At 57.8% G+C, this 57017-nt stretch carries 54 protein-coding genes and 1 pseudogene (1 of these 55 only partly in view); 27 read left to right on the top strand and 28 right to left on the bottom strand.

All coding sequences use genetic code 11. From position 1 onward, the window contains the following. Window positions 1-171 precede the first annotated feature (171 nt). Complete coding sequence (gene rimO / locus A1WC_RS17720; protein WP_016160541.1) at window positions 172-1497, bottom strand: 30S ribosomal protein S12 methylthiotransferase RimO; 1326 nt, start codon at window positions 1495-1497, stop codon at window positions 172-174. 245 nt (window positions 1498-1742) lie between these two features. Here rimO and A1WC_RS17715 point away from each other — a divergent pair, with 245 nt between their 5' ends. Then, a complete protein-coding gene (locus A1WC_RS17715) occupies window positions 1743-2645 on the top strand; it encodes a Kdo hydroxylase family protein (protein WP_016160542.1) in 903 nt (300 codons plus the stop codon). A 27-nt stretch (window positions 2646-2672) separates the two neighbouring features. Here A1WC_RS17715 and A1WC_RS17710 read toward each other — a convergent pair whose 3' ends face one another. Continuing rightward, entirely contained in the window at window positions 2673-3914 is a 1242-nt protein-coding gene (locus A1WC_RS17710; RefSeq protein WP_016160543.1) for an oligosaccharide MFS transporter, read from the bottom strand. 378 nt (window positions 3915-4292) lie between these two features. On the opposite strand from A1WC_RS17710, the gene bssR reads away from it, so the two are divergent. Together bssR and A1WC_RS17700 are read left to right on the top strand one after the other, a co-directional pair. Next, window positions 4293-4676 (top strand): biofilm formation regulator BssR, encoded by a 384-nt coding sequence (gene bssR / locus A1WC_RS17705; RefSeq protein ID WP_012968643.1) that lies wholly within the window; start codon window positions 4293-4295, stop codon window positions 4674-4676. 115 nt (window positions 4677-4791) lie between these two features. Continuing rightward, complete coding sequence (locus tag A1WC_RS17700; RefSeq protein ID WP_016160544.1) at window positions 4792-5901, top strand: PQQ-dependent sugar dehydrogenase; 1110 nt, start codon at window positions 4792-4794, stop codon at window positions 5899-5901. A 2-nt stretch (window positions 5902-5903) separates the two neighbouring features. Here the strand turns inward: A1WC_RS17700 and A1WC_RS17695 are convergent, their stop codons facing one another. Further along, window positions 5904-6530: a glutathione S-transferase family protein gene (locus A1WC_RS17695; protein ID WP_008805804.1), complete on the bottom strand. Its 627-nt coding sequence runs from the start codon at window positions 6528-6530 to the stop codon at window positions 5904-5906. A 255-nt stretch (window positions 6531-6785) separates the two neighbouring features. On the opposite strand from A1WC_RS17695, the gene dacC reads away from it, so the two are divergent. Continuing rightward, window positions 6786-7988, top strand: coding sequence for a serine-type D-Ala-D-Ala carboxypeptidase (dacC, locus tag A1WC_RS17690; RefSeq protein WP_004201290.1), 1203 nt, complete (start codon window positions 6786-6788; stop codon window positions 7986-7988). A gap of 39 nt (window positions 7989-8027) precedes the next feature. On the opposite strand, the gene deoR is transcribed toward dacC, so the two are convergent. Continuing rightward, window positions 8028-8786, bottom strand: coding sequence for a DNA-binding transcriptional repressor DeoR (deoR, locus tag A1WC_RS17685; protein ID WP_004151717.1), 759 nt, complete (start codon window positions 8784-8786; stop codon window positions 8028-8030). Window positions 8787-8888: 102 nt separating this feature from the next. Then, the gene (gene ybjG, locus A1WC_RS17680) at window positions 8889-9482 is read right to left on the bottom strand and encodes an undecaprenyl-diphosphate phosphatase (protein WP_016160546.1); all 594 of its coding nucleotides are present in this window, start codon (window positions 9480-9482) and stop codon (window positions 8889-8891) included. Between the two features lie 326 nt (window positions 9483-9808). Between ybjG and kdeA the strand changes: the two genes are divergently transcribed. Then, on the top strand, window positions 9809-11041 hold the full coding sequence (kdeA, locus tag A1WC_RS17675) for a multidrug efflux MFS transporter KdeA (RefSeq protein WP_008805806.1): 1233 nt from the start codon (window positions 9809-9811) through the stop codon (window positions 11039-11041). A gap of 41 nt (window positions 11042-11082) precedes the next feature. On the opposite strand, the gene A1WC_RS17670 is transcribed toward kdeA, so the two are convergent. Next, window positions 11083-11895, bottom strand: a complete 813-nt coding sequence (locus A1WC_RS17670; protein ID WP_016160547.1) for a Cof-type HAD-IIB family hydrolase — start codon at window positions 11893-11895, stop codon at window positions 11083-11085. Further along, a complete protein-coding gene (locus tag A1WC_RS17665; RefSeq protein WP_008805808.1) occupies window positions 11895-13097 on the bottom strand; it encodes an MFS transporter in 1203 nt (400 codons plus the stop codon). The genes A1WC_RS17670 and A1WC_RS17665 overlap by 1 nt, the downstream gene beginning before the upstream one ends. 82 nt (window positions 13098-13179) lie before the next feature. On the opposite strand from A1WC_RS17665, the gene A1WC_RS17660 reads away from it, so the two are divergent. After that, window positions 13180-13743: a TetR/AcrR family transcriptional regulator gene (locus A1WC_RS17660; protein ID WP_012542353.1), complete on the top strand. Its 564-nt coding sequence runs from the start codon at window positions 13180-13182 to the stop codon at window positions 13741-13743. A 179-nt stretch (window positions 13744-13922) separates the two neighbouring features. On the opposite strand, the gene A1WC_RS17655 is transcribed toward A1WC_RS17660, so the two are convergent. Then, complete coding sequence (locus tag A1WC_RS17655) at window positions 13923-15608, bottom strand: aspartate:alanine antiporter (RefSeq protein ID WP_008805810.1); 1686 nt, start codon at window positions 15606-15608, stop codon at window positions 13923-13925. A 267-nt stretch (window positions 15609-15875) separates the two neighbouring features. Here A1WC_RS17655 and ybjM point away from each other — a divergent pair, with 267 nt between their 5' ends. After that, window positions 15876-16259: an inner membrane protein YbjM gene (gene ybjM / locus A1WC_RS17650; RefSeq protein ID WP_008805811.1), complete on the top strand. Its 384-nt coding sequence runs from the start codon at window positions 15876-15878 to the stop codon at window positions 16257-16259. 6 nt (window positions 16260-16265) lie between these two features. Here the strand turns inward: ybjM and A1WC_RS17645 are convergent, their stop codons facing one another. Further along, window positions 16266-16529: a GrxA family glutaredoxin gene (locus tag A1WC_RS17645; RefSeq protein WP_002896352.1), complete on the bottom strand. Its 264-nt coding sequence runs from the start codon at window positions 16527-16529 to the stop codon at window positions 16266-16268. Between the two features lie 202 nt (window positions 16530-16731). Between A1WC_RS17645 and A1WC_RS17640 the strand changes: the two genes are divergently transcribed. From A1WC_RS17640 to A1WC_RS17585, 12 genes are all read left to right on the top strand, one after another. Next, window positions 16732-17019: a YbjC family protein gene (locus A1WC_RS17640; RefSeq protein ID WP_008805812.1), complete on the top strand. Its 288-nt coding sequence runs from the start codon at window positions 16732-16734 to the stop codon at window positions 17017-17019. Further along, a complete protein-coding gene (gene nfsA, locus A1WC_RS17635; protein ID WP_016160548.1) occupies window positions 17003-17725 on the top strand; it encodes a nitroreductase NfsA in 723 nt (240 codons plus the stop codon). Before A1WC_RS17640 ends, nfsA begins: the two co-directional genes overlap by 17 nt. Before the next feature lie 114 nt (window positions 17726-17839). Beyond that, on the top strand, window positions 17840-18742 hold the full coding sequence (gene rimK / locus A1WC_RS17630; protein ID WP_012542349.1) for a 30S ribosomal protein S6--L-glutamate ligase: 903 nt from the start codon (window positions 17840-17842) through the stop codon (window positions 18740-18742). A gap of 88 nt (window positions 18743-18830) precedes the next feature. Continuing rightward, window positions 18831-19310, top strand: coding sequence for a YbjN domain-containing protein (locus tag A1WC_RS17625; RefSeq protein ID WP_002896365.1), 480 nt, complete (start codon window positions 18831-18833; stop codon window positions 19308-19310). A 348-nt stretch (window positions 19311-19658) separates the two neighbouring features. Further along, complete coding sequence (gene potF, locus A1WC_RS17620; RefSeq protein WP_002896368.1) at window positions 19659-20771, top strand: spermidine/putrescine ABC transporter substrate-binding protein PotF; 1113 nt, start codon at window positions 19659-19661, stop codon at window positions 20769-20771. 163 nt (window positions 20772-20934) lie between these two features. Beyond that, window positions 20935-22068, top strand: coding sequence for a putrescine ABC transporter ATP-binding subunit PotG (gene potG, locus A1WC_RS17615; RefSeq protein ID WP_012542348.1), 1134 nt, complete (start codon window positions 20935-20937; stop codon window positions 22066-22068). Window positions 22069-22078: 10 nt separating this feature from the next. After that, window positions 22079-23032 (top strand): putrescine ABC transporter permease PotH, encoded by a 954-nt coding sequence (gene potH, locus A1WC_RS17610; protein WP_008805816.1) that lies wholly within the window; start codon window positions 22079-22081, stop codon window positions 23030-23032. Next, window positions 23029-23874 carry a putrescine ABC transporter permease PotI gene (gene potI, locus A1WC_RS17605; protein WP_002896372.1) on the top strand — a complete coding sequence of 282 codons (846 nt, stop codon included), beginning with the start codon at window positions 23029-23031 and terminating at the stop codon, window positions 23872-23874. Before potH ends, potI begins: the two co-directional genes overlap by 4 nt. A gap of 57 nt (window positions 23875-23931) precedes the next feature. After that, window positions 23932-24420 carry a YbjO family protein gene (locus A1WC_RS17600; RefSeq protein ID WP_008805817.1) on the top strand — a complete coding sequence of 163 codons (489 nt, stop codon included), beginning with the start codon at window positions 23932-23934 and terminating at the stop codon, window positions 24418-24420. A gap of 41 nt (window positions 24421-24461) precedes the next feature. Next, a complete protein-coding gene (rlmC, locus tag A1WC_RS17595) occupies window positions 24462-25589 on the top strand; it encodes a 23S rRNA (uracil(747)-C(5))-methyltransferase RlmC (RefSeq protein ID WP_016160549.1) in 1128 nt (375 codons plus the stop codon). A gap of 78 nt (window positions 25590-25667) precedes the next feature. Next, window positions 25668-26384 (top strand): response regulator transcription factor, encoded by a 717-nt coding sequence (locus A1WC_RS17590; RefSeq protein ID WP_012542345.1) that lies wholly within the window; start codon window positions 25668-25670, stop codon window positions 26382-26384. Next, the gene (locus tag A1WC_RS17585) at window positions 26381-27853 is read left to right on the top strand and encodes a sensor histidine kinase (RefSeq protein WP_016160550.1); all 1473 of its coding nucleotides are present in this window, start codon (window positions 26381-26383) and stop codon (window positions 27851-27853) included. Before A1WC_RS17590 ends, A1WC_RS17585 begins: the two co-directional genes overlap by 4 nt. An 83-nt stretch (window positions 27854-27936) precedes the next feature. Here the strand turns inward: A1WC_RS17585 and artJ are convergent, their stop codons facing one another. The 7 genes from artJ to yahO all read right to left on the bottom strand — a co-directional run bounded on the left by artJ (window position 27937) and on the right by yahO (window position 32993). Next, on the bottom strand, window positions 27937-28668 hold the full coding sequence (gene artJ / locus A1WC_RS17580; RefSeq protein WP_008805821.1) for an arginine ABC transporter substrate-binding protein ArtJ: 732 nt from the start codon (window positions 28666-28668) through the stop codon (window positions 27937-27939). 184 nt (window positions 28669-28852) lie between these two features. Next, a complete protein-coding gene (artM, locus tag A1WC_RS17575; protein WP_008805822.1) occupies window positions 28853-29521 on the bottom strand; it encodes an arginine ABC transporter permease ArtM in 669 nt (222 codons plus the stop codon). After that, complete coding sequence (artQ, locus tag A1WC_RS17570; protein ID WP_002896386.1) at window positions 29521-30237, bottom strand: arginine ABC transporter permease ArtQ; 717 nt, start codon at window positions 30235-30237, stop codon at window positions 29521-29523. Before artQ ends, artM begins: the two co-directional genes overlap by 1 nt. A 6-nt stretch (window positions 30238-30243) precedes the next feature. Beyond that, complete coding sequence (artI, locus tag A1WC_RS17565) at window positions 30244-30975, bottom strand: arginine ABC transporter substrate-binding protein ArtI (RefSeq protein ID WP_002896390.1); 732 nt, start codon at window positions 30973-30975, stop codon at window positions 30244-30246. 20 nt (window positions 30976-30995) lie between these two features. Then, window positions 30996-31724, bottom strand: a complete 729-nt coding sequence (gene artP / locus A1WC_RS17560) for an arginine ABC transporter ATP-binding protein ArtP (RefSeq protein ID WP_012968630.1) — start codon at window positions 31722-31724, stop codon at window positions 30996-30998. A gap of 226 nt (window positions 31725-31950) precedes the next feature. Beyond that, on the bottom strand, window positions 31951-32466 hold the full coding sequence (locus A1WC_RS17555) for a lipoprotein (protein ID WP_012968629.1): 516 nt from the start codon (window positions 32464-32466) through the stop codon (window positions 31951-31953). A gap of 254 nt (window positions 32467-32720) precedes the next feature. Further along, window positions 32721-32993 (bottom strand): DUF1471 family periplasmic protein YahO, encoded by a 273-nt coding sequence (gene yahO, locus A1WC_RS17550; protein WP_008805825.1) that lies wholly within the window; start codon window positions 32991-32993, stop codon window positions 32721-32723. 361 nt (window positions 32994-33354) lie between these two features. Between yahO and A1WC_RS17545 the strand changes: the two genes are divergently transcribed. Together A1WC_RS17545 and A1WC_RS17540 are read left to right on the top strand one after the other, a co-directional pair. Next, a complete protein-coding gene (locus A1WC_RS17545; protein ID WP_016160551.1) occupies window positions 33355-34494 on the top strand; it encodes a GGDEF domain-containing protein in 1140 nt (379 codons plus the stop codon). Between the two features lie 31 nt (window positions 34495-34525). Further along, window positions 34526-35356 (top strand): N-acetylmuramoyl-L-alanine amidase, encoded by an 831-nt coding sequence (locus A1WC_RS17540; protein WP_008805827.1) that lies wholly within the window; start codon window positions 34526-34528, stop codon window positions 35354-35356. Here the strand turns inward: A1WC_RS17540 and A1WC_RS17535 are convergent. From A1WC_RS17535 to poxB, 4 genes are all read right to left on the bottom strand, one after another. Continuing rightward, window positions 35353-36366, bottom strand: coding sequence for an NAD-dependent epimerase/dehydratase family protein (locus A1WC_RS17535; protein WP_008805828.1), 1014 nt, complete (start codon window positions 36364-36366; stop codon window positions 35353-35355). The two genes, A1WC_RS17540 and A1WC_RS17535, sit on opposite strands and share 4 nt — an antisense overlap. Window positions 36367-36453: 87 nt before the next feature. Continuing rightward, a complete protein-coding gene (locus A1WC_RS17530) occupies window positions 36454-37896 on the bottom strand; it encodes an SDR family oxidoreductase (RefSeq protein ID WP_016160552.1) in 1443 nt (480 codons plus the stop codon). A 10-nt stretch (window positions 37897-37906) separates the two neighbouring features. Continuing rightward, on the bottom strand, window positions 37907-38908 hold the full coding sequence (ltaE, locus tag A1WC_RS17525; protein ID WP_012542339.1) for a low-specificity L-threonine aldolase: 1002 nt from the start codon (window positions 38906-38908) through the stop codon (window positions 37907-37909). Window positions 38909-38946: 38 nt separating this feature from the next. Continuing rightward, window positions 38947-40665 (bottom strand): ubiquinone-dependent pyruvate dehydrogenase, encoded by a 1719-nt coding sequence (poxB, locus tag A1WC_RS17520; RefSeq protein WP_016160553.1) that lies wholly within the window; start codon window positions 40663-40665, stop codon window positions 38947-38949. 151 nt (window positions 40666-40816) lie between these two features. On the opposite strand from poxB, the gene A1WC_RS17515 reads away from it, so the two are divergent. Further along, window positions 40817-41251: a DoxX family protein gene (locus A1WC_RS17515; RefSeq protein ID WP_016160554.1), complete on the top strand. Its 435-nt coding sequence runs from the start codon at window positions 40817-40819 to the stop codon at window positions 41249-41251. A gap of 207 nt (window positions 41252-41458) precedes the next feature. Here the strand turns inward: A1WC_RS17515 and hcr are convergent, their stop codons facing one another. From hcr to aqpZ, 4 genes are all read right to left on the bottom strand, one after another. Further along, on the bottom strand, window positions 41459-42427 hold the full coding sequence (gene hcr, locus A1WC_RS17510; protein WP_016160555.1) for an NADH oxidoreductase: 969 nt from the start codon (window positions 42425-42427) through the stop codon (window positions 41459-41461). Window positions 42428-42437: 10 nt separating this feature from the next. Then, window positions 42438-44090 carry a hydroxylamine reductase gene (hcp, locus tag A1WC_RS17505; RefSeq protein WP_012968625.1) on the bottom strand — a complete coding sequence of 551 codons (1653 nt, stop codon included), beginning with the start codon at window positions 44088-44090 and terminating at the stop codon, window positions 42438-42440. Between the two features lie 143 nt (window positions 44091-44233). Next, window positions 44234-45133 carry a lysine exporter LysO family protein gene (locus A1WC_RS17500; RefSeq protein ID WP_016160556.1) on the bottom strand — a complete coding sequence of 300 codons (900 nt, stop codon included), beginning with the start codon at window positions 45131-45133 and terminating at the stop codon, window positions 44234-44236. Window positions 45134-45248: 115 nt separating this feature from the next. Further along, window positions 45249-45944: an aquaporin Z gene (gene aqpZ, locus A1WC_RS17495; protein ID WP_002896434.1), complete on the bottom strand. Its 696-nt coding sequence runs from the start codon at window positions 45942-45944 to the stop codon at window positions 45249-45251. A 420-nt stretch (window positions 45945-46364) separates the two neighbouring features. Between aqpZ and A1WC_RS17490 the strand changes: the two genes are divergently transcribed. The 3 genes and pseudogenes from A1WC_RS17490 to macB all read left to right on the top strand — a co-directional run bounded on the left by A1WC_RS17490 (window position 46365) and on the right by macB (window position 51199). Further along, the gene (locus A1WC_RS17490; protein WP_008805837.1) at window positions 46365-48023 is read left to right on the top strand and encodes an ATP-dependent endonuclease; all 1659 of its coding nucleotides are present in this window, start codon (window positions 46365-46367) and stop codon (window positions 48021-48023) included. A gap of 137 nt (window positions 48024-48160) precedes the next feature. Next, complete coding sequence (gene macA / locus A1WC_RS17485; RefSeq protein ID WP_008805838.1) at window positions 48161-49276, top strand: macrolide transporter subunit MacA; 1116 nt, start codon at window positions 48161-48163, stop codon at window positions 49274-49276. Beyond that, window positions 49273-51199 (top strand): annotated as a pseudogene (gene macB, locus A1WC_RS27425) (macrolide ABC transporter ATP-binding protein/permease MacB). Before macA ends, macB begins: the two are co-directional and overlap by 4 nt. 66 nt (window positions 51200-51265) lie before the next feature. Here the strand turns inward: macB and cspD are convergent. Further along, entirely contained in the window at window positions 51266-51487 is a 222-nt protein-coding gene (cspD, locus tag A1WC_RS17480; RefSeq protein WP_002896516.1) for a cold shock-like protein CspD, read from the bottom strand. A gap of 325 nt (window positions 51488-51812) precedes the next feature. On the opposite strand from cspD, the gene clpS reads away from it, so the two are divergent. Both clpS and clpA read left to right on the top strand, forming a co-directional pair. Further along, on the top strand, window positions 51813-52130 hold the full coding sequence (gene clpS / locus A1WC_RS17475) for an ATP-dependent Clp protease adapter ClpS (protein ID WP_002896520.1): 318 nt from the start codon (window positions 51813-51815) through the stop codon (window positions 52128-52130). Between the two features lie 30 nt (window positions 52131-52160). Beyond that, window positions 52161-54440, top strand: coding sequence for an ATP-dependent Clp protease ATP-binding subunit ClpA (clpA, locus tag A1WC_RS17470; RefSeq protein WP_012542332.1), 2280 nt, complete (start codon window positions 52161-52163; stop codon window positions 54438-54440). Between the two features lie 118 nt (window positions 54441-54558). On the opposite strand, the gene infA is transcribed toward clpA, so the two are convergent. The 3 genes from infA to cydC form a co-directional block, all read right to left on the bottom strand. Further along, window positions 54559-54777, bottom strand: coding sequence for a translation initiation factor IF-1 (infA, locus tag A1WC_RS17465; protein WP_001040187.1), 219 nt, complete (start codon window positions 54775-54777; stop codon window positions 54559-54561). A 351-nt stretch (window positions 54778-55128) separates the two neighbouring features. Beyond that, on the bottom strand, window positions 55129-55833 hold the full coding sequence (gene aat / locus A1WC_RS17460; RefSeq protein ID WP_008805841.1) for a leucyl/phenylalanyl-tRNA--protein transferase: 705 nt from the start codon (window positions 55831-55833) through the stop codon (window positions 55129-55131). A 39-nt stretch (window positions 55834-55872) separates the two neighbouring features. Beyond that, window positions 55873-57017 carry the 3' portion of a heme ABC transporter ATP-binding protein/permease CydC gene (gene cydC, locus A1WC_RS17455; protein ID WP_016160559.1) on the bottom strand. It continues 577 nt past the right edge of the window, so the window shows 1145 of its 1722 coding nt (coding positions 578-1722); the start codon falls outside the window, past its right edge — the gene reads right to left on this strand; it ends in the stop codon at window positions 55873-55875.

Raw genomic sequence — 57017 nt, forward strand, 5'->3', positions numbered from 1 at the left:
GTAGGCCGGGTAAGCGTAGCGCCACCCGGCAAAATAACGGCGCAACAGGGCTGCCTGGAAGATAATCAATGCTTGCCCGGCGGCGCTGCGCTTGCGCGGACCTGGGGGGTGAGCCTACGGGAGGACCCCGTAGGCTGGGGAATGCGATAAGCCGCTATCCGGGAAGCTGGACTAGACCCGGGTACCCCACAGGTCGTATTCGTCGGCATGCTCGACTTTCACCCGCACCACGTCGCCCGGCTTAACGCGGGTTTCGCCGTTCAGGTAGACCGCGCCGTCGATTTCCGGGGCGTCGGCCATGCTGCGGCCAATGGCGCCTTCTTCGTCAACTTCATCCACCAGCACCAGGATTTCGCGGCCCACTTTCTCCTGCAGACGCTCGGCAGAGATCTGCTGCTGCAGCTGCATAAAGCGGTTCCAGCGCTCCTCTTTCACCTCTTCCGGCACCTGATCCGCCAGTTCGTTGGCGGTGGCGCCTTCAACCGGGCTGTACTTGAAGCAGCCGACGCGGTCGAGACGCGCCTCTTTCAGGAAGTCGAGCAGCATCTGGAAATCTTCTTCCGTTTCGCCCGGGAAGCCCACGATAAAGGTAGAGCGCAGGGTCAGATCCGGGCAAATTTCACGCCACTGCTTAATGCGCGCCAGCTGGCGGTCTGCAGAGCCAGGACGCTTCATCAGCTTCAGAATACGCGGGCTGGCGTGCTGCAGCGGAATATCGAGGTACGGCAGAATTTTGCCTTCCGCCATCAGCGGGATCACATCTTCGACGTGCGGATACGGGTAAACATAATGCAGGCGCACCCAGATGCCGAGCTTCGCCAGCTCTTCGCACAGGCTGACCATGCTGGTCTTCACCGGCATGCCGTTGTGGAAACCGGTACGGTGCTTGACATCGACGCCGTAGGCGGAGGTGTCCTGAGAAATCACCAGCAGCTCTTTCACGCCGGCGTCAGCGAGGCGTTTGGCTTCCGCCAGCACTTCGCCAATCGGACGGCTCACCAGATCGCCACGCATGGACGGGATGATGCAGAAGGTGCAGCGATGGTTGCAGCCTTCAGAAATTTTTAAGTAGGCGTAGTGACGCGGCGTCAGCTTAACGCCCTGTTCCGGCACCAGGCTGAGGAACGGGTTGTGCTTCGGCTTCGGCGAGTAGTGGTGGACGTGCTCCAGCACCTGCTCATAGCTGTGCGGACCGGTGATCTCCAGCACCTTCGGGTGAACTTCGCGGATCTGATCCTCTTTCGCGCCAAGGCAGCCGGTGACGATCACCTTGCCGTTCTCTTTTAACGCTTCGCCGATCGCTTCCAGCGATTCCTGCACAGCGCTATCGATAAAGCCGCAGGTGTTAACGATGACCATATCGGCGTTGTCGTAGGTAGGGACGACGTCATAACCTTCGGTGCGCAGTTCGGTCAGGATACGCTCTGAGTCCACGAGATTTTTCGGGCAGCCCAGGGAGACGAAGCCGATTTTCGGCTGGTGCGTGACATTGCTCATAGCTTAAAAAGTGTTCAATTATTGGAATGGTCAGGGCAGGAATTCTACAGATCTTTGCGAAAAAGAGTATAGCTCCGTCGCGGTTAATGGTGAAAAAGCGCTCGGGTGAGGAGCGCGTGGGCTTCAGCACCGGGTCAAAACCGCCATTCCTGATAAAAACGCCCGTCATTTACGTTGTAATCTACAAAGTGATAACAATTTCTTTACTAAATACCTCGATGACCGCGAGGAGAAGAGGCAAGGAAATGACACCAACAGGCTCCCCGGTGGCGATAGCCACCCTGCCATTCAGTAATCTGGAGATCCCCCCGCAACCGCCGCAGATCCAACACTCCCTTGAGCAGGGAAATGTGCTCTATCTGCCGCAGCTGGCGTTTTCATTAACCGCCACGGAGCAGGCATTGCTGACCCCTGAGCTGGTCGCGCCGAGGCGCAAGAATATCAGCTATCAACCCGACACCCGCATGCTCAGAGGCGTGGCGGATAAGCAGAAAACGGCTGCCATCGCCCGGTTGATGGCGCGTTACCACCAGATGACGCTGCAGCTGATCGACGCGTTATTGCCAGGCTATGGCGAGGCGCTGCACCATCCGCAAACCAGTCTGCGTCTGCATCCCATTACCGCCTGGCGTGAAACGACCTCCTGGCGCAAAGACGATTCGCGCCTGCATGTGGACGCATTCCCGTCGCGCCCGGTCAAGGGTGATCGTATTCTGCGCATCTTTTGCAATATTCATCCCCGCGGCGAACCGCGAACCTGGCGGACAGGGGAGCATTTCGATACCCTCGCGGCACGCTTTCTGCCGCGGCTGAAACCCTGGTCGCCGTCAGGCGCCTGGCTGCTGGCAGCGCTGGGGATCACCAAAAGTCGGCGTAGCCATTACGATCATCTGATGCTGGCCCTGCACGATGCGATGAAAAGCACCCCTGAGTACCAGCGACAGGGGGTGCAGCAGGAGATCGACTTTGCCGCCGGCAGTACCTGGATCTGCTTTTCCGATCAGACCCCGCACGCCGCGATGCGCGGCCAGTATCTGCTTGAGCAGACCTTTCTGTTGCCGGTGAAAGCGATGAGTCACCCGCAGCTCTCGCCGCTGCGGGTGCTGGAAACGCTCCTGCAAAAGCCGTTAGTCGCGCGCAACGTGTAGCGCCCGGCGTGGCTACCGGGCAGAGGATTATTGCGCCGGCGTAACGGCCCCGGAAGGCCTGGCGCTGGGCTTTTTCGGCTCGCGCTTATCCTTCAGGGTGAAAATGGAGATCAGCGTAAAGAGCCCGGCGATACCGCCGAGGATCAGATAGGTATCGGCGAAGCCAATGGTATCGTACAGATAGCCTGCCAGCGGAGAGTAGATGGCGGTGGCGATCGAGGCGACAAACAGCACCAGCAAATAGACCGTCGAAGAGAGCTTGTGGTCGAAGTTGGCAGCGATGAATTTAAAGACCGATACCAGAATTAACGGTTTCTCCAGGGCATGCATCATTTTCACCGCGCCAATCCACACCGGACCGAGGGGCACGGCTGACCCGACAATACGTACCGACATGATCAACCCGGCGATGATCAGCGCCCATTTGGCGCCGGTCCGGTTAACAAACCACGGCATCAGGCATAAGAACAGCGTTTCGCCGCACACCTGAATGGAGGCGAGGATCCCATACCAGCGGTTGCCTTCCTCCGGCGTCGAGAACTGCAGCGAGAAATACTGGGCAAACTGCTGATCGTAGGTGTCATAAATTTGCGTGACGAACAGGGTAAAGAGCAGCAGCATCCAGAACTGACCGTTCTTCGCCAGCTCGAGGGCATGGGAGACCTTCAGCGATTCGCTTCGCGCCACATCGGCGTCGGTTAATTCAATTTTGGTCAGCATAAAGCAGATGGCGGCGATGACGATGGCGAGGCTGGCGAGCCAGAAGGCCAGATTAGGATTGCTGTCGATATATTTACCCACAATCCAGGCCGCCGCTGCCCAGCCTAACGAGCCCCACATCCGCACCCGACCGTATTCGAACTGGTAGCGACGGGAAATCTTATCGATGTAAGAGTCGATCACCCCGCAGCCAGAGTTAAAGATGATCCCCAGATAGATCCCCCCCAGCAGCGCGCCGAACCAGAAATTGTGCACCAGCAGCGGCGCGTAAACATAGATAAAGAAGGGGCCCACCGGCAGGAGCAGGGCGACCAGCAGCCAGATAAGCCGTTTTTTCAGGCCGAACTTGTCGGAGATAAAGCCGAAGAAAGGTTGCATCAGCAGGGCGATAAAAGCGTTGACCGAGTACAGCAGGCCAGTCTTCGTGGCGCTGATGCCAAGATGCTGGGTGGTCCAGATGACGAAGAAAGCCATGGTCGACGACCAGGCGAACAGGTAGAGGAAATCGAAAAGACTCAACAGGAGGTAGTTTCTTTTACCGGGCGTCATGTTTCAGTTCCTTGCAAACGGGCAGAGAGATTATCAGCGATCCGCGGGCCGCGTTCGCTGTTTTTATGAAATGTTATACGTATTACATTAATGGTTTGTTATGGCATTCTGGCTGGCGATCGCGCAATAGCATTTGTGGTATAGTGTGATCTTAGCAGCACTATTTCCGCCTTTTAATGGTAATGATTGCGAGTTAATTTCTTTTTGAAATTAATTGTGATCGTATGACATTATCTTTGGTATATATCCTACAAAGCGGTAAGGTTGTCACATTGTAAAGGGTGTTACAGGCTTGGGAATAATTGACCTGGCGCATCATTTTGCACAAAAAATAACCGTATTATGGATAGGGTAAAGGACGACAGAGGAGGAACTGTGATGACCGTTGACAGACAATATCGCCATCTTTTGCAGAAGCTCATCAATGCCAATATCGATATTGATGCCTATCTGCAGCTGCGAAAGGCTAAAGGCTACATGTCAGTCAGCGAAAATGACCATCTGCGTGATAACTTGTTTGAGCTTTGCCGTGAAATGCGTGCGCAGGCCCCGCGCCTGCAGAATGTCGTTTCACCGGAGGAGAAGGAGGCCCTTCGCCTGGCGGGCGAGTCCCTCGCCGCCGCTGCAGTATGCCTGATGAGCGGGCATCATGATTGTCCGCTGTACATCGCTGTTAACGTAGAGAAGCTAGAACGCTGTCTGACAGGATTGACTTCAAATATTCATAAATTGAATAAATTGTCGCCAATCACTCATGCCTGATCGGCTGAAACTCAGGGGAAGTGGACGCTTCCCCTGTTAAAGGTTATGTAAAAATCCCCGCGCAAATTTCCCCGCTGGCTACCCTTTAGCGCAGAGCTGACTAAAGGAGAATGCCATGCGTCCAATCCCGCTGCTGTTGATATTGAGCGCCTTAGCGCTGCCAGCCCTGAGCCAGGCCGCGGTGCGGGTGGAGGTATTGCAAAACCGGCTGGCCCATCCGTGGGGTCTGGCGTTTCTCCCCGACGATCAGGGCATGTTGATTACCCTGCGCGGCGGCGAGCTCAAGCGCTGGCAGTCAGGTAAAGGCCTGTCGGCGCCGATATCCGGCGTGCCGCAGGTGTGGGCCAACGGTCAGGGCGGCTTACTGGATGTAGCGCTGGCGCCGGATTTTGCGCAGTCGCGACGGGTTTGGCTGAGCTATGCGGAAAGCGACGCCAGCGGCAAAGCGGGCACCGCGGTAGGCTACGGGCGGTTAAGTGAGGATGCCACGCAGCTGTCGAACTTTACCGTGGTGTTTCGCCAGCAGCCGAAGCTCTCCGTGGGCAATCATTTCGGTGGCCGGCTGGTGTTCGACGGCAAAGGGTATCTGTTTATCGGTCTGGGAGAGAACAATCAGCGCGCCACCGCCCAGGAGCTCAGCAAGCTGCAGGGGAAAGTGGTCCGCCTGACGGAGAGCGGGGACGTTCCACCGGATAATCCCTTTGTCGGCCGGGCTGACGCCAGGCCAGAGATCTGGGCCTACGGTATTCGCAATCCGCAGGGCATGGCGATGAACCCATGGAGCGACGCGCTGTGGCTCAATGAGCACGGCCCGCGCGGCGGGGATGAAATTAACATCCCGCAGGCGGGGAAAAACTACGGCTGGCCGCTGGCGACGCATGGCATTAACTACAGCGGCCTGCCGATCCCGGAGGCCAAGGGCAAGACGGCCCCGGGTACCGAGCCTCCCCTGTATGTCTGGCCGGTCTCCCCCGGGGTGAGCGGGATGGCCTTTTACGCGGCGCAGACTTTTCCCCAGTGGCAGCATAAGCTGTTTATCGGCGCGCTGAAGGAGACGTCGCTTATCGTCTTATCGGTGGACGGTAATCAGGTCCGCGAGGAGGGGAGGTTACTGGAGGCGCGCGGGAAGCGTATCCGCGACGTCCGCGTGGGACCCGACGGCTATCTGTACGTATTAACCGACGAGTCTAACGGCGAACTGTTGCGCTTGAGTCCGGAGGGTTAACCTCAGGTGACCGGGATCTTCACGACCGCGTGCCAGGCGGGGCGCTGGCTAATCTGCTGATACCAGCGCTGCAGATGGGGTCGCGGTTGCCAGGTATCGAGGATCGTCAGCAGATTGTAGACGAAGGGGGCAACGGCAATATCGCCAAGGCCGAAGTGCTCGCCAGAGAGCCATGGCGTTTTCGCCAGTTCGTCATCAAGCATGGCAAACAGCGATTCACAGGCGCCGATCCCCGCGGCGATGACCGCCGGATCGCGCTGCTCCGGCGGCGTCCTGACCAGGCCCATTAACACCGGGCGATGGGCGGGAGAGAGCGTGCCGTTGGACCAGTCCATCCACTTTTCCCCTTGCGCGCGCTGCGCCGGTGCGGCCAGCCACAGGCGATCGACGCCGTACTGGGCGGCAAGGTAGCGAATAATGGTATTTGATTCCCACAACACCACCCCGGTAGCATCGTCTTTTAACAGCGGCACCAGCCCGTTCGGGTTCATCGCCAGATATTCCGGGTCATGATTGAGACCAAACTCCAGCCCGGCGAGGATCTGCTCATAAGGAAGATCCAACTCCTCCAGCACCCAGCGTACTTTCTTCACGTTGGTCGAGTTATTACGTCCCCACAGTGTAATCATTTTCGCTCCTGAGTTTGTTTCACTGCCGTTGCAGCGCGATCGGCGATCATGTTGGGATAAAGTTAATATTTAGGCAATCACGATCAAAAAAGTTGTTCTGATTAAAGCACAGCGGCACGTTATTGCGTAAACTTTAAAAACTTTACCAACTCGCTGTTTCTTTAAGGTCATTTGTACGCTTTACTCACCGGTTGCTGCGGCGCGGTCAGAGTGGTGCGGCATATTTTGTTTGGAAAGGATACTTGGGTGGCTCTTATGATGCATGACGCTTTTTCCCTTCGCGGCCTCGCTGCAGGTTGCGCGCTGTTATTTCTTGTCGCACCTGCGGTGCAGGCTGCAGAACAACTCCCCGACGCCCCTTCGATTGACGCTCGCGCCTGGATCCTGATGGACTACGCCAGCGGGAAGGTGCTCAGCGAAGGCAATGCCGATGAAAAACTCGACCCGGCCAGTCTGACGAAGATCATGACCAGCTACGTGGTGGGGCAGGCGATAAAAGCGGGAAAAATCAAGCTCACCGATATGGTGACCGTCGGACGTGATGCCTGGGCGACCGGCAACCCGGCGCTGCGCGGCTCATCGGTGATGTTCCTCAAGCCTGGCATGCAGGTCTCGGTGGAAGATCTGAACAAAGGGGTCATTATTCAGTCCGGTAACGACGCCAGTATTGCCATTGCCGACTACGTGGCGGGCAGCCAGGATGCATTCGTCAGCCTGATGAACGGCTATGCCAAAAAAATGGGGCTGACCAACACCACCTTTATGACCGTCCACGGCCTTGATGCGCCGGGTCAGTTCAGTACCGCCCGCGATATGGCGCTGCTGACCAAAGCGATGATCCACGATGTGCCGGAAGAGTACGCGGTACATAAAGAGAAAGAGTTCACCTTCAATAAAATTCGCCAGCCGAACCGCAACCGTCTGCTGTGGAGCACCAACCTCAACGCCGATGGTGTAAAAACCGGGACCACCGCCGGGGCCGGCTATAACCTGGTCTCCTCGGCCACCCAGGGTGATATGCGTCTGATCGCCGTGGTACTGGGGACCAAAACTGACCGCATTCGCTTTAACGAGTCAGAAAAACTGCTGACCTGGGGCTTCCGCTTCTATGAAACCGTGACGCCGATTAAACCGGATGCCACCTTCGTTACCCAGCGCGTATGGTTTGGCGACAGCAGCGAAGCGAAACTGGGAGCCGGCGAGGCGGGCTCTATCACCCTGCCGAAGGGCCAGCTGAAAAACCTGAAAGCCAGCTACACCTTAAATCAGCCGCAGCTTACCGCGCCGCTGGAGAAGGGGCAGGTGGTCGGGACTATCGACTTTAAGCTGAATGATAAAACCATCGAGCAGCGCCCGCTGATCGTCATGGAGCCGGTGAAAGAGGGCGGTTTCTTCAGCCGGATGATCGACTTCGTACTGATGAAACTCCACGGCTGGTTCGGCAGCTGGTTCTCCTGATGCCATGACCGCGCCCGGCGGGGCGCGGTCAGTGACGCCTCAATACAGCAGGGAGATCTGCTGCGCCTTCGCCAGCGCGACCAGCTCATCATCCGGGCAGATATCGCTGGCGATCACGTCAAATTTCGCTAACGCCCCCATGCGCGCCGGACGCACTTTGCCAAACTTGCTGTGGTCGACCACCAGCACGTGGTAGCGCGCGTGACGCATCGCCCAGTGCTTGACCGGCAGCTCCTCCAGGTTATAGCAGGTCGCCCCCTGCTCGCAGTCAATGCCTGCCGCCGAGTAAAAGGCGATGTCAGGGCTCAGATGGCTGAGGGTGTCCTCAAGGCTCAGCGGCATAAAAATCGCGTTGCTGGCGTGAAATTCCCCACCGCACAGGACCGCGCGACACTGCGGTTTCTCCTGCAGGGCCAGGAAGGTATTCAGGGAGTAACAGACGCCGGTGAAGGGCAGGGCATCATCGATGGCGTCAATGATCCACGGCGTGGTGGTCCCGCAGTCGAAGAAAGCCATCTGATGGGCCTCCAGCAGCGCGGCCGCATGGCGAGCGGCGCGGCGCTTTTCCTCGACCAGCCGGGTTTTTTGATCGCTGAGCAGGTAATGGGTGGCGCTGCGCGGCTCCAGCACAATGTATCCGCCGAGCAGCACAACCGGGCCGCTGTGGCCATTGAGGTCGCGACGAATGGTCATTTCCGACACCCCAAGCAGGGAGGCGGCTTCTTTCAGATGTAGCTTATCGCTGCGTTTGAGTGCCTGAATGAGCTGACTGATACGTTCGTCACGGCGAGTTTCCATATTCCCTCTGCGCTAAAATCGCCCTGCGGGGGCAGGGCGTTAGCGGGATTTTACCTGTCGCTTACGGGTTAGTCACGCGGTGGCCGCAGCGACGGCTGGCGTTTAGCCGCGTACCCAGCCTTTGCGGATCGGCAGGGAGAAGCAGAGACGATACAGTCGCTGCAGCTGGCGATACAGCGCCGGTCCGAACGTATGCCAGATCAGCGCCGCGCCGAGGCAGCCGCACATTCCGGCCAGCAGACCGCCGACCATATCCAGAGGCCAGTGCACGCCGAGATAGACGCGGGACCAGGCGATGGCGGCGGCGATGGCCATCAGCAGCGCGCCGGACCACAGGCGGTGCCAGAACAGAAAAGCCAGGGCAAAGGTAAAGCTGACGGTGCCATGATCGCTGGGGAAGGAGTCGTCCGCCGCGTGATGCAGGAAGTTATAGCCTACGCCGGCGACAAACGGCCGATCGTGCGGATAGAGGTGGCCGATCGCCCACGACACGGTCAGGCTAATTATCAGCGCCAGCATCAGCTTAAACACCATCTGCCGCTGGGCAGGCCCCCACAGCCATAATGTCACTACCAGCAAGGGCACGATCAGAATCAGATCTTTGGCGATCAGGATCGCCACCTCAATGGCCCACTGCGGCGAGGCCGGCGTCGCGTTGATCAGGGCGAACAGCGCGTAGTTAATATTTTCCAGCATAGACTTCCAGGCTCGTTGGTCCGATAGCAAATAAGCCGCCTACCCTAAAAAAAAGCGGTGTGGAGATAAAGCAGCATTGTCTTAAAGATCAGGCTGTTAAGAAATCTTGCAAATGGATTTCAATGCTAACCGCCTGAAAAGCGCCAGTATATCGTTTGTCACATTGCTGAAACATAAACGGAATATATACGCAGGCTGAATAGCAGGGGGAGAGTCCGGACGGCGGCGCGCAATTCGCAATATTGTGCGGTGTCACCCACAATTCACTATCTCCGCACCGGGAGTTTCATTACACTTTGCGCGATTTTTGATAGATAAGAGATTTCATGCAAAATTATTCGCTTTCAGGCCGCCGCCTCGGAAGGCAGGCGTTGCTGTTCCCGCTATGTCTGGTGCTGTACGAGTTTTCCACCTATATCGGCAACGATATGATCCAGCCGGGTATGCTGGCCGTGGTTCAGGAGTTTCAGGTGGGCAACGAATGGGTACCTACCTCGATGACCGCCTATCTGGCCGGCGGCATGTTTTTACAGTGGCTGCTGGGGCCGCTGTCGGACCGTATTGGCCGCCGCCCGGTGATGTTGACCGGGGTGGTGTGGTTTATCGTCACCTGCCTGGCGACGCTGCTGGCGCAGACCATTGAGCAGTTTACCCTGCTGCGCTTCCTGCAGGGGATCAGCCTGTGCTTTATCGGCGCGGTAGGCTATGCGGCGATCCAGGAGTCTTTTGAGGAGGCGGTGTGTATCAAAATCACCGCCCTGATGGCCAACGTGGCGCTGATTGCTCCGCTGCTGGGGCCGCTGGTGGGCGCCGCCTGGGTGCACGTGCTGCCATGGGAGATGATGTTCGTCCTGTTCGCCGTGCTGGCGGCCATCTCATTCGTCGGGCTGCAGCGGGCGATGCCGGAAACCGCGACGCGGTTGGGCGAAAAGCTGTCGGTTAAAGAGCTGGGCCGCGATTATCGCCTGGTGCTGAAAAACCTGCGCTTCGTCGCCGGCGCGCTGGCGACAGGCTTCGTCAGCCTGCCGTTGCTGGCGTGGATTGCCCAGTCGCCGGTGATTATTATCAGCGGCGAACAGGCCACCAGCTATGAGTATGGCATGCTGCAGGTGCCGATTTTCGGCGCGCTGATTGCCGGTAACCTGGTGCTGGCGCGCCTCACTTCGCGCCGTACCGTGCGCTCGCTGATTATCATGGGCGGCTGGCCGATCATGTTTGGTCTGATCCTCTCCGCGGCGGCGACCGTGGTCTCTTCCCACGCTTATTTGTGGATGACCGCCGGCCTGAGCTTCTACGCCTTCGGAATTGGCCTCGCGAATGCCGGTCTGGTGCGCTTAACGCTGTTCGCCAGCGAGATGAGCAAAGGCACGGTCTCGGCGGCGATGGGAATGCTGCAGATGCTGATCTTCACCGTCGGCATCGAGCTCAGCAAACATGCTTATGAGCTGGGGGGCAACGGCTTGTTCAGCCTGTTTAACCTGCTGGGCGGAGTACTGTGGCTGGGGCTGATGATCTACTTCCTGAAAGATAAAAGCGTCGGCAATTCGCAGCAGGCGTAACCGGTGGCAAACCCGGATGCACAAAGGCATCCGGGGTCTTATCAGGCGAACGGCGCTTCGCGATTTAACACCTTATCAATAATCTGCAGCACGCCTTCTTCATTGTTGTGCGGCGCGTGATGGCTGGCGACGGCTTTGACGTCTTCCCGGGCGTTGGCCATGGCAAAGCCAAATCCGGCGTGCTGCAGCATCTCGATATCATTGCCGCTATCGCCGAACGCCACCACCTCATGATCCTCAATGCCCCAGCGCTGCTGCAAAATGCGCAAGCCGTTGGCTTTGTGCACCCCAGGCATAATTAAGTCAATACTGCCGTAGCCGGTGGCCACCGCGGTGACCATATCCCCCAGCGCCGCGTGCAGCTTCGGCTGAATTTCCGGGATCAGGCTGTCCGGTACGTTGAGACCAAATTTGAGGATCGCGTCATCAAGGTGGTTAAAATCATCCACCAGTTCGAGGCGGTGATAATACTTCGCCGCCACCGTCTTCAGCGCGTCGTTATAGCGGTTGAGAGTGTAGGCGCTGCGCTTCCCGCAGGCGATGATTTCGATATTCGGCAGGGTCTGCAGATGATCGACCACGGCGTTGAAATGGTGGAGCGGCAGCTGGCAGTTGAAGACGTCTTCATTGCCGCTCACCACCCAGCCGCCGTTTTCCGCCACAAAGGCGATCTGATGGGCGATCTCCGGGAAAAAGGAGATCAGCTGATAATACTGGTTGCCGCTGGCGACCACGAAGCGAATATTCTGTTCACGCATTCGCTGGTACTGGGTGAGGAAGCGCGGCCGGTTGTAAGTTTTGGCATCGCTTAAAAAGGTGCCGTCCATATCCACCGCAATCAGTTTGATGCTCATTAGCTGTTCTCCATAACGGGTTCAGATTGTGGCTTAGCCACCGCGCGGGCGACCAGTGCCGCCACCATGACCAGACCCAGCACCACCATCATGGCGCTGCGCAGGCCGAAGTGTTCGCCGAGGAAGCCCAGCAGCGGCGGCCCGACGAGGAAAGCAAGATAACCGGTGATCGCCACCACGCTGACACGCTTGGGCGCGTCCGGCCCGGTATCGCTGGCGGCGGAGATGGTCAGCGGGAAGCCGAGCGAGGCGCCGATGCCCCACAGCAGTACCGAGATGCCCGCCACCCAGGGGTTATCGACGAAGATGATCAGGCCAATACCCAGGGCGCCCATCACCGCGCTGCCGCGGACCACCGTCACCCGGCTGTAGCGATCGATAAACCAGCCGCCGGTAAAGCGGCCCAGCGTCATGCCGAGGGTGAAGCCGGCATAGATCAGCGAGCCGGAGGTGGGGCTAAAGCCGTGGCCGTCCACCATCAGCAGCGGCAGCCAGTCGTTGGCCGAGCCTTCGGCAAATGCCATCGCCAGGACGATGACCCCGATCAGCAGCAACTGCGCGTCGCGCCATACCGGCAGACCTTTCGCCTCACCGTGGGCGGCTTCGGCGGCGTTTTTACCGGTGCCATCGGGAATGGCGCGGATGGCAATGGCGATGGGCAGAATAGCCACCAGCGCGGCCGCCAGGATATGCGGGGCGGCAGGCAGGCCGAATCCGGTCACTGCCATGCCCACCCCGGCGCCGAACAGGGTGCCGAAACTGTAAAAGCCATGCATCATCGGCAGCACCGTTTTATTCATTTCTCGCTCGATGGCCGCGCCTTCGACGTTAATAGCGACTTCTGCAGAGCCAAAGCTGGCGCCAAAGATGGCCAGGCCGAAGGCGAACAGCGGGGCGGAAGAGACCCACAGGGCCAGGCTGAGCACCAGCATGCCGAGTACGGCGAAGGACATGGTGGTGCGGATGACCTTGCGGGTACCAAAGCGCTTCACCAGCCACGCTGAGCAGAGAATACCGCTCATTGACCCCACCGACAGACCAAACAGCACCACGCCCATTTCTGCCGTAGAAAGCATCAACTGATCGCGGATCGCCGGCGTGCGGGTAGCCCAGGAGGCCATTAATAAGCCGGGGATGAAAAAGAACATAAACAGCGCCCACAGCCGAAGCTGGAGCGCTCTGCGCGAGGTTTGCGTCGTCATCCGTAAACGCCTTAAAGGAGAAGAGTGAAGACAACAGTAGCAAGCATGTGTACATTTGTACATAAACCGGAAGAGGAAAATCATGGCCCGTAGACCGAACGATCCGCAGCGCCGCGAGCGCATCCTGCAGGCGACGCTGGACACCATCGCGGCGCACGGCGTCCAGGCGGTGACGCACCGCAAAATCGCCCTCTGCGCGAATGTGCCGCTGGGGTCGTTGACCTATTATTTCAGCGGTATCGAGGCGCTGGTTGAGGAGGCGTTCAGCCTGTTTACCGCCGAGATGTCGGCGCAGTATCAGCAATGCTTTGCCGGGGTAACGAACCGGGAACAAGCCTGCGATGCCATCGCGGAGCTGATCTTCAGCGCCCAGGTGACCACGGCGCGCAATATGGAGCTGATGTATCAGCTGTACGCGTTCTGCAGCAGTCAGCCGGCGCTAAAGGGGGTGATGCAGAACTGGATGCGGCGCAGCCAGCAGACGCTGGAGCAATGGTTCGCCCCCGATACCGCCCGCGGCCTCGACGCCTTTATTGAAGGAATGACCTTGCACTTTGTCACCGACCGCGCGCCGCTGTCGAAGGCGGCAATCCGGCTGCTGGTTGGGCAGCTGGCGGGGGAGAGGGCGCAGGAAGAGGGGCGCTGAGGCGGTGCGAGACATGCGTGAGGGATAAATTCAGGCAACAAAAAACCCATCAACCTTGAACCGAAGTGGCGGGGTTGATGGGCTCCACAAAATGGGGACATCAAAGAAAAGCAGTGGCATTACTTATGACTGATGCCCTGAGAAAAAGTTCTGCCTGTGACGGCTTTTTTCTCAAAAATTTATTGTAGCCCTGGCCAGATGATCACGATGAGCGTCCCGGCAAGGGTAAGCAGCACGTTGGCGATGGCGTAGGTGCCTGCGTAGCCGAGCGCCGGAATGTTGCTGCGCGCGGTATCGCTGATGATCTCCATTGCCGGGGCGCAGGTGCGGGCGCCCATCATGGCGCCAAACAGCATCGCCCGGTTCATGCGCAGCACATAGGCGCCGAACAGGAAGCAGATCACCACCGGCAACAGGCTGACAATAAGCCCTGCCGCCAGCATCTGACCGCCGACGGCGCCCAGACCGTTATTGATCCCGGCCCCGGCGCTGAGTCCGACCCCGGCCATAAACACCATCAGGCCAAACTCTTTCACCATGTTCAGCGCTCCCTGCGGGATATAGCCGAAGGTTGGGTGGTTGGCGCGCAGGAAGCCAAGCATAATGCCGGCGAACAGCAGGCCGGCGGCGTTGCCGATGCCGAAGCTAAAAGAGCTGAACTGGAAGGTGATCATGCCGATCATCAGGCCGACGATAAAGAAGGCGCAGAAGGCCAGCAGGTCGGTCACCTGGCTGTGAATGGAGATGAAGCCGATGCGGTCGGCCACGGTTTTTACGCGGCGGGCGTCGCCGCTGACCTGCAGCACGTCGCCTTTGTTCAGCACCACGTTATCGTCGATAGGCATTTCAATCTGGCTGCGGATCACCCGGTTTAAGAAGCAGCCGTGGTCGGTGAGTTTCAGCTGCGCCAGGCGGCGGCCGACGGCGTTGTGATTTTTGACCACAATCTCTTCGGTGACGATGCGCATGTCGAGCAGATCGCGGTCGAATACCTCTTTGCCGTTACGGAAGCTCGGGTCGAGGCGGGCGTGCGCGTCCGGATAGCCCACCAGCGCAATATCGTCGCCCATCTGCAGCACCGCGTCGCCGTCCGGGTTGGCCAGAATGCCGTTGCGGCGGATGCGTTCGATATAGCAGCCGGTCTGGCGATAAATCCCCAGTTCGCGCAGATTTTTGCCATCCGCCCAGGCCACCAGCTCCGGGCCAACGCGGTAGGCGCGGATCACCGGCAGGTACACTTTACGTTTTGAATCGGTATCGAGGCCGCGCTCGCGGGCGATTTGTTGGGCGCTGGTCTGCAGATCCTGATGCTGCAGCTTGGGCATATAGCGGGCGCCGACGATCAGACTCACCAGGCCGACCAGGTAGGTCAGGGCATAGCCGAGGCTCAGATGGTCAAGCGACTGCGCCAGCTGATCGCTGGGCAGGCCGAAATGGCGCAGGGTGTCGCCCGCGCCCACCAGCACCGGGGTGGAGGTCATGGCGCCCGCCAGCATACCAGCGGTAAGACCAATATCCCAGCCGAACACTTTGCCCAGCACGGTGGCGATCAGCATCGCGCTGCCGACCATCACCAGCGCCAGCATCAGGTAGTTTTTGCCGTCGCGGAAAAAAATGGAAAAAAAGTTGGGCCCGGCTTCCACGCCGACGCAAAAAATAAACAGCATAAAGCCGAGATTAAGGGCATCAGTGTTAATCGCGAAATGCTGTTGACCTAATAAGAGAGAAACGACTAAAACGCCAATGGAATTACCAAGTTGTACTGAGCCGAGACGCAGTTTTCCCAGGCATAGTCCTAATGCAAGTACAACGAATAATAACAGGATGTAATTCCCGTTTAACAAATCTGCGACGTTTATATTCACGAAAGCCAACTTCTCATTTACTAGTAAGTTGTTGAAGGAAATGGTTATTTGGTCTAAGGTTGCTCAGGCGTTCGCGTTGTGGCGAACCTATTCTGGCACCCTGTTATAACCAGCAAAAATATACCCGCTAGTTTAATCCTTCCTGGATGCGGCGGCTAGTGACAATCGTTTTTAGGCTGGTTGGGGAGTTATTGGCATGGATTGCCGAAATGCTTTATCTGACTGGGCGACGTGGACGTGAGTTAGAGGCAACATCAGGAGGATACGGTGAAGTCTGAGCGTAGTTGGGCCGGTATTATCTGCGGCTTCGTTCTGTTCATTGTGGTGTGCTTATCGCTGCTATTACATATGAAAGGGGCCTTTCGCGCCAGCGGCAACCCGGAGCTGGGCCTGCTCTTCTTTTTGTTGCCAGGGGCGGCGGCGAGCTGCCTCTCTCCCGGACAGCGGGTACTGCGTCCTTTGCTGGGTGCGATGCTGGCGGCGCCGGTCTGTATGGTGACGATGCGGCTGTTCTTCGTGACGCACAGAACGTTCTGGCAGGAGATGGCGTGGGTACTGAGCGCGGTGTTCTGGTGCGCGCTCGGGGCGTTGTGCTTTTTGTTTATCTGCGCCTGGCTTGATACCTGGCGCAGTCACTCATCGAGCAAATAAATTGGCTCAGGCAAACAGTCCGAGGTTCTCTTTCGCCCAGGCTTCGAAATCGGTGCAACCGCCGATGTGTTTCTGGTCGACGAAGATCTGCGGCACGGTTTCAACCGGTTTGCCGACGGTCTTTTCCAGGTCAGCTTTGCTGATGCCTTCGGCGTGAATATCCACGTAACGGTAGTTAAAGTCATCACGCTCGTTGGTCAGTTTTTCTGCCAGCTCTTTGGCGCGAACGCAGTAAGGGCAGCCTGGACGACCAAAAATAACGGTAAACATTGCTTCTCTCCTTAAACCTCAGCCGGATGGCGAATGGCGCTTATGATGCCTGCATTGACCGGTGAGGGAAAGAAGGTTCTGCCTTTTGCTTCGATGGTTTACGGCTATGTTTGATAAATGTCGTACTATCAAAACCCGTATACTGACCCGGCGGCGTAGTGAGATTGTCTGATGCGCCGCGCTTATCAACCGGAGAGGTGTGATGCGAAAATTTGCCCCGTTGCCGAAAAGCATTCTGCTGGTTGAGATCCTCGGGATGGGGCTGTTAACCCTCGCCTGGCTCTCGCTTAACCAGTATGTCCAGCTGCCTGCGCCCATTGCCAGCCCGACCGCGGCGCTGGTGATGCTCTTTGCCGGGATCGTGCTGATGATCCCCGCCGCCATCGTCGTTATGTGGCGGATGGCGCAGATCGTGGCCCCGCAGTTAACGCACTCTCCAAAGCCTGAATCCTTGTCTGACAGAGAAAAACGTAATGACGCCGACCATTGAGCTGCTGCGCAGCCACCGTTCCATCCGCCACTTCACCGATGCCCCCGTGAGCGACGAACAGCGCGCAGAAATTATCGCCAGCGCGCAAGCGGCATCTACCTCGAGTTTTTTACAATGCACCTCCATCATCCGTATTACCGACCCGGCGCTGCGTGAGCAACTGGTCCCGCTGACCGGCGGCCAGCAGCACGTCGCCCAGGCGGCGGAGTTTTGGGTCTTCTGCGCCGACTTTAACCGCCACCTGCAGATTTGCCCACAGGCGCAGCTGGGGCTGGCTGAACAGCTGCTGATCGGCGTCGTCGATACGGCGCTGCTGGCGCAAAACGCGCTGATTGCCGCCGAGTCCCTCGGGCTGGGCGGCGTCTATATCGGCGGGTTGCGTAATAGCATCGAGGCGGTGACTGAGCTGCTGGCGCTGCCGCAGCACGTCCTGCCGCTGTTCGGTCTTTGCCTTGGCTGGCCGGCGGATAACCCGGACATCAAGCCGCGGATGCCGGCCGCCATGCTGGTGCATGAGAACCGCTATCAGCCGCTGGATAACGCGCTGCTGGCGGACTATGACGACCAGCTGGCGCACTATTATCTGTCGCGCGGCAGCAACGCCCGCCGCGATACCTGGAGCGATCATATCCGTCGCACTATCGTGAAAGAGAGTCGTCCGTTTATTCTCGACTATCTGCATAAGCAGGGGTGGGCAACACGCTGATTACGTGTACACTGCTGCTCCGGCCAGGTGATCTCCGCCGCCGGCCGCAGGAAAGGTGAAAGTGTGTTCGATAGCTGAGGCCCGCCAGAGCGGGTCTTTTTGCAGAGGTGCAGGATGAAAATTGCCATATTATCCCGGGATGGAACGCTTTATTCATGTCGACGCCTGCGCGAAGCGGCGCAACAGCGCGGGCATCAGGTCGAGATCCTCGATCCGCTTTCCTGCTATATGAATGTCAGTCCGGTGGCGTCGTCCATCCACTACAAAGGGCGTCAGCTACCGCATTTTGATGCGGTGATCCCGCGGATTGGCTCGGCGATCACCTACTATGGCACCGCGGCTTTGCGTCAGTTTGAACTATTGGGAAGCTATCCGCTGAATGAGTCGGTCGCCATCACCCGCGCTCGCGATAAGCTGCGCTCGCTGCAGCTGCTGGCGCGCCAGGGTATCGATTTGCCGCTGACCGGCATCGCTCACTCCCCGGATGACACCAGCGACCTGATCGCCATGGTGGGCGGGGCACCGCTGGTGGTGAAGCTGGTGGAAGGCACCCAGGGGATCGGCGTGGTGCTGGCGGAGACCCGTCAGGCGGCGGAGAGCGTGATCGACGCCTTTCGCGGGCTGAATGCGCATATTCTGGTGCAGGAATATATTGCCGAGGCGAAAGGCTGCGATATTCGCTGCCTGGTGGTCGGCAATGAGGTGGTGGCGGCGATCGAACGGCGGGCTAAAGAGGGCGACTTTCGTTCTAACCTGCACCGCGGCGGCATGGCCACGGTGGCGCAGATTAGCGACGAGGAGCGGGCGATTGCCATCAAGGCGACGCAAACCCTTGGGCTCGATGTCGCCGGTGTCGATATTTTACGCGCCACCCGCGGGCCGCTGGTGATGGAGGTGAATGCCTCGCCGGGGCTGGAAGGGGTGGAAACCACCACCGGCGTGGACATCGCCAGCCGGATGATCGCCTGGATCGAGCGCCAGGCGACGCCGGAATTCTGTTTGAAAATAGGCGGCTAGCCGCTGGATGCAAGTCTGTCATGGTATGCGGCGCTTTTTTTGCGTAAGCTATGGCGTCGTTTTTTCATTGTAAGGGGTCACAGGCACTATGGATTCACTGGTCGTTCCAGGTCTGGATACGCTACGCCGCTGGCTGGATGAGATCGGCATCAGCTTTTTTGAGTGCGATTCCTGCCAGGCATTGCATCTGCCGCATATGCAGAATTTCGACGGTATTTTTGATGCCAAAATTGACCTGGTAGACAACGTGGTGCTCTTTTCCGCCCTCGCGGAGGTGAAGCCGTCCGCTCTGCTGGCGCTGTCGGCGGATCTCTCGGCTATCAACGCCAGTTCGTTAACTGTGAAGGCGTTTATCGATATTCAGGACGATAACTTGCCCAAGCTGGTGGTCTGTCAGTCGTTGTCTATCGGCCCGGGGGTGACCATGGAGCAGTTCGCCTGGTTCTTCCGCCAAAGCGAAGAGCAGATCTCGATGGTTATCCTCGAAGCGGGCGCCAACCAGCTGCTGTACAAAGGCGAAGAAGAAGAGCCCGCGGCGGAAAACGTGCAATACCATTTTCTTCACTAAACCTGCCTAAAATTAGCGCAGCCACTACCGCAGCGGCTGCGTATTACCCGCTTTTATTCTGCGTTTATCCTTCTCTTAAAGCATTATTCACCGCCATTCAGGCCGTTTTGGCTTATCACGTAGACCGTTATTGCATAAAAATTTGATAAAAGGCGTTTTTTTACCTGGGCTATAGCCTCTTATTCTGGCTACAGTTATTCTGGCGATGCTTCCAGTTGCGAGCAACCACTCCGGGAGAGATCCGCTCTCCTTTTCTCAGGCAATGAAAAAATATGCATGATTCTTGCATGCGTTGAAATGCGTATATTTGAGCCCGTAAATTAACGGGCGTTGAGAAGGATAAGAGATATGACCGCCTTTGGTAAAAAATGGTTAACAGGTCTGGTTACGGGTGCGCTGATGGCCGTCTCTGCCGGTTCGCTCGCCGCCGAACAAAAAACCCTGCATGTTTATAACTGGTCTGATTATATTGCGCCGGACACGGTAGCGAATTTTGAAAAAGAGACCGGGATTAAAGTCGTGTATGACGTTTTTGATTCCAACGAAGTACTGGAAGGCAAATTAATGGCCGGCAGCACCGGTTTCGACCTGGTGGTACCGTCGGCAAGCTTCCTTGAGCGCCAGCTGGCGGCGGGCGTGTTCCAGCCGCTGGACAAGAGCAAGCTGCCCAACTGGAAGAACCTTGATCCCGAAGTGTTGAAGCTGGTCGCCAAGCATGACCCTGAGAATAAATACGCCATGCCTTACCTGTGGGCGACGACGGGCATTGGCTACAACGTGGATAAGGTGAAAGCCGTCCTCGGTAAAGATGCGCCGGTGGACAGCTGGGATCTGGTGCTGAAGCCGGAGAACCTTGAAAAACTGAAAAGCTGCGGCGTCTCCTTCCTCGACGCGCCGGAAGAGATTTTCGCCACCGTGCTGAACTACCTCGGCAAGGATCCGAACAGCAGCAAAGCGGATGATTACACCGGCCCGGCGACCGATCTGCTGCTGAAGCTGCGGCCGAACATTCGCTACTTCCACTCTTCGCAATATATTAATGACCTTGCCAACGGCGACATCTGCGTGGCGATCGGCTGGGCAGGGGATGTCTGGCAGGCGGCCAACCGCGCGAAAGAGGCGAAGAACGGCGTTAACGTCTCCTACTTTATTCCGAAAGAAGGCGCGCTGGCGTTCTTTGATGTCTTTGCCATGCCGGCCGACGCCAAGAATAAAGATGAAGCCTATCAGTTCCTTAACTATCTGATGCGCCCGGATGTGATCGCTAAAATCAGCGACCAGGTGTTCTACGCCAACGGCAACAAGGCCTCCACACCGCTGGTCAGCGAGACGATCCGTAACAACCCGGCGATTTATCCGCCAGCGGATGTGTTCGCCAAACTGTTCACGCTGAAGGTGCAGGATCCGAAGATTGACCGCGTGCGCACTCGCGCGTGGACCAAAGTGAAGAGCGGCAAATAATCTCTGACGGCCCGTCGAACACGGGCCGAATCAGATCTGCACTCGCCGGGAAATGGCAGCGCGCCCGGCGAGCAGAAGCACCAGGATGGTGCAATTGCACTGTTAAGCACGAAGTATGGCACCGGACCATATGGTGATCGTTTTTTTGCCGGAGAGCACCCGATTGAACGACGTAATGCCCCGCCCACAGGCGAAAGCCCCCAAAGCGCTGACCCCGCTACTGGAAATCCGTAACTTAACCAAGTCGTTCGATGGCCAGCACGCGGTCGACGACGTCAGTCTCACTATCTATAAAGGCGAAATTTTTGCTCTGCTAGGCGCATCAGGCTGCGGGAAATCGACCCTGCTGCGTATGCTGGCGGGCTTTGAACAACCGACCGCCGGGCAGATTATGCTCGACGGCGTGGATCTGGCGCGCGTGCCGCCCTATCAGCGGCCTATCAATATGATGTTCCAGTCCTACGCCCTGTTTCCCCATATGACCGTTGAGCAGAATATCGCCTTCGGTCTGAAGCAGGATCGTCTGCCTAAGGCGGAAATCACCGCCCGGGTGCAGGAGATGCTGGCTCTGGTGCATATGCAGGAATATGCCAAACGCAAGCCGCACCAGCTCTCTGGCGGCCAGCGCCAGCGCGTCGCGCTGGCGCGTAGCCTGGCGAAACGGCCGAAGCTGCTGCTGCTCGATGAGCCGATGGGCGCGCTGGACAAAAAGCTGCGCGATCGCATGCAGCTGGAGGTGGTGGATATCCTTGAACGCGTTGGCGTGACCTGCGTAATGGTGACCCACGACCAGGAAGAGGCGATGACCATGGCGGGCCGTATCGCCATCATGAACCGCGGCAAGTTTGTGCAGATTGGCGAACCGGAAGAGATTTACGAGCACCCGACCACCCGCTATAGCGCCGAGTTCATCGGCTCGGTGAACGTCTTTGAAGGGCTGGTGAAGGAGCGTCTGGAGGATGGCCTGGTGTTGAGTTCGCCAGGACTGGTGCACCCGCTGAAGGTCGACCCCGACGCGTCGGTGGTGGACAACGTGCCGGTCTGGGTGGCGCTGCGCCCGGAGAAGATCATGCTGTGCGATGAACCACCGGCGGACGGCTACAATTTTGCCGTCGGCGAGGTGATTCATATCGCCTATCTCGGGGATCTCTCTATCTATCATGTGCGCCTGCAAAGCGGGCAGATGATCAGCGCCCAGTTGCAGAATGAACACCGCCATCGGAAAGGAACGCCCACCTGGGGTGACGAGGTGCGTTTATGCTGGGATGCGGATAGCTGCGTAGTGCTGACGGTGTAAGGAGAGGGCGATGAGTACCGTTGAATCCCCGTCAGGGGCGAAAAAACCGGGCGGCTTCGGGCTGTGGGCGGCGCGCCTGCAGATGGCGCATGGCCGCAAGCTGGTGATTGCGCTGCCCTATCTGTGGCTGATCCTGTTGTTCATGCTGCCGTTCCTGATCGTGTTCAAGATAAGTCTTGCCGAGATGGCGCGGGCGATCCCTCCCTACACCGAGCTGATGGAGTGGGCGGATGGCCAGCTGACGCTGACCCTCAACTTTGCCAACTTCCTGCAGTTGACTGACGATCCGCTCTATTTCGAAGCTTATCTCCAGTCGCTGCAGGTGGCGGGCATATCGACGATCTGCTGCCTGCTGCTGGGCTATCCGCTGGCCTGGGCGGTGGCGCACAGCAAGCCGTCGACGCGCAATATTCTGCTGCTGCTGGTGATCCTGCCGTCGTGGACGTCATTCTTAATCCGCGTTTATGCCTGGATGGGGCTGCTGAAAAGCAACGGCGTGTTGAATAACTTCCTGCTGTGGTTAGGGGTTATCGATCAGCCGCTGGAGATCCTGCACACCAACCTGGCGGTGTATATCGGTATTGTGTATGCCTATCTGCCGTTTATGGTGCTGCCGATCTACACCGCGCTGACCCGCATCGACTATTCGCTGGTGGAGGCCTCGCTGGATCTCGGCGCCCGGCCGCTGAAGACCTTCTTCCAGGTGATCGTCCCGCTCACCAAAGGCGGCATTATTGCCGGTTCGATGCTGGTGTTTATCCCGGCGGTGGGGGAGTTCGTGATCCCGGAACTGCTGGGCGGGCCGGACAGCATTATGATTGGCCGCGTGCTGTGGCAGGAGTTCTTTAACAACCGCGACTGGCCGGTCGCCTCGGCGGTGGCGATTGTCATGCTGCTGCTGCTGATCGTGCCGATCATGTGGTTCCACAAGCACCAGCAAAAACAGATGGGAGAGCAGGGATGAACGACTTGCCGGTAGTACGCTCGCCGTGGCGCATTCTGATCCTCGTGCTTGGGTTCACCTTCCTCTATGCCCCGATGCTGATGCTGGTGATCTACTCGTTCAACAGCTCGAAGCTGGTAACGGTCTGGGCCGGATGGTCGACGCGCTGGTATAGCGAACTGTTCCACGATGATGCGATGATGAGCGCGGTAGGGCTGAGCCTGACCATCGCCGCCTGCGCGGCGACGGCGGCGGCGATCCTCGGTACCATCGCCGCGGTGGTGATGGTGCGCTTTGGACGCTTTCGCGGGTCTAATGGCTTCGCATTTATGATCACCGCGCCGCTGGTTATGCCGGACGTGATCACCGGTCTCTCGCTGCTGCTGCTGTTCGTGGCGCTGGGACATGCCATTGGCTGGCCGTCGGATCGCGGGATGTTGACCATCTGGCTGGCGCACGTCACCTTCTGTACCGCCTATGTGGCGGTGGTGATCTCCTCGCGGCTGCGTGAACTGGACCACTCGATCGAAGAGGCGGCGATGGATCTGGGCGCCGCGCCGCTGAAGGTCTTTTTCGTCATCACGCTGCCGATGATTATGCCAGCGGTGATCTCCGGCTGGCTGCTGGCGTTCACGCTGTCGCTGGATGACCTGGTGATCGCCAGCTTTGTCTCCGGTCCCGGGGCCACGACGTTACCGATGCTGGTCTTCTCCAGCGTGCGTATGGGGGTCAACCCGGAGATTAACGCCCTGGCGACGCTCATCCTTGGCGTGGTCGGTATTGTTGGTTTTATCGCCTGGTATTTGATGGCCCGCGCAGAAAAGCAGCGAGTGCGCGATATCCAGCGTGCAAGACAAGGCTGAACCACCTAAAATCGGTACAGCAGCCTCCGGTCGGCGCCACCCTGTGGCGCCGTTTTCATGGAAGACATTACGTTGGGATTGTTTACGAAAACTCGCTCATCGCATGCCCGCCTTAACGTCCCTGCGCTGGTGCAGGTGGCGGCCTTTGCTATTATTTTGATCCGCGCTCTGGACCTGCTGATGATCCTCAATCTGTTGGGTCTGCAGGGGCTGAACGAATTCATACACCGCAGCGTCCAGACCTGGAACCTGACGCTGGTCTTCCTCGGCAGCCTGGCGCTGGTATTTGTCGAAATCTGGTGCGCCTTCTCGCTGGTGAAAGGGCGCAACTGGGCGCGCTGGGTCTATCTGCTGACGCAGATTATCGCCGCCGGCTACCTGTGGGCGGCGTCGCTGGGCTACGGGTATCCGGAACTGTTCAGCATTCCCGGCGAATCCAAACGGGAGATCTTCCACTCGCTGGTGATGCAAAAACTGCCGGATCTGCTGGTTCTGACGCTGCTGTTTGTGCCGGCGAACTGCCGTCGGTTTTTCCGCCTGCAATAACGGTGATACAATCCCCGCCCCTGGATTTTTGAAGGTCAATTATGCATTGCGCACTCTACGACGCCGGCCGCTGCCGCTCCTGTCAATGGCTGGAGCGGCCGGTCCCGCAACAGCTCGCCGATAAAATGGCCGATCTGCGCACGCTGCTGGCGGCGATCCCGGTCGCTGCCTGGGGCGAGCCGGTCAGCGGGCCAGAGACGGCCTTTCGTAACAAGGCCAAGATGGTGGTCAGCGGCAGCGTTGAGCGTCCGCTGCTGGGGATGCTGCATCGCGATGGCACCCCGGTGGATCTCACCGACTGCCCGCTCTATCCTTCATCGTTTGCGCCGGTGTTTGCCGTCCTGAAGCCCTTTATCGCCCGCGCCGGGTTAACCCCCTATAACGTCGCGCGCAAGCGCGGGGAGCTGAAATATCTGCTGCTAACCGCCAGCCAGCAGGGGGAGATGATGCTGCGCTTCGTACTGCGCTCAGAGGCCAAGCTGGCTCAGCTGCGCGCCGCGCTGCCGTGGCTGCAGGCGCAGCTCCCGCAGCTCAAGGTGATCACGGCGAATATCCAGCCGGTGCATATGGCAATCATGGAAGGCGAGCAGGAGATCTTCTTCACCGAACAGCAGGCGCTGGGGGAGGTCTTTAACGAGGTGCCGCTGTGGATCCGCCCGCAAAGTTTCTTTCAGACCAACCCGGCGGTAGCCAGTCGGCTGTATGCCACCGCCCGCGACTGGGTGCGCGCGCTGCCGGTCCAGCATATGTGGGATCTGTTTTGCGGCGTCGGGGGATTTGGCCTGCACTGCGCGACGCCGGCGATGCGCCTGACCGGTATCGAGATCGCTCCGGAAGCGATCGCCTGCGCCAGACAGTCAGCCGCGCAGCTGGGGCTCAGCAATCTGCATTTTCAGGCGCTGGACTCGACGCAGTTCGCCACTCATGAAGCGGATATCCCGCAGCTGGTGTTGGTCAACCCGCCGCGCCGCGGCATTGGCGCCGAACTGTGCGACTATTTAAGCCGCATGGCACCGCCCTATATCATCTATTCCAGCTGTAACGCTCGCACCATGGCGACCGATATTGCCCGTCTTCGCGGCTATCGCGTCGAGCGGGTCCAGCTGTTTGATATGTTCCCTCACACCGCGCACTACGAAGTGCTGACCCTGCTGGTCCGCGAAGTTTAAACAAAATGTGAAGGCTTTGCGCCGCTGAAATCAGGTAAGCTTGGCGCTGCATGTTTTGTTATTGGTGGGGGGAATCTAATGGCCAAAACCATTCTGCTGGTGGAAGATGACGAGGATATTGCCACGCTGCTGCGGCTCAATCTTCAGGATGAGGGCTATCAGATTGTGCATGAAGCCGACGGCGACCAGGCCCTTGTCCAGCTGGAAAAGCAGGTCTGGGATGCGGTGATCCTTGATTTGATGCTGCCTGGCGTCGATGGCCTGGAGATCTGCCGGCGTATCCGTCAGATGACCCGTTACCTGCCAGTAATTATCATCAGCGCTCGCACCAGCGAAATGCACCGCGTGCTGGGCCTGGAGATGGGCGCCGATGATTATCTGGCGAAGCCCTTTTCACTGCTGGAGCTTATCGCCCGCGTCAAAGCGCTGTTTCGTCGCCAGGAGGCGATGGGGCAGAACCTGCTGATGGACGCCGGGCGCCTGTCCTGCCATGGCCTGAGCATCGATCCGCTGTCGCGCGAAGTGAAGCTGCGCGGCGAGGTGGTGGACCTGACGCCGCGCGAATTCGATCTGCTCTATTACTTCGCCCGCCATCCCGGTGAGGTGTTTTCGCGGCTGGCGCTGCTGGAGCAGGTCTGGGGATATCAGCACGAGGGCTATGAGCACACGGTTAATACCCATATCAACCGCCTGCGCAGCAAAATCGAACGTGACCCGGCGGAGCCGGACATTATTCTTACCGTCTGGGGTAAAGGCTATAAATTCGCCCCGATGTCGCAAGAGGTCGCCCCGTGATCCGCCGCCTGAGCCTCAGCCAGCGGTTGGCGCTGGTGGTGGTCTCCCTGCTGATGCTGTGCGCGGCGGCGGTATGCGCCGTTCAGTTACACAGCAGCGCGCAGTATGGCAACGCCATGGTGCAGCGCCTCTCCGCCGGGCTGGCTCAGCAGATTGTCGCCCGCGAGCCGCTGCTGGACGCCCACGGCGGGGTCAACCGGCAAACCCTGAAGTCGTTGTTCGACCGCCTGATGACCTTTAACCCCAGCGTGGAGCTCTATCTGCTGTCGCCGGATGGCGACCTGCTGGCCGATGCGGCGCCGCCGGGACATATCCAGCGCCAGCGTATCGATATGGCGCCAGTGCAGGCTTTTCTCACCGGCAGTGCGTCGCCGGTGTATGGCGACGATCCACGTAGTCTCGACGGACGAAAAGTCTTCAGCGCCGCTCCGCTGCGCGTCGACGGGCAGCTGCGCGGCTACCTGTATATCATTTTGCAGGGAGAGACCTTTAATCAGCTGGCGGCCGACGCCTGGCAAAAAACGCTGTGGAGCATTGTTCTGTGGACGCTGCTGCTGGTGGCCCTGTTTGGCCTTCTGACAGGGGGGCTGGCATGGTTCTGGGTCACCCGGCCGGTCCGCCAGCTCACCGCCCAGGTCGCGGCGAGCGGCCAGGACAGCATCAGCGCCATCAAAACTCTGGCGGCCCGCACGCCGGAGCCCCTGCCTGGTAACGAGGTGGCGGTGCTCGAGAATCGCTTTATTGACCTTGCGCAGCAGATAGCCGGCCAGTGGGATCGGCTGGCCGACAGCGACCGCCAGCGCCGCGAATTTGTGGCCAATATCTCCCATGATTTGCGTACGCCGCTCACCTCGCTGCTGGGGTATCTGGAAACGCTGACGCTGAAGGATGAACGGCTGACCGCCGAGGAGCGCAGGCAATATCTCACCATCGCCCTGCGTCAGGGCAACAAAGTGCGCCATCTCTCGCAGCAGCTGTTTGAGCTGGCGCGACTGGAGCACGGGAGCATTAAGCCGCAGCGCGAGCGTTTTGCGATGGGGGAGCTGATCTCCGATGTCGCGCAGAAGTTTGAATTAACTGCCCGCACGCGCGAGGTGAACCTGCGTATTGATGTGCCGGGACCGCTGCCGCTGATTAACGCCGATGTGTCGATGATTGAGAGGGTGGTGACCAACCTGCTCGATAACGCGATGCGGCATACGCCCGTCGGCGGGGAGATCCGTCTGGCGGTCTGGCAGGAGGATCAACAGCTCCAGGTGGAAGTGGCCGACAACGGAACGGGCGTCGATGCCGCGCTGCGCGACGATCTGTTCCAGCGGCCGTCGGCGTTGTCTGCCCAGGCATCGCGGGAGGATCGCGGCGGGTTAGGGCTACTGATTGTGAAACGAATGCTGGAGTTGCACGGGGGCGGTATCAGACTGGTGGAGTCGGTAAGCGGGGCGCGGTTCAGGTTCTTCGTGCCACTTTAAGACATTGCCGGATGGCGGATACGCCTTACCCGGCTACGGGGAAAGAGTAGGCCGGGTAAGCGCAGTGCCACCCGGCAAAAAATTTACTCCGGGAACCACTGGTTGCTGATTTTCTGGTAGGTACCGTCGGCCTTAATCGCTTTCAGCGCGGCGTTCAGTTTCTCCAGCAGCGCCTTGTTATCCGGGCGCACGGCAATGCCGAGTCCGGTGCCGAAGTATTGCGGATCCGTCACTTTCGGCGTGGCTGCGCCCAACTGCGGGTTGGTTTTCAGCCACTCGTTGACCACTGCGGTATCGCCGAACACGCCGTCGATACGGCCATTTTTCAGATCGATAATCGCATTCTGGTAGCTGTCATAGGCGACGGTCTTCACCTCAGGATGTTTATCCTGCAGATATTTCTGGTGGGTGGTGCCGTTTTCCATGCCGATCCGTTTGCCTTTCAGGTCATCGAAGGAATGGAACGCGTCTTTTTTGGCGATCACCAGCGCCGAGTTGGCGTAGTACGGGTCGGTGAAGGCCACCTGCTTGCTGCGTTCCGGCGTAATATCCATTCCGGAAATCACCGCATCATATTTCTTGAACTTCAGTGCCGGGATCAGGCTGTCAAAAGCGTGGTTGGTAAAGGTACATTCTGCCTGCATTTGTTTGCACAGCGCTTTGGCCAGGTCGAGATCGAAACCAACAATCTGATTATTGGCATCCATCGATTCAAACGGCGGATAGGTTGCGGACACGCCGAAGCTGATTTTCTCTGCGGCGGCAGCGCCGAAGGTGAACGTGGTGAGCAGTGCAGCCAGAACTAACTTTTTCATCGTGGAACTCCCGTCTGTCAATCTTATGATTATTCGCCGTGTCTGCGGCATAGAGTGACAATGCCATTAAATGAATTTATATGCAATAAATATGATTAAATATTTTTAATGCCATAAAAAAAGACGGACAGGTGTTAGACTTGTCCGTCTTGTTGTCTGCTTTTTATGCAATAAGGCTCAGGCGCTAGTTACGTCGCTCGAAGGCCAGCGCTTTACGTTCCACCAGGCGCATCAGCAGCGTCAGCAGTCCGTTGACGATGAGATAGATAATCCCGGCGGCGCCGAACACCATCACGTCGTAGGTGCGTCCGTACAGCAGTTGGCCGTGGCCCATTACTTCCATCAGGGTGATGGTGTAGGCCAGAGAGGTACTCTTGAAAACCAGCACCACTTCGTTGGAATAGGACGACAGCGCACGCTTAAAGGCATACGGCAGCAGGATCGCCAGGGTATCCTTTTTACTCATCCCCAGTGCGCTGCACGACTGCCATTGCCCGTCGGGGATCGCCCGGATGGCGCCATAAAACAACTGAGTGGTGTAGGCGGCGCTGTTGAGCGACAGGGCGATCAGAGCGCACAGCCACGGTTCAGAGATAAGATGCCACAGCCACGGATAATCCTGCAGCGAAGGAAACTGTCCGGGGCCGTAGTAAATCAGGAAGATCTGCACCAGCAGCGGCGTACCGGTAAACAGGGTGATATAGCCGCGGACTATCCACACCAGCCCCGGCGTCTTCAGCGTCAGGATAATGGTAAAAATCAGCGACAGGATCAGCGCCACGATAATCGACGCCACGGTCAGCGTCAGGCTGGTATGAAGCCCTTTCAGCAGTTCGGGTAAGTAGTCGAGCATCAGCCTGGTCTCCGTTCGAAGCGCGTCGCACGCTGGTCAATCCGCTTAAGGATGTATTGACTCAACAGGGTGATGACGAGATAGATTGCCGCCGCAATGATATACCAGTTAAAGGGTTCCTGAGTGCGGGTGGCGATGCTTTTGGTCTGCAGCATCAGATCGTTGACGCTGATCAGGCTCACCAGCGCGGTGTCCTTCAGCAGCACCAGCCACTGGTTACCGAGGCCGGGCAGAGCATGGCGCCACATCTGCGGCATCACCAGACGGAAGAATATGGCCGCTTTCGACAGCCCCAGCGCCTGGCCGGACTCCCACTGGCCCTGCGGAACGGCTTTCAGCGCGCCGCGCAGCGTTTGCGAGGCGTAGGCGGCATACAGCAGCGACAGGGCGATCGCCCCGCAGAGGAACGGACTGACGTCAAAGTTCTCAATCTGCATCTGCACCGGGATCTGCGTGAACCCGAGCGGGATGGTGAAACCGTCAGAGAGCGTCAGCAGCAGCTGGGAAGAGCCGAAATAGATAAACAGCACCACCAGAATTTCCGGTAGTCCGCGCAGGATGGTCACAATGCCGGTTGCAAGCCAGGCTACCGGGCGCCATTTCACTGACTCCAGTACCGCAAAGAGCATCGCCAGGACCAGGCCGATGACGAGCGCGCAAACGGCAAGGCCGACGGTCATCCCGGCGGCGCTTGCTAATGGAAAAATTTCGTTCATTCAGTCTTACTTCTGGAACCATTTGTTATAGATGGTCTGGTAAGTGCCGTCTTTCTTCACTTTTTCCAGCGCAGCGTTAAATTTCTGCTGCAGGTCGGTGTTGCCCTGACGCACGGCAATGCCCAGCCCGGTGCCGAAATAGGCTTTGTCGGTCACTTTGTCGCCCACGGCCGCCAGCTTCGGATTGCTCTTCAGCCATTCGGTGACCACGGCGGTATCGCCAAAGACCGCGTCAATACGACCGTTCTGCAGGTCCAGCTTCGCATTCTGGTAGCTGTCGTAAGGAACGGTAGTAATTTCCGGATGTTTATCGGTGATGAATTTCTGGTGGGTGGTGCCGTTCTGCACGCCCACTTTTTTGCCCTTCAGCTGGTCAATGCTGGTGAACTTACCCTGCTGACCGACGAACAGCGCCGAGTTGTCATAATACGGGGTAGAGAACAGCACCTGCTTTTCACGCTCCGGCGTGATGTCCATCCCGGCCATGACCGCGTCGAAACGGCGGAATTTCAGTCCCGGGATCAGGCTGTCAAAGGCCTGGTTGGTGAAGGTACAGGTGGCGTCAATCTCTTTACACAGCGCATTCGCCAGATCGACATCGAAACCGACGATCTGGTTGTTGGCGTCCACCAGCTCAAACGGAGGGTAGGAGGCTTCGGTGGCGAAACGAATGGTCTGCGCGGCGGAAGCGGAGAGGCTCATGCCTGCGAGCAGGGCGGCAATCAGTACTTTTTTCATCGTCATTTCCCCGAAAAACATCAATGTGAAAGATAGTTTTTAAACGCGTCAGTTTGCGGATGCGTGAAGCAGGAGGCATCCCCTTGCTCGACGATATGGCCATTTTCCATATACACCACCCGGCTGGCCGTCTTGCGCGCCACTTCAACTTCGTGGGTGACGATAACCTGGGTGATGCCGGTTTCAGCCAGCTCGCGAATGATGCTGACGATCTGAGCCGTGATTTCCGGGTCAAGCGCCGCGGTAGGCTCATCGAACAGCAGGACCTGGGGCTCCATCATCAGCGCGCGGGCGATAGCCACACGCTGCTGCTGGCCGCCGGATAAATGCAGCGGGTAGCGATCGCTGTAAGGCTTCAGACGCAGACGCTCCAGCAGTTTCTCTGCGCGAGCCAGCGCCTGATCCTTGCTTAACCCCAGTACGCGGCAGGGGGCTTCGATCAGGTTCTGCTGTACCGTCAGGTGCGGCCACAGGTTGTATTGCTGGAAGACCATGCCGACGTTCTGACGCAGCTCGCGAATCGCTTTATCGGACGGCGCTTTGGTGAAGTCGAATTGGTTGCCGGCGATGGATAACGAACCGGACCGCGGCATCTCCAGCAGGTTGAGTACGCGCAGCAGCGAGCTCTTCCCGGCACCGCTGGGGCCGAGCAGCACCAGCGTTTCCCCCTGCGGGCAATCCAGCGTGATGTCGAACAGCGCCTGGTGTGCGCCGTAGAAGCAATTAATGCCGTTTAGTTTAATACTCATCTGGGCAGTCTGATACGAATAGCTATTGAGGCCGCAAATACTACCTTTGGCAGAATAGTTATGCAATATTTATGCGTTAAAAGTTAAATCTAAACCACGTTTAGCTTTAAAGTTAGCACAAAATATGGCCTGGTGGGTGAGGGGGGCGCAAATGTCGGCATTCCTGGGGCGAATACCGACATTTTACCGGGGTTATCGTTTCAGCGGGGTGGCTTCAACTCCGGAATCAGCGTTTCTCCAGACTCTGTCGCAGCGTCCCGGCTGGCGCATGGCTGTTGTTGCCGAGATAGCGGACGTCATCGACAGCCCAGCACTGGCCTTCCTGGATCATCAGCACTTCATCTTTCCAGCTCTGGGTGCCCTGTTTTAGTTCGACGCGCAGCGGAATATTGCGCGCATCACGGTTCGGGATGGTGGAGGCGCTGGCGACCACGGCGCTGTCTGCTGGGGTGCTGCTGCTGGAGAACGGGTTAGCCTGCAGCAGTTTGCTGTTGGCCGGATCCTGGCGGGCGTCATTGAGTAACTGCGCCAGCCCGTCGCTCAGATAGGGGCGCAGCGCCGCCGGATCCTGAGTGCGGTTCTGGATCTGAGTGTCATAGAATTTTTGCGCTACGTCGTCAGGGCCGCCTTCGACACAGGGGCCGCTGCGGGTACCATTATCTTTATAGGCCGGGGTGACGGTCGTACAGGCGCTGAGCGCCAGCGCGCAAGGGAGAAGTACAGCAAGAAGTTTGTAGCGCATGATGATTTCCTTATAAGCGAACTACGTTTTCAGTTTCCGTTAAAGCATAGCGTATAGCGTGCGGATTGTACTTGACGCAAAGAGCTAAGACCTTGATGTGACAACGGCCTTAAGGCAGGAAGTCGACAATGCGCATCACCGAATGATATTCAGGCAGGAAAAACCAGGCGCCGTTTAAAAATAAACAGACTTTTTGGGCAAACAAGAAACATTACCCGGACAATAGGATAATGTTTCTTGAGATATAAGATTAATTACTTCTTCTTATAGATGTTAGCGGAGACGTGCAGTTTTTTATCGGTATTACCGGAAGAGAGCACGATAACGTCCGCGCCTTTTTCATCGGCCTTTTTAATCAGCTCTTCACGGGCATCGCTCGGCGCAGTCTGGCCGGTAGAGGAAATGGTGCCGATTTTGGTATATTGCGTATGGACCTTATTAAAGGCTTCTTTCGTTAAAATCTCAGCGGAGAAGGCGTTCGCCGTTAAAAACAATGCTGCACCTGCCACTAAAGCTGCATATTTCATATTTTTAGACTCCATTGTTTATTTTGCTATCATCATGCTCTTGTTTTAACTCACCAATGAGCGATTTCAGATTGTACTAACGCCGCTTTTTTTTCAAGCAAAATACTGCAATTTTATGACGATTAGTTAACGCTTTTTTAAAGAAAAGATGACGAGGTTCTCATTGATAATGCTTGCTTTTTTTTGCGGAATGAACATTGAGGCGACGCAAGACCTTTTTTTACTGTGGTTAGCTGAAAATTAGCTGAGGCGCACGCAGGAGAAGGGGCCGGGACGCTGACAGACATTCCCGGTAACATGGTTTATCATATAGAACAGCAGGGGCTGCACCCATGGTCATGCAGGTCACCAGGGAGATAAGATGTTAACAAATAAGCGAGAGCAGGCCCGGCAGCAGCGAGCCGCGTTGTGGGCCACCAAAGATAATGTTCAGCGCCATGCGCTGTCCATGAGTATGCCCTGGCTGGCCTTTGTCAATATCGCTTTTGCGTTAATGATTTTCTTCCGCAATTTTATCTTTACCTATTTTGATAAGAAGTTACTGACGCACCGGGCGGTTATTCCTTATATCGAAGTGGCGCTGATCGCGGTTATTATTATTTCGGCCATTTTAGTGATTATTGCCGTCACCCCGCGGCTGGCGCAGGGGCGATATACGCTGAATATCATCACCGGGCTGCTGCTGGCGCTCAGCCTGTGCTGGTCCCTGAGTAATTACTGTTTTATCTTTTTCTGGACCTTGCCCTTCGCCTGGCCGCTGCTGGTGATTTTAATGACCACCGGGCTCACCGCGCTCTATCACCACTGGCCCGGCATTATCGCCTTTATGCTCCCAATGTGGGTGACCGCCTTGCTGGCAGGGGTGCAGATTCACTATGACGGTGAATTTCGTTTTTTGACCTTATGGGCTATTTTCACCGCGATTTTGCTTTATGGACGGCGTATTCTGCAGCGCTGGTATGATGAAGCCTGGGATACGCATCAGGAAAATATGCAGCTTATCCAGCGGCTGGAAAGTATCGCTAACCGGGATGCCTTAACCGGAACGGCCAATCGCCGGGCACTGAATGCTTTTCTGGCGCAGCTCTGGGAGCAAAAAGCGCCGTTAGCGCTGATCATGATCGATGTCGATTACTTTAAGCGTTATAACGACCATTACGGCCATCAGGCCGGCGATGACTGCTTATCGTCTGTCGCGCAGGTGCTTAAAATGGCGGTGCGGGCTGAGGACGATTTGGTGGCCCGCTACGGCGGCGAGGAGTTTGTCGTGTCGCTGCCGGGGGTTTCCTTAGCGCACGCCACCGTCATTGCCGAGCGCATTCAGCAGAAAATCCACGACGCGGCCTTGCCGCATGAAGCCTCTGCGGTGGCGGCGGTAGTGACCGTCAGCATGGGCGTGGTGGCTTCCGACGGCACGGTCCCGATGGAGACGCTGATCGCCCGGGCGGACAGTGCGTTGTACCAGGCTAAAAATAAAGGACGTAATCAATGGTCTTATTAACCCGGCTCCACTGCCGGGCGAGGGAAAGGGGATGAAACGGATTGCGCAGGTCGCCCTGCTGGCGCTGCTGTTAACCGGCTGTGCCGGGGAAAAGGGAATTATCGATCGCGATGGATACCAGCTGGACACTCGCCATCCGGCGCAGGCGGCCTATCCGCGAATAAAAGTGCTGGTGATCCACTATACGGCAGACAATTTTGATGTTTCTCTGGCGACGTTGACCGATAAAGAGGTCAGCTCCCACTATTTAATCCCCGAGCAGCCGCCGCGTTATCAGCATAAACCGCGGATCTGGCAGCTGGTGCCGGAAGAGGATTTAGCCTGGCACGCCGGGGTGAGCTACTGGCGCGGCAGTACGCGTATCAATGATACGTCCATCGGCATTGAGCTGGAGAACCGCGGCTGGCAGAAGACGGCGGGCGTCAAAAGCTTTACCCCCTTCCATCCGGAACAGATAGCGGCCCTGATCCCGCTGGCGCGCGATATTATCACCCGCTACCACATCGCGCCGCAGAACGTGGTGGCCCATGCCGATATCGCGCCGCAGCGTAAAGACGATCCGGGGCCGCTGTTTCCCTGGCAACAGCTGGCGCAGCAGGGGATTGGCGCCTGGCCTGACGAGCAGCGAGTGGCCTTTTATCTGAACGGACGGCCGGCCAGCGATCCCGTTGACCCAGAGGTGGTGCTGGATTTACTGGCGCGCTACGGCTATCAGGTGACGCCGGAGATGACCCCCGCGCAGAAGAAGCGGGTGATTATCGCCTTCCAGATGCACTTCCGTCCGCAGCGCTGGGATGGCGTAGCGGATGCGCAAACTGAAGCGATAGCCGAGGCGCTGTTAGAAAAATATGGCCAGGGTTAGCGGTGAAGTTTACCGTGGTCGCGTAGCCAGGCGGCGGTACGCACAATGCCGTCGTCAAGCGTCACCACCGGCTGATAGCCCAGTTCATCCTGCGCGCGGGTGATGTCGAGCGTAAAATCAAAGTTAAGTTTGGAAACGCCGTAGTGGGTAAAGGCGGGCTCTTTGGCTGTTTTATCGCCAAAACGTTCCATGCTGCGGGCAATAATATCCAGCATCGGGTAGGGAACTGAGCGGATCCGGCACTTGATGCCCAGCTCGTCGATCAGTTTCTGCACGATGCTTCGCAAGGTGCGCGGTTCGCCGTTGCTGATATTCCACGCGCGGGCGGAAGGAAGATGATCGCAGGCCGACTGGCTCGCCAGCCACATCGCATGCACGGCGTTTTCATAATAGGTCATGTCGACCAGCGCGCTGCCGCCACGCGGCAACAGGACGCTGCCATAATGCTGCATCATTTGCGCCAGCCGGGGAATAAAGACTTTATCGTGCGGCCCGAACAAGCTCTGCGGACGCAGAATGGTAAAACGGGTGTGCGGGTTGGCCTGCGCCAGCAGGTTGATCACCTCCTCGCTGGCCGCCTTGCTGCGGGCAAACTCGTTGGCGAAGCGATGCGGGCGGAAATCTTCCTGGATATCGCGATGGTGGTGATAATCGAAATAGAGCGATGGCGAAGAGATATGGACGAAATTGCGCACCCCCCATGCCACAGACCATTCGCCCAGACGGCGGGTGGCGCGGACGTTAGCGAGATCGAAAGCCTGCTGGGTGCCCCAGGGCGAGGTAAAGCTGGAGCAGTGCCACAGGGTATCGATACCGGCGAGCATCACTTTAGCCTGCGAAGAGACCAGCTCGGTTAAATCGGCCGGGATGAATTCTGCCCCCATTTTGCTCAGAAGCTTACCCATCGCTTCGTTGCGCCCGGTGGCTCTCACGCTGATGCCCTTATTGCGCAGATATTCCACTGCGTTGCGGCCTAATCCGCTGGTCGCACCGGTAACCAGTACCTTCATATCACTCTACTGTCCCAGAAAAGAATTTCGTGCGCATTTTTCCGTGATTCTCCCGACTATGCAATGAGAATCATGAAAGAATAATGCTTATCCTTGGTCTCTGCCTGAGATTTGTTCGGCCAGCCGGGCGATGCGTTGCGCCATACCGCGGAAAATAAACAGGTGCGCCGGGATCATCAGCAGCCAGTAGATCAGTCCGGGCATACCGTGCGGGTGCCACCAGGCGCGCACGTCCAGTTCGCGATGGTCGCCTTTATCGTTTATCGTAAAGCTTAACCGGCCCAGCCCCGGCGCTTTCATACCGAACAGCAGGGTGAGCTGTTTTTCTTCCTCCACGATAATTACCTTCCAGCTGTCGACCGTATCGCCGGTTTGCAGATAGTCGCGCTGCGGCCGTCCTTTGGCTAACCGATGGCCGACCAGCAGGTCCATCGCACCACGGGTTTTCCACAGCAGATTGCCGAAAAAATACCCCTCTTTACCACCGATTTGGTTAACGACCTGCCACAAGGCCTGGCGGCTCGCCTGGGTGGTGACGGTGCAGCCAGCCTGTTTCGGAAAGTAGCCGTACTCCGGTCGCCAGCGGGCGAAAGCCTGGGCGTCGTAGCCCCAGTCGCTGGAGTTTACCAGCTGCTCTTCTTCTTTCAGCGTGCGGCGAACCGCCTGATCGAAGGGGATCAGCGTTTGCGGGATCAGCGCTCGCAGCGCCCGGTCGTCGGCGATCAGATCGTGCTTCAGCCCCTGAATCAGCGCCCTGGCGATGGTAGGCGGCACCGAGGTGATAACGTTAAGAAACCACACTGAGATCCAGCGCGTCGGCAGGGGAATGGGAATGAGCGGGCGATGTTTACCGCTGACGGCCATAAAGTGGATAAACTGCTGCTGATAGCTTAACACCTCCGGACCGGCGGCTTCGAAGACGCGATGCGCGTTGGACGGATGATTCAGCAGCTCAACCAGGTCAAAGAGCAGATTTTCCAGGGCGACAGGGGTGGTACGCGAGCGTACCCAGCGCGGGGGAGTGAGCACTGGCAGGTTATAAACCATATCGCGCATCACCTCGAAGGCGGCAGAGCCGGCGCCGACGATAATCCCGGCCCGCAGTTCGGTCACCGGCACGCCCGACTCACGCAGGACCTCACCGGTCACCTGGCGGGCGCGCAGATGGTCAGATTGTTCCTGCACCGGGGCCTGCAGCGAACTGAGAAATATCACCTGGCGCACTGACGACTGACGCAGGGCATCGCGCACATGCGTGGCCACCCGGCGTTCATGGGCGATAAAATCGCCGCCTTCGCCCATACCGTGTACCAGATAATAAAGGGTATCGATGCCGGCGAGCAGTGCAGGCAGAGCCTGCGGCTGATTAAGATCGACTGACCGGCAGGTAACGCCGGGCAAATCGAGCTTTTGCAGTCGGTCGATATGGCGTGCCGCCGCCAGCACTGGATAACCCCGCGCGCTTAACTCGCGCACCAAATGCTGGCCAATATAGCCGCTGGCGCCGAGCACCAGAACCGATTGCGACACGCCTGACTCCTTAGCGCTGTAAAAAAGCCTGCCAGTGAGCGACCACCTCGCTCAGCTGCTGACGGTTGACATCCAGGTGAGTGACCAGACGGACAACAGGAGAGGCGTTAATCAACACGCCGCGCGCCTGCATAAACTCGCCGAGCGCCGGGGCCTGCGCTTCGCCAACGCGCACAAACAGCATGTTGGTATCATGGCGGGTGACGTCGGCGCCGATGGCGCGAAGCTGCTCCGCCATCCACGCGGCGTTGTCATGATCCTCCTGCAGGCGCTGTACGTTATTTTTCAGCGCGTACAGCCCGGCAGCGGCCAGTATGCCCGCCTGGCGCATGCCGCCGCCAACCATTTTCCGCCAGCGGATAGCACGGCGAATGTACGCCTCGCTGCCCAGCAATAGCGAGCCTACCGGGGCGCCAAGCCCCTTTGACAGGCAGATGGTGAAGGAGTCGCAGTACTGAGCGATATCACGCAGTTCGCAGCCGTAGGCCACTACGGCGTTAAAGATACGCGCGCCGTCGACGTGCAGCGCCAGGTCGCGCTGGCGGGTAAACGCCCAGGCTTCCTGCAGATAGTCGCGCGGCAGCACCTTACCGTTGTGGGTGTTTTCCAGGCTCAGCAGGCGGGTGGGGGCAAAATGGATATCGTCGGGTTTGATTTTCGCCGCCACTTTATCCAGCGGCAGCGAACCATCCGCCGCGGCGTCAATCGGCTGTGGCTGAATACTGCCGAGTACTGCCGCGCCGCCGGCTTCGTACAGATAGTTGTGCGCCCCCTGGCCGACGATATACTCTTCGCCGCGCTGACAGTGGCTGAGCAGGCCAACGAGGTTGGCCTGGGTGCCAGTGGGCAGAAACAGCGCCGCCTCTTTGCCCGCGAGGTCGGCGGCATAGCGCTGCAGTTCATTGACGGTAGGGTCGTCGCCATACACATCGTCCCCGACCGGGGCGGCCATCATGGCCTCCAGCATGGCGCGCCCGGGACGGGTAACGGTATCACTGCGTAAATCGATCACGGCTTTTCCTTGGTCTGGTTCAACGTATTGCTTCTGTTTTACCTGAGCCAGTTGGTTTTCGCCAGTTCGATGACCTCATCGCCGCGCCCGCTGATGATCGCCCGCAGCATATACAGGCTAAAGCCTTTCGCCTGCTCCAGCTTGATCTGCGGCGGGATAGCCAGCTCCTCTTTGGCGACGACGACGTCGACCAGCACCGGACCGTCGGTGCGGAAGGCGGTCTGCAGCGCTTCATCCACCTCGGAGGCTTTTTCAACGCGTATACCTTTGATACCGCAGGCCTCGGCGATGCGGGCGAAGTTGGTATCGTGGAGCTCCGTACCGTCGGTGAGATAGCCCCCGGCCTTCATCTCCATCGCCACGAAGCCCAGCACGCTGTTGTTAAAGATGACAATTTTCACCGGCAGCTTCATCTGCGCCAGCGACAGAAAATCGCCCATCAGCATGCTGAACCCGCCGTCGCCGCACATGGCCACTACCTGCCGCTCCGGGGCAGTAGCCTGGGCGCCAATGGCCTGCGGCATGGCGTTGGCCATTGAGCCGTGGTTGAACGAGCCCAGAAGGCGGCGTTTGCCGTTCATTTTGAGGTAGCGTGCCGCCCAGACGGTGGGGGTGCCGACATCGCAGGTGAAAATGGCGTCTTCATCGGCAAAATGGCTGATCTGCTGTGCCAGATATTGCGGGTGGATTGCCTTATCGCTGGGTTTTGCCAGATCGTCGAGCCCTTTTCGCGCGTCGCGATAGTGCTCCAGCGCCTTATCGAGGAAGTGGCGATCGGTTTTCTCTTCCAGCAGCGGCAGCAGCGCTTTTAGCGTCGATTTAATATCGCCCACCAGCGCCATATCGACCTTACTGTGGGCGCCGATGCTGCCGGGGTTAATGTCGATCTGAATAATTTTGGCGTCGGTTGGATAGAAGGCGCGATAGGGGAACTGGGTGCCCAGCAGGATCAGGGTATCGGCGTTCATCATGGTGTGGAAGCCAGAGGAGAAGCCAATCAGCCCGGTCATGCCGACATCGTACGGATTGTCGTACTCCACGTGCTCTTTGCCGCGCAGGGCGTGGACGATGGGGGCTTTAATTTTGGCCGCGAACTCCACCAGCTCCTGATGAGCGCCGGCGCAGCCGCTGCCGCACATGAGCGCGATATTGCTGGAGTAGCGAATAAGCTGCGCCAGCTTGCGCAGTTCTTCTTCCGCCGGAGTGACCGTCGGCAACGGCGCATGATACCAGTGGCTGCTGGCGCTCTCCGGGGCAGCCTTCAGCGCCACGTCGCCGGGCAGCACCACTACCGAGACGCCGCGGTTAATCACCGCTTTACGCATGGCGATGGCCAGCACCTGCGGAATCTGTTCCGGGGTGGAGACCAACTCGCAGTAGTGGCTGCATTCGCGGAACAGCTCCTGGGGATGGGTCTCCTGAAAATAGCCGCTGCCGATTTCGCTGGAGGGGATGTGGGCGGCAATGGCCAGCACCGGCACATGGTTACGATGACAGTCAAACAGACCGTTAATCAGATGCAGGTTGCCCGGCCCGCAGGAGCCGGCGCAGACCGCCAGTTCGCCGGTCAGCTGCGCCTCGGCGCCAGCGGCGAAAGCAGCCACCTCTTCGTGCCGGGTGGGCATCCAGTCGATGGTGCCCATGCGGTTCAGACTATCGCTCAATCCATTGAGGGAATCTCCGGTGACGCCCCAGATACGTTTCACGCTGGCCTGTTCCAGCGTTTTGGCAATGTATGCGGCCACGGTTTGTTTCATGATCTCCATCTCCTTTTTGTGATAACGCCTTCAAGCTTAGATGAAACTGCAGGTTACGTTGCTGATTGTCCCTTATTTTTTGCTGGTTTTATTGCTGAAAAATTGTGCATACTCAGGGATCTCACAGGATGTAAAACAGGAAGCACATCAGATGGTTAAGGGAATGTTAAACGCAGTAAATAAAACGCTGTCGCATGACGACGCCGGTAAACTCTTGTTACGACTCGCCGTCGGCGGGTTAATGCTGTTTCACGGTCTGCACAAGCTGCTGGACGGCGTGGGCGGGATCAGCGGCATGCTGGTGGCGAAGGGGTTGCCGGGGTTTATCGCCTACGGTGTGCTGGTGGGGGAAGTGGTCGCTCCCTGCTTGTTAATTCTCGGCGTCCTGACCCGCCCGGCGGCGCTGGTGCTGGCGTTCACCATGGTGGTGGCGTGGCTGATGGTCGGTCTCGGCAAGACGTTTGCGCTTGATGCAGTGGGGGCGTGGGCGATCGAGAACCTGGTCTATTTCTTTGTTGGCGCGCTGGCGATTGCGCTACTCGGCGCAGGGCGTTATTCGCTGGCCGGCCAGTCGGCCTGGCGGTAAAAATGCCTCATTCGTCCTGGGGCGTAAAGTCGATACTGTTGCCGGTTTGCAACTTTTTCAGTATGAGAAAATGTTTATCTCATGTCGCCTGAGCGTTTATTATCGCCCGGGATTTTCCCGGAGGCGGCGCATTGCGCCTTCTCCGGGCTACCCAATCGCACAGCGCTGTAGCCCCGGTAAGCGGTAGCGCCACCGGGGATTTTGACCTCAGGCGAGAACCAGATCGCTCTGCGGATGGCAGGAGCAGGCCAGCACATAGCCGTCGGCGATTTCGGCGTCGGTTAACGTCATGGTGCTGGTGACGCTGTACTTCCCGGAAACCACTTTGGTTTTACAGCAGCCGCAGACGCCGGCGCGGCAGGCGACGGTCACCGGCACTTTATTGCTCTCTAGCGCATCAAGCAGTGTGGTGCCCACCGGCGCGTAAAACTCGCGCGCCGGCTGCAGTTTGGTAAATTTCAGTCCACTGGTCGCGGCTTCCGCCACCGGGGTGAAGAACTTCTCCTTAAAGAAGCGTGTGACGCCCAGGGCGGCAACATCTTGCTCGACCTTCTCCATATAAGGCGCCGGGCCGCAGGTCATCACGGTGCGGCTGGCTAAATCCGGCACGCTCTGCAGCAGCTCCCGGGTCAGACGGCCGGCGACAAAGCCATGAGTGGCATGGTGCTCTGCCACCAGGGTGACCGGATACTGGCGCCACTCCTCGGCAAAGATCACATCCTCCGGCGAACGCACGCTATAGATCACCTGCACGTCGGCCTGCGGTCGATACTTCGCCAGCCAGCGACGCATCGACATTATCGGCGTTACGCCGCAGCCGGCGGCCAGCAGCAGGAATTTATCTTCCGCTTTATCGTCGCAGGTAAACTCGCCCATCGCATCGGACAGCCAAAGGTAATCGCCGCGTTTGACCTCGCGGGTCAACCACTGCGAACCCGCGCCCTCGTCAATACGGCGAACGGTCAGCGTAATGTACTCGCTGACCCCCGGCGTGGAGGAAAGGGTATAGGCGCGCAGCGTTTCCGCCGAGTGACGCACGCTGACCAGGGCATACTGGCCGGCGCGGTACGGATAGTAATCGTGGCACAGCAGCGAAAGGGTCCACACGTCCGGGGTTTCCTGGTGAATGTGGTGAACCTGCATCCGCCACGGGCACTGGGAGGTTTGCATGGTCATCAGGGACTCCTTAAGCGCTCAGCAGCTGCTGCATATCTTGTTCCACGGTGGTCACGGAACGCAGTCCAAACTTCTCATTGAGGATCGCCAGCAGATCCGGGGTGAAGAAGCCAGGCGCCGTCGGGCCGGTGACGATGTTTTTCACCCCCAGCGACAGCAGCGTCAGCAGGATGACGATCGCTTTCTGTTCGAACCAGGAGAGCACCAGCGACAGCGGTAGGTCGTTAACACCGCAGCCCAGTTTTTCCGCCAGCGTAACCGCGAGAATAATTGCCGAGTAGGCATCGTTGCACTGCCCGGCGTCGACCAGACGCGGCAGACCTTCGATATCGCCGAAGTCCAGCTTGTTAAAGCGGTATTTACCGCAGGCCAGGGTCAGGATCAGGCAGTCATCCGGCACGCTGGTGGCGAAATCGGTGAAGTAGTTACGCTCCCCGCGGGCGCCGTCGCAGCCGCCGACGAGGAAGATATGGCGCAGTTTTTCACGGCTGACCAGATCGATCAGCGTATCCGCCGCGCCAAGCAGGGTCTGACGGCCAAAGCCGACGGTGATCAGATGCGGGATTTCGCTGTACGGGAAGCCCGCCATCTGCTGCGCCTGGGTGATAACCGGGGCGAAGTCTTCACCTTCCAGATGGTTCACGCCCGGCCAGCCGACGATGCTGCGGGTCCAGATGCGGTCGTCGTAGGCGCCGACGGTGGGGTCGATGATGCAGTTCGAGGTCATCACGATAGGGCCCGGGAAGCGGGCGAATTCCACTTGCTGGTTTTGCCAGCCGCTGCCGTAGTTGCCGATCAGATGTTTGAATTTACGCAGCTCCGGATAGCCGTGCGCCGGCAGCATTTCGCCGTGGGTATAGACGTTAACGCCGGTGCCTTCCGTCTGCTCAAGCAGGTTATACAGATCTTTCAGATCATGGCCGGAGATCAGGATGCACTTCCCTTCGGTGGCTTTAACGTTCACCTGAGTCGGCGTCGGGTGGCCATATTTAGTGGTTTCACCAGCGTCAAGGATGCTCATCACCTGGAAGTTCATCTGGCCGATTTCCATCGAACATTCCAGCAGCGCGTTCATATCCGCCGGCCAGGTTCCCAGCCATGCCATGATTTTATGGTACTGGGCATAAATCGCGTTGTCGTACTGGCCGAGTACGTGGGCGTGCTCCATATAGGCCGCCGCGCCTTTCAGGCCGTACAGGCACAGCAGACGCAGACCGAGAATATTCTCGCCGATGGCGGCTTTATCTTTATTTGGGGCATAGTCTGCCGCCTGACGCTGCAGGTCACCCAGATCGTCGCTGACCAGGTGTAAATCGGCTACCGGGTTATCAACCGCGGCGCTGGCGTCGAGGTTCTGGCACTGCGCTTTCAGCGCTTCACGCAGGGCAATCGCCTGGCGGGCGTAGCCGACGATACGCGGAGAATCGAAGTTGACGTTGGTCAGGGTGGAGAAGAAGGCGCGGGGGGCAAAGCTGTCGACCTCATGATCGATAATGCCATATTCGCGGGCCTTGAGCGCCCAGGCGGACAGGCCTTGCAGTGATGCAATCAGCAGATCCTGCAGATCGGAGGTTTCCGCTGTTTTACCGCACATCCCCTGCGCGTAAGAGCAGCCGTTGCCGGCTGGGGTACGAATGGTTTGTTCACATTGCACACAAAACATGGTCACACCTTTAAAGTTATATTTAATATACATGTTTAAGGTTATGCCGCATGGCACAAGGTGAAAAGGCATTTCTGATACAACTTAAAGGGAGATTGATTTAGCGCAAATTTGGCGGCAGTAAGTCTGCCGCCAGCGGGTATTCAGGCGGTAAAAAAGGCGATCAGGATCGGGACCAGCAGGCTAAGCAGAAAACCGTGCACGATAGCGGCAGGAACAATCTCGACGCCGCCGGAACGCTGGAGTACCGGTAAGGTGAAGTCCATCGAAGTGGCGCCGCACAGCCCCAGCGCTGTGGAGCGGCTGCGGCGAACAAGGCCCGGAATTAACATGATAGCCAGCAGCTCGCGACACAGATCGTTAAAGAACGCCGCGCTGCCGATCACCGGGCCAAAGGATTCAGTGAGTAAAATACCGGAGAGCGAATACCAGCCGAAACCGCTCGCCATCGCCAGACCGGTCTTTAACGGCAGACCGAGAATAAAGGCGTTAAGTATCCCGCCAAGTAATGAACTGGCCATAACCACCATGGCGACGATCATTCCCCGACGGTTAAGGACTATTTGTCGCAGACTCATTCCATTATTGCGTAATTGAATACCGACGAGGAACAGGAGAAAGATCAGCGTATATTCGCTGGCTTCGGTCGAGTGCTGTAAAAAAGACAGGCCGGTCAGGCCGAGCAGAAAACCGAGCACGACCACGCCGCACAGCTGCAGCGATTCCAGGGCCATGGCCAGGCGCGAAGGTAATTTCTCCTGCCGATGCTGACTGCGCCATGGCATTTTACTTTCCAGCCACAACAGGGCGGCAATATTACACAGTAAAATGATGACCACGCTCACTGCAGCGTAATGCAATATGGCCAGCAGGTTGCTTGCCAGATTGTCGAGGAATGCCAGGCTGATCCCCATAAAGAAAAGGATGACATAGACAATCCAGCTGAGCATCCGGTTAATCAGTTTTAGCGCGGAGGGTTGACGAAGTGGCACCAGATAGCCGACAACCAGCGGCAACAGAATGATGAAGAGTCCCGATAACATGAACGATGCAGCCCTTGCATAATGAGAATAGCGCCCATGACACTACCCAAATCACCGGGCCGAGTAAAGCTGCCACCAGAAAGAAAAAGCCCGGAAACCCGGGCTTTACAAAGGATTAATCACGTTTTTCCAGCAGGGTGCGATACAGCACGCCGCCGAGGATCCCGCCGACGATCGGCATGACCCAGAACAGCCACAGCTGCTGCAGAGCCCAGCCGCCCTGGAAAATCGCTACCGCGGTGCTGCGCGCCGGGTTGACCGAGGTGTTGGTAACCGGAATGCTGATCAAATGGATGAGGGTCAGCGCCAGGCCGATAGCGATGGGGGCAAAGCCCGCCGGGGCATGTTTATCGGTCGCGCCATGGATAACCAGCAGGAAGCCACAGGTCAGGACAATTTCAATGACGATAGCCGACAGCATGGAGAAGCCGCCCGGGGAGTGTTCGCCATAGCCATTGGAGGCAAATCCGCTGGCGGCGGCATCAAAGCCGGCTTTACCGCTGGCCACCACGTAAAGCACCGCCGCGGCAATAATGCCGCCGACCACCTGAGCGATAATATAGCCAATGACTTCTTTCGCCGGGAAACGGCCGCCGGCCCACAGGCCCAGGGTCACCGCCGGGTTGAAATGCCCCCCGGAAATATGGCCGACCGCAAATGCCATGGTTAATACCGTTAAGCCAAATGCCAGCGCGACGCCGGCAAAACCAATACCGAGCTCAGGGAAGGCTGCGGCAAGCACGGCGCTACCGCAGCCACCAAATACAAGCCAGAAAGTGCCGAAGCATTCTGCTGCTAATTTTCTGAACATAACCACCTCAATTAAAATGTATACGCGCACGAGTGGACCGTGCCGGTCTTTATTTATCGTGATAAGGGATGACGATAAAAATAAAGCGGCGTTATTCTAGAGATAATCGCCATCCCAGAGCCAGTTAAATATATTGATATTATTTGATTTAGGGCAAGGTGAAGGGATTCCGTTTGCCAGTGTAGTCTTTCCTTATATCCGTGGAAGATTATCAATAGTGTAGATCATAACGCCTGAAATAAAACTATTTTGTTTGATGAATAATCAACAGCCGGTAATAGGCGATAAGTGAGTAATTTTATGAATATATTTAATCTGCTGAATATGATGCGCCGATGCGATTAAGCAGAGTGTCATCTTGCCGCTGCCCTCGCTATACTGTTGATTACTGAAGGAGAGTGGTGGTTTAGCGGAGGGGATATGCTTCTTGAGCGCGTAGAAATCGTCGGTTTTCGCGGTATCAATCGTTTGTCGTTGATGCTGGAGCAAAATAACGTCCTGATCGGGGAGAACGCGTGGGGGAAGTCCAGTCTGCTTGATGCGCTGACCCTGCTTTTGTCCCCTGAGTTCGATCTTTATCACTTTGTACGCGATGACTTCTGGTTTCCCCCGGGCGACATCCAGGGGCGCGAGCACCATTTGCATATTATCCTGACCTTCCGCGAAACCGAACCGGGCCGCCATCGGGTCCGGCGTTTTCGTCCGCTTCAGCGCTGCTGGGTACCTTGTGACGATGGTTATCATCGGGTGTTCTACCGTCTGGAAGGTGAGCTCGCCGATGACGACAGCGTGATGACCCTGCGGAGCTTTATCGATGGCGAAGGCGAAGCGCTGGCGGTTGAGGATATTGATGATCTGGCCAGACACCTGGTGCGTCTGATGCCGGTGCTGCGCCTGCGCGACGCGCGCTTTATGCGGCGCATCCATAACGGGACGGTACCGCATTCGCCGCAGATAGAGATCACCGCCCGCCAGCTCGATTTTCTCTCCCGGGAGCTGGTCAGCCATCCGCAAAATTTATCGGACGGTCAGATCCGCGAGGGGTTGTCGGCCATGGTGCAACTGCTGGAGCATTACTTTGCCGAGCAAAGCAGCGCCCAGACACGGCATCGTCTGATGCGGCGGCGCTCCCATGATGAGCAGCGCAGCTGGCGCTATCTGGATATTATCAACCGGATGATCGATAAACCCGGCGGGCGCAGCCATCGGGTGATTCTGCTGGGGCTGTTTTCCACCCTCCTGCAGGCAAAAGGGACGGTGCGCCTCGATCGCGACGCGCGGCCGCTGTTGCTGATTGAAGATCCGGAGACGCGTTTGCATCCGATTATGCTCTCTGTCGCCTGGCACCTGCTGAATTTATTGCCGCTGCAGCGCGTGACCACCACCAACTCCGGGGAGCTGTTGTCCCTGACGCCGGTGGAGCAGGTCTGTCGACTGGTTCGTGAGTCGTCGAGGGTGTCGGCATGGCGGCTGGGACCCGGCGGAATGAATGCCGAAGACAGCCGGCGTATCGCCTTCCATATTCGCTTCAATCGCGCCTCATCGCTCTTCGCCCGCTGTTGGCTGCTGGTGGAAGGGGAGACGGAGACCTGGGTTATCAACGAACTGGCCCGCCAGTGTGGCCATCATTTTGATGCCGAGGGCGTGAAGGTGATCGAGTTCGCCCAGTCAGGCCTTAAACCACTGATCAAATTTGCCCGCCGGATGGGGATCCAGTGGCACGTGCTGGTGGATGGCGATGAGGCGGGGAAAAAATATGCCGCCACCGTGCTCGGCCTGCTGAATAACGATCGCGAGCTGGAGCGTGACCATTTGACGAGCCTGCCAGCGATGGATATGGAGCACTTTATGTATCGCCAGGGATTTGATGACGTTTATCACCGGGTGGCGCAGATCCCGGATAATGTCCCTATGAATATGCGGCGGGTGATCACCAAGGCCATCCATCGTTCATCCAAGCCCGACCTGGCGATTGAGGTGGCGATGGAGGCCGGCCGACGCGGGGTGGACGCGGTGCCGACGCTGTTAAAGAAAATGTTCTCGCGGGTACTGTGGCTGGCTCGTGGTCGTGCAGATTAACCTGCGCCGTAGGGCTGGCGCAAAGCTCTCCGGTAGCTAAACAAAACGTAAGCAACGTTAAAAATGGGTGTTCTGTTGTCGACGGGTTTGGATAGAATCACCGTCTGGAGCGGCAGGGAAACAGCAGGAATCGGATAATGAAAGTGAAGGGAAAACGCAGGACAATCTGGTGGTTGTTAGCGATCGTTGTGCTGGGTCTGGCCGTCTGGGGATGGCGGATCCTGAATGCGCCGCTGCCGAACTACCAGACGCTGGTGGTGCGCAAAGGTGACCTCCAGCAGAGCGTGCTGGCCACCGGTAAGCTGGATGCCCTGCGGAAAGTTGACGTCGGCGCCCAGGTCAGCGGACAGCTGAAAACGCTGCACGTCAATATCGGCGATAAGGTCAAAAAGGACCAGTTGCTGGGGGTTATCGATCCGGAGCAGGCGCAAAACCAAATTAAAGAGGTTGAAGCGACGCTGATGGAACTGCGTGCCCAGCTCAATCAGGCGCGCGCGGAGAGCAAACTGGCGCAGGTGACTCTGGCCCGTCAGCAGCAGCTGGCGCAGCGCCAGCTGGTCTCGCGACAGGACCTTGATACCGCGGCCACCGATCTGGCGGTGAAACAAGCGCAGATCGGCACTATTGAAGCGCAAATCAAGCGTAACCAGGCGACGCTCGACACCGCGAAGACCAACCTCGACTACACGCGGATCCTGGCGCCGATGGCTGGCGAAGTGACGCAAATTACCACCCTGCAGGGACAGACGGTGATCGCCGCCCAGCAGGCGCCGAACATTCTGACGCTGGCGGATCTCAGCACCATGCTGGTCAAAGCGCAGGTCTCTGAAGCGGATGTCATCCACCTCAGACCGGGGCAAAAGGCGTGGTTTACCGTGCTGGGGGATCCGCTGACTCGCTATGAAGGCACGCTGAAAGACATTTTGCCGACGCCGGAAAAAGTCAATGACGCCATCTTCTACTATGCCCGCTTCGAGGTGCCGAATCCGCAGGGCATCCTGCGTCTCGACATGACCGCGCAGGTGCATATCCAGCTGGCCGAGGTGAAAAACGTGATTACCATCCCGCTGAGCGCCCTGGGTGACGCGGTGGGTGATAACCGCTATCACGTCCGGTTGTTGCGCACCGGCGAGGTAAAAGAGCGTGAGGTTGCCATTGGCGCCCGCAACGATACCGACGTCGCGGTGGTGCAGGGGCTGGATGAGGGAGATGAAGTGATCGTCGGCGAGAGCGCGAGCGGGGCGGCAAAATGACGGCGCTGCTTGAGCTGCGTGATATTCGTCGCAGCTACCCTTCCGGCGACGGCAGCGTTGAGGTACTGAAGGGGATCACCCTCAGCATCAATGCGGGGGAGATGGTGGCGATCGTGGGTGCCTCCGGCTCGGGCAAATCGACGCTGATGAATATTCTCGGCTGTCTCGACAAACCGACCAGCGGCACCTACCGGGTGGCGGGAACCGATATCGCGCAGTTGAATGGCGATGCGCTGGCTCGGCTGCGGCGGGAACACTTTGGTTTTATCTTTCAACGCTACCACTTGCTGTCACATCTTACCGCCGCGCAGAACGTTGAAGTGCCTGCGGTGTATGCTGGCAGCGAGCGACGGGCACGCCTGGCGCGCGCCCATGATCTGCTGGTGCGTCTGGGGCTTGGCGATCGGGCTGACTATCAGCCGTCGCAACTGTCCGGCGGCCAGCAGCAGCGGGTGAGTATCGCCCGTGCGCTGATGAACGGCGGGGAAGTGATTCTGGCGGATGAACCGACCGGCGCGCTGGACAGCCATTCCGGCGAAGAGGTGATGGCGATCCTGCATCAGCTCAAAGCTCAGGGCCATACGGTCATCATTGTCACCCACGATCCGCAGGTCGCGGCCCAGGCGGAACGGATCATTGAGATCCGCGATGGCGAGATCGTCCGCAATCCGCCCGGCAGCCGCCAGGACGGTGGGCTGCGCGCCCGTCAGCAGGCGGAACCAGTTTACCAGTGGCTTTCGCGAAGCGCTGGTCATGGCGTGGCGGGCGATGGCGGCGAATAAAATGCGTACCCTGCTGACCATGCTCGGCATTATTATCGGTATTGCGTCGGTGGTATCGATCGTGGTGGTCGGTGATGCCGCCAAGCAGATGGTGCTGGCGGATATTCGCGCTATCGGCACCAATACCATCGATGTCTATCCCGGAAAGGATTTTGGCGATGACGACCCGCGTTATCAGCAGGCGCTGAAGTATGACGATTTGCTGGCGATCCAGAAACAGCCATGGGTGCGTTCCGCCACGCCGGCGGTATCGAAAAGCCTGCGCCTGCGCGCCAACAATATTGACGTTGCCGCCAGCGCGGAGGGGGTCGGGCCGCAGTACTTTAATGTTTACGGCATGACCTTCAGCGAAGGCAATACCTTTAATGAACTGCAGCTCAACAGTCGGGCGCAGGTGGTAGTGCTCGACAGCAATACCCGTCGCCAGCTGTTTCCCAATAAAGCGAAAGTGGTGGGCGAGGTGATTCTGGTGGGCAATATGCCGGCCACGGTGATCGGCGTCGCGGATGAAAAACAGTCAATGTTTGGCAGCAGTAAAATTCTCCGCGTCTGGTTGCCTTACACCACCATGGCGGGAAGAGTGATGGGCCAGTCGTGGCTGAACTCCATTACGGTACGCGTTCATGAAGGTTATGACAGTGAAACCGCGGAGAAACAGCTGCTGCGTCTACTGGAGCTGCGGCATGGTAAAAAAGATGTATTCACCTGGAATATGGACAGCATCTTGAAAACCGCAGAAAGGACCACACATACCTTACAGCTGTTCCTGACATTGGTGGCGGTGATTGCCCTGGTGGTTGGCGGTATTGGTGTAATGAATATTATGCTGGTGTCGGTGACCGAACGGACGCGCGAAATCGGCATCCGCATGGCGGTTGGCGCGCGGGCCAGCGATGTACTGCAGCAGTTTCTCATCGAAGCGGTGCTGGTTTGCCTGGTCGGTGGCGCGCTGGGGGTCACGTTATCGCTGATGATCGCATTTATTCTGCAGCTGTTTCTGCCCGGCTGGGAGATCGGTTTTTCCCCGCTGGCTCTGCTAACGGCTTTTCTCTGTTCGACGTTGACCGGGGTGCTGTTTGGTTGGCTGCCAGCGCGCAACGCGGCACGGCTCGATCCGGTGGATGCGCTGGCACGCGAATAGAAATAAAAATGCCAGTCAGAAGGACTGGCATTTTATTAGCAGGATGTACACAATGAAGCAAAAGAGTTATGCAGCCGTTTCCGCTTCCACAGGGACGATCACGCTGGCGTGGTTGCCTTTTGGCCCCTGGTGAACATCAAACCGAACGGCTTGTCCGGCTTTTAGCGTTCTGTAACCATCCATCTGGATGGTGGAGTAATGGGCGAAAATGTCTTCGCCGCCGCCCTCAGGGCAGATAAAACCGAACCCTTTGGCATTGTTGAACCACTTAACAGTACCCATTTCCATACTTCGACATCCTTCGTAAATCTTTATAAGTAAGATGGAATGAACCGGTGGTGGAGTGACGAGTTGTTCAATTGCTCGCCAACTCTCGCCACTACAATTTAGAGAAATACGAAAACGCGTCAAGCGATTGAGGAGGGGGAACGGCGAAAAATGCGTCAAAATTTGAAGCAGTTAACGCTATTGCCGGGGAATGTGACAGCCGTCGCGGATAGAAGCGATAGATGATAGTTATCTATGATCTGTTGTAGATTTGTGATGAGCATAACCTCTGGTCATCGACAGGCCTCCGCCTGTTGGCAACAGCAACCGATGATGAACACTGACGATGAGTAAGAGAGATTGGCTGGACTTCGAGCACCTGGTTGACGACGAAGTTCGTGATGCGATTAAACCGCCATCTATGTATAAAGTGATATTAGTCAATGATGACTACACTCCAATGGAGTTTGTTATTGACGTGTTACAAAAATTCTTTTCTTATGATGTTGAACGTGCAACGCAACTGATGCTCACGGTTCACTATGAAGGTAAGGCGATTTGTGGCGTGTTTACCGCGGAAGTGGCGGAGACCAAAGTCGCTATGGTGAATCAGTACGCGAGGGAGAACGAGCATCCATTGCTGTGTACGCTGGAAAAAGCCTGAATACAGGCATGAAAATTGGGGGAGGTGCCTATGCTCAATCAAGAACTGGAACTCAGTTTAAATATGGCTTTCGCCAGAGCGCGCGAGCACCGTCATGAGTTTATGACCGTCGAGCACTTGCTGCTGGCTCTGCTAAGCAACCCCTCGGCCCGTGAGGCCCTGGAAGCGTGTTCAGTGGACCTGGTGGCATTGCGTCAGGAACTTGAAGCCTTCATCGAACAAACCACACCCGTCCTGCCAGCCACGGAAGAAGAGCGCGACACCCAGCCGACGCTGAGCTTCCAGCGTGTGCTGCAGCGCGCCGTCTTCCACGTGCAATCTTCTGGCCGCAGCGAAGTGACCGGCGCCAACGTACTGGTGGCCATTTTCAGCGAGCAGGAGTCGCAGGCCGCTTACCTGCTGCGTAAACATGAAGTCAGCCGACTCGATGTGGTGAACTTCATTTCTCATGGTACACGCAAAGACGAGCCGAGCCAGTCTTCCGATAACAGCGGAAGCCAGCCTGGCAATGAAGAGCAAGCCGGCGGGGAGGAACGTATGGAAAACTTCACCACCAACCTCAATCAGCTTGCTCGCGTCGGCGGCATTGATCCCCTGATCGGCCGTGAAAAAGAGCTGGAGCGTGCGATTCAGGTCCTGTGCCGTCGCCGTAAAAATAACCCATTGCTGGTGGGTGAATCCGGCGTCGGTAAAACTGCGATCGCCGAAGGCCTTGCCTGGCGCATTGTGCAGGGCGATGTGCCGGAAGTGATGGCCGACTGCACCATCTACTCGCTCGACATTGGCTCTTTGCTGGCAGGGACCAAATATCGTGGCGATTTTGAAAAACGTTTCAAAGCGTTGCTCAAACAGCTGGAGCAGGATACCAACAGCATCCTGTTTATTGATGAAATCCACACCATTATCGGTGCGGGGGCGGCTTCTGGCGGCCAGGTCGATGCGGCTAACCTGATTAAACCGCTGCTTTCCAGCGGCAAGATCCGGGTGATCGGCTCCACCACCTACCAGGAGTTCAGCAACATCTTTGAGAAAGATCGTGCGCTGGCCCGTCGTTTCCAGAAGATCGATATCACCGAACCGTCGGTGGAAGAGACGGTGCAGATTATCAACGGCCTGAAGCCGAAGTACGAAGCGCACCATGACGTGCGTTATACCGCTAAGGCGGTGCGTGCGGCGGTTGAGCTGGCGGTAAAATACATTAACGATCGTCATCTGCCGGATAAGGCAATTGACGTCATTGACGAAGCGGGCGCGCGGGCGCGCTTAATGCCGGTCAGCAAGCGTAAGAAAACGGTCAATGTGGCGGATATCGAGTCAGTGGTGGCGCGGATTGCGCGGATCCCTGAGAAGAGCGTCTCCCAGAGCGATCGCGATACGCTGAAAAACCTTGGCGACCGTCTGAAAATGCTGGTCTTCGGTCAGGATAAAGCCATTGAGGCGCTGACCGAAGCCATCAAAATGGCGCGCGCCGGGCTGGGCCATGAGCACAAGCCGGTTGGGTCATTCCTGTTCGCCGGGCCTACCGGGGTCGGGAAAACCGAAGTGACCGTGCAGCTGGCGAAGGCGCTGGGTATTGAGCTGCTGCGTTTTGACATGTCCGAATATATGGAACGTCATACCGTCAGCCGTTTAATCGGGGCGCCTCCGGGCTACGTTGGCTTCGATCAGGGCGGGCTGCTGACCGATGCGGTGATTAAACATCCGCACGCGGTGCTGCTGCTTGATGAGATCGAAAAAGCGCATCCGGATGTGTTCAACCTGCTGCTGCAGGTGATGGATAACGGTACGCTGACCGATAACAACGGGCGTAAAGCGGACTTCCGCAACGTGGTGCTGGTGATGACCACTAACGCCGGGGTGCGGGAAACTGAGCGTAAATCGATTGGCCTTATTCAGCAGGACAACAGTCCGGATGCAATGGATGAGATCAAGAAGATCTTTACGCCGGAGTTCCGTAACCGCCTCGACAACATTATCTGGTTCGATCATCTCTCTACCACGGTGATCCATCAGGTTGTCGACAAGTTTATCGTCGAGCTGCAGGTCCAGCTGGACCAGAAAGGCGTCTCCCTGGAAGTCAGTCAGGAAGCGCGCGACTGGCTGGCGGAGAAAGGTTACGACCGGGCGATGGGTGCACGTCCAATGGGACGCGTCATTCAGGACAACCTGAAAAAGCCGCTGGCGAACGAGCTGCTGTTCGGCTCGCTGGTCGATGGTGGCCAGGTGACAGTGTCTCTGGACAGCGCGAAGAATGCGCTGACCTACGATTTCCAGAGCGCGCAGAAGCACAAACCGGAAGCCGCCCACTAAAGCGATGTCTTCAACGTAAAAACCGGCCCTGGGCCGGTTTTTTTTTGCCGGCGGCAGATATGAAAAGACCGGGAATTATCCCGGCCTTCAGCATCTGACGCCTTAAGGGCGAAAACAATCAGCGACTACGGAAGACAATGCGGCCTTTGCTCAGGTCGTACGGGGTCAGCTCAACAGTCACTTTGTCGCCCGTCAGAATGCGGATGTAGTTTTTACGCATTTTACCGGAAATATGCGCAGTTACCACGTGACCGTTTTCCAGTTCTACGCGGAACATAGTGTTAGGCAACGTTTCAAGTACGGTGCCCTGCATTTCAATATTGTCTTCTTTGGCCATCTAGTCCTCTGGGGTATCACTACCGTAGTTTTGAACCGGCAAGATAATGCCGAAGTTCATCATGTAAGTAAAGTTTTACGTATCTACCCTGAATCATTCGCCTTGCCGCAAGGTGCGCAGTCAGCACACCGGCAACGGATATATGACGGGTATGAATCGCCGAAGTAGTTTTGGCGCATTGCCCGGAACACACACGGCTATGCCGCGTGACAGGCGCAAACGTAAAGGGGAGTGACAGAACGATGGGCGTTATCTGACTCTTATTATTCCCAAACGGCGGCGGGGCAACAGGCAGAAGCTACTCTACCGCGCAATTATACCATCCTGACGCAAAATGTGCTGAAAACATTTTTATTGCGCGCCCGGAAATAGCACCCGCGGCACCCAAAATAGCTCGGGCAGGCGGTAGCCGCGTAATACTGACAGGTAGTCAAGATAATCGCGGCGGGGAATATCCACCGCGCCTAATGAGGCGGTATGGTTGTTCAGTACCTGGCAGTCGATTAATTTACCACCACTCTGCGTAAAAGCCTGACAGAATACCAGCAGCGCGGTTTTGGAGGCATTTTCTGCCCGGCTGAACATCGATTCGCCGCAAAACAGCGCCCCCTGCGCCACGCCGTACATTCCACCTACCAGCGTATTCTCTTGCCAGACTTCAATGGAATGGGCATGGCCCAGCTCATGGAGTTGGTGATAGGCGCGAACGATACTGCTGGTTATCCAGGTGCCTTCGTCACGATCGCTGGCGCAGCCTTCAATGACCTCACCAAAGGCATGATTCAGCGTGACGCGATAAGGCGAACGCTGATGAAAACGCTTCATGCTGCGGCTGAGATGAAACTGTTCCGGCCAGAGCACCGCCCGGGGATCGGGCGACCACCAGAGGATCGGGTCGCCCGGAGAAAACCAGGGGAAAATACCGCGCTGATAGGCCATCAGCAGACGTGCCGGGCTCAGATCGCCGCCGAGCGCCAGCAGGCCGTTAGGTTCACGGAGGGCGCCTTCCGGGGAAGGGAAGGCGATAGAATGCCGGGAGAGCTGAACCAGACGCATTTTAACCTCAATACGCATCAGCAAAAATTAGATAATAGCCTACAGACGCTGTTTAAACTGGAAGTACCGGCCCTGTTTAGCGAGCAGATCCGCGTGACTACCTTGCTCAATTATCTGGCCGTTGTCCATGACTATTATCTGATTAAAACGCGCCAGGCCCCGCAGGCGGTGAGTCACCATCAGCACGGTTTTCTCGCGCATCACTTCCGCCAGAAGATGCAGGATCTGGCTTTCGGTGGCCGCATCCAGGCCTTCTGTCGGCTCATCGAGCAGCATCAGCGGCGCATCGTGGAGCAGTGCGCGGGCAATCGCCAGCCGGCGCAGTTCGCCGCCGGATAGCTGGCGCCCGCCTTCCCCCAGCCAGCTGTTCAGTCCGCCATCTTCCAGCAGTTTTTCCAGCCCCACTTTCTCGAGGGTCGCGCAGAGCGCGGTATCGTCAGCGTCTGGCGCCGCCAGCAGCAGGTTGTCGCGCAGCGTAGCGCTGAACAGGTGGACGCGCTGCGGCACCACGCTCATCGTCTGGCGCAGGGTGGCTTCGCTGAGCTGGGACAGCGGCTGGTCGTTGAGCAAAATCTCTCCCCGCGTTGGATCCCAGGCCCGGGTGAGGAGTTGCAACAGCGTAGACTTTCCGCAGCCGGTCCGGCCAAGAATGGCGATATGCTCTCCGGCGGCAATCTGCAGGGAGATATTCTCCAGGGCGGGGGAGGGCTGGTGCGGATAGCGGAAGGTAACCTGCCTGAAGGTTAAGGCCACCTGCGCAGGCACGCTGGCTTCACCCTCGACGAAAGTGACCTCCGGCTGCTGGTCGGTGATCTGCGAAATCCGCCGTGCGGAGGCGATCACCTGACCTAAATGCTGGAAAGCGCCAGTGACTGGCGCCAGGGCTTCGAAGGCCGCCAGGGCGCAGAAAACAAACAGCGCGATCAGCGCCCCTGTCTGGCTGTTACCCCCGATGCCGGCGGACGCCAGCCAGAGCATGGCCACCACGGCGATGCCGCCGATTAACAGCATTACTGCCTGCGAAAGCGCGGTCAGCTCGGCCTGACGGCGCTGTGCGTCCTGCCAGCTGAGCTCGGTCTTTTCCATTTGCGCGCGGTAGCGGTCGCTGGCGTTAAACACCATCAGCTCTGCCTGGCCCTGTAGCCAGGCAGTGAGCTGTTGGCGATACTGGCCGCGCAACTGCG

The organism is Klebsiella sp. KTE92 (assembly GCF_000398905.1).
In the GTDB taxonomy this organism is placed as follows: domain Bacteria; phylum Pseudomonadota; class Gammaproteobacteria; order Enterobacterales; family Enterobacteriaceae; genus Klebsiella; species Klebsiella variicola.

Coding starts and splice junctions, on each gene's coding strand:
- rimO (WP_016160541.1), bottom strand. CDS start 1,497: ATGAGCAATGTCACGCACCAGCCGAAAATCGGCTTCGTCTCCCTGGGC.
- A1WC_RS17715 (WP_016160542.1), top strand. CDS start 1,743: ATGACACCAACAGGCTCCCCGGTGGCGATAGCCACCCTGCCATTCAGT.
- A1WC_RS17710 (WP_016160543.1), bottom strand. CDS start 3,914: ATGACGCCCGGTAAAAGAAACTACCTCCTGTTGAGTCTTTTCGATTTC.
- bssR (WP_012968643.1), top strand. CDS start 4,293: ATGACCGTTGACAGACAATATCGCCATCTTTTGCAGAAGCTCATCAAT.
- A1WC_RS17700 (WP_016160544.1), top strand. CDS start 4,792: ATGCGTCCAATCCCGCTGCTGTTGATATTGAGCGCCTTAGCGCTGCCA.
- A1WC_RS17695 (WP_008805804.1), bottom strand. CDS start 6,530: ATGATTACACTGTGGGGACGTAATAACTCGACCAACGTGAAGAAAGTA.
- dacC (WP_004201290.1), top strand. CDS start 6,786: ATGATGCATGACGCTTTTTCCCTTCGCGGCCTCGCTGCAGGTTGCGCG.
- deoR (WP_004151717.1), bottom strand. CDS start 8,786: ATGGAAACTCGCCGTGACGAACGTATCAGTCAGCTCATTCAGGCACTC.
- ybjG (WP_016160546.1), bottom strand. CDS start 9,482: ATGCTGGAAAATATTAACTACGCGCTGTTCGCCCTGATCAACGCGACG.
- kdeA (WP_008805806.1), top strand. CDS start 9,809: ATGCAAAATTATTCGCTTTCAGGCCGCCGCCTCGGAAGGCAGGCGTTG.
- A1WC_RS17670 (WP_016160547.1), bottom strand. CDS start 11,895: ATGAGCATCAAACTGATTGCGGTGGATATGGACGGCACCTTTTTAAGC.
- A1WC_RS17665 (WP_008805808.1), bottom strand. CDS start 13,097: ATGACGACGCAAACCTCGCGCAGAGCGCTCCAGCTTCGGCTGTGGGCG.
- A1WC_RS17660 (WP_012542353.1), top strand. CDS start 13,180: ATGGCCCGTAGACCGAACGATCCGCAGCGCCGCGAGCGCATCCTGCAG.
- A1WC_RS17645 (WP_002896352.1), bottom strand. CDS start 16,529: ATGTTTACCGTTATTTTTGGTCGTCCAGGCTGCCCTTACTGCGTTCGC.
- A1WC_RS17640 (WP_008805812.1), top strand. CDS start 16,732: ATGCGAAAATTTGCCCCGTTGCCGAAAAGCATTCTGCTGGTTGAGATC.
- nfsA (WP_016160548.1), top strand. CDS start 17,003: ATGACGCCGACCATTGAGCTGCTGCGCAGCCACCGTTCCATCCGCCAC.
- rimK (WP_012542349.1), top strand. CDS start 17,840: ATGAAAATTGCCATATTATCCCGGGATGGAACGCTTTATTCATGTCGA.
- A1WC_RS17625 (WP_002896365.1), top strand. CDS start 18,831: ATGGATTCACTGGTCGTTCCAGGTCTGGATACGCTACGCCGCTGGCTG.
- potF (WP_002896368.1), top strand. CDS start 19,659: ATGACCGCCTTTGGTAAAAAATGGTTAACAGGTCTGGTTACGGGTGCG.
- potH (WP_008805816.1), top strand. CDS start 22,079: ATGAGTACCGTTGAATCCCCGTCAGGGGCGAAAAAACCGGGCGGCTTC.
- potI (WP_002896372.1), top strand. CDS start 23,029: ATGAACGACTTGCCGGTAGTACGCTCGCCGTGGCGCATTCTGATCCTC.
- A1WC_RS17600 (WP_008805817.1), top strand. CDS start 23,932: ATGGAAGACATTACGTTGGGATTGTTTACGAAAACTCGCTCATCGCAT.
- rlmC (WP_016160549.1), top strand. CDS start 24,462: ATGCATTGCGCACTCTACGACGCCGGCCGCTGCCGCTCCTGTCAATGG.
- A1WC_RS17590 (WP_012542345.1), top strand. CDS start 25,668: ATGGCCAAAACCATTCTGCTGGTGGAAGATGACGAGGATATTGCCACG.
- artJ (WP_008805821.1), bottom strand. CDS start 28,668: ATGAAAAAGTTAGTTCTGGCTGCACTGCTCACCACGTTCACCTTCGGC.
- artM (WP_008805822.1), bottom strand. CDS start 29,521: ATGCTCGACTACTTACCCGAACTGCTGAAAGGGCTTCATACCAGCCTG.
- artQ (WP_002896386.1), bottom strand. CDS start 30,237: ATGAACGAAATTTTTCCATTAGCAAGCGCCGCCGGGATGACCGTCGGC.
- artI (WP_002896390.1), bottom strand. CDS start 30,975: ATGAAAAAAGTACTGATTGCCGCCCTGCTCGCAGGCATGAGCCTCTCC.
- artP (WP_012968630.1), bottom strand. CDS start 31,724: ATGAGTATTAAACTAAACGGCATTAATTGCTTCTACGGCGCACACCAG.
- A1WC_RS17555 (WP_012968629.1), bottom strand. CDS start 32,466: ATGCGCTACAAACTTCTTGCTGTACTTCTCCCTTGCGCGCTGGCGCTC.
- yahO (WP_008805825.1), bottom strand. CDS start 32,993: ATGAAATATGCAGCTTTAGTGGCAGGTGCAGCATTGTTTTTAACGGCG.
- A1WC_RS17545 (WP_016160551.1), top strand. CDS start 33,355: ATGTTAACAAATAAGCGAGAGCAGGCCCGGCAGCAGCGAGCCGCGTTG.
- A1WC_RS17540 (WP_008805827.1), top strand. CDS start 34,526: ATGAAACGGATTGCGCAGGTCGCCCTGCTGGCGCTGCTGTTAACCGGC.
- A1WC_RS17535 (WP_008805828.1), bottom strand. CDS start 36,366: ATGAAGGTACTGGTTACCGGTGCGACCAGCGGATTAGGCCGCAACGCA.
- poxB (WP_016160553.1), bottom strand. CDS start 40,665: ATGAAACAAACCGTGGCCGCATACATTGCCAAAACGCTGGAACAGGCC.
- A1WC_RS17515 (WP_016160554.1), top strand. CDS start 40,817: ATGGTTAAGGGAATGTTAAACGCAGTAAATAAAACGCTGTCGCATGAC.
- hcr (WP_016160555.1), bottom strand. CDS start 42,427: ATGACCATGCAAACCTCCCAGTGCCCGTGGCGGATGCAGGTTCACCAC.
- hcp (WP_012968625.1), bottom strand. CDS start 44,090: ATGTTTTGTGTGCAATGTGAACAAACCATTCGTACCCCAGCCGGCAAC.
- A1WC_RS17500 (WP_016160556.1), bottom strand. CDS start 45,133: ATGTTATCGGGACTCTTCATCATTCTGTTGCCGCTGGTTGTCGGCTAT.
- aqpZ (WP_002896434.1), bottom strand. CDS start 45,944: ATGTTCAGAAAATTAGCAGCAGAATGCTTCGGCACTTTCTGGCTTGTA.
- A1WC_RS17490 (WP_008805837.1), top strand. CDS start 46,365: ATGCTTCTTGAGCGCGTAGAAATCGTCGGTTTTCGCGGTATCAATCGT.
- macA (WP_008805838.1), top strand. CDS start 48,161: ATGAAAGTGAAGGGAAAACGCAGGACAATCTGGTGGTTGTTAGCGATC.
- cspD (WP_002896516.1), bottom strand. CDS start 51,487: ATGGAAATGGGTACTGTTAAGTGGTTCAACAATGCCAAAGGGTTCGGT.
- clpS (WP_002896520.1), top strand. CDS start 51,813: ATGAGTAAGAGAGATTGGCTGGACTTCGAGCACCTGGTTGACGACGAA.
- clpA (WP_012542332.1), top strand. CDS start 52,161: ATGCTCAATCAAGAACTGGAACTCAGTTTAAATATGGCTTTCGCCAGA.
- infA (WP_001040187.1), bottom strand. CDS start 54,777: ATGGCCAAAGAAGACAATATTGAAATGCAGGGCACCGTACTTGAAACG.
- aat (WP_008805841.1), bottom strand. CDS start 55,833: ATGCGTCTGGTTCAGCTCTCCCGGCATTCTATCGCCTTCCCTTCCCCG.